Genomic DNA, 56,488 nt, shown 5'->3' on the forward strand with positions numbered 1-56,488 from the left:
GCGGCACGAAGGATCTGCTCACTCAGGCGCACACTTTTCTCGTCAAGGCGCAGCAACAACTGCCCGCCCTCAAGCAGGAACTCACCGATGCCAACACGCTGCTCAACGGCCACATGAACCTCATCACCAGCGGCGTGTCCACCGTGGCCGACTTGTACCAAAATGATTTCCCAGCGCTCAAAACCAAACTGACGAAGGCAACCGACTTCATCAATCAGGACTTGCCTGGCATCGAGCAAGACCTCACGCAAACGCTGGCACTGGCGAATGAAAAAATGCCACAACTCCAAAGCGGTTTGGATGACGCGCAAAAGTTCACCCAAAATGACTGGCCAACCTTAAAAGACGCCATTCAAAAGGGTGCCGCGGCGATCAAGAAAGGTGAAAAGTCCGTTGATTTGTCGCAACTAATCAAGTTGTTGCGGCGCGATGCCACCAAAGAAGCCGGATTCCTCGCCAAACCGGTTGAATTGAAACAACAAAGCTTCTATCACATTCCAACTTACGGGTCGCAAAGTGCACCGTTTTATCTGGCCTTGTGCATTTGGGTTGGCGCGTTGCTGCTTGGTGCGATTTTGATCACCGAATACCAACTGCCGGCAACGCTCAGCGACGTTACCGTCAAGCAAAAGTACGTTGCGCGCTGGCTGACGTTTGTGGGGCTGGGGATGCTGCAAGGGCTCATCGCCGCGCTGGGTAACCTTTACCTGATCGGAACGTACGTGGCCAACCAGCCGCTGTATCTGCTGTTTGCAATGGTGCTCAGCATCGTGTTCGTTTCAATTCTTTATGCACTCATCTCGCTATTTGGCAACATCGGCAAAGGCATCGGGATTATCATTTTGGTCTTATCTATCTCTGGGGCTGGCGGAAACTTCCCCGTGGTGCTGTCCGGAAAATTTTTCCAGATGATCAACCCGTGGCTGCCATTCACCTACGCCGTCAACCTCCTGCGCGAAACAGTCGGCGGCATATACTGGACTAATCTTTGGCAAGATCTCGCAGCATTAGTGGCATTTGGCCTCGCGTTCTTCCTGCTGGGGTTGTTCTTAAAAGCACCGATTCGTCCGTGGATCGAGAAAATGCACCGGTTAACGCGGCAGTCGAAGATTATCGAGTAGCTTCGGTTGGGTTCAAAATAAAGCTGCAACATTCAGAAGCAACTTTACCGGCAGAACGCTGGTAGGGTTGTTTTTTTGTTGTGGTACAAATAGATTCCGCAGAAAACGGTGCCCGTGCAGCACGCGGCAATTCTTTTGGTCAAAATAAATTGGTGACGCTCAGCTAATGAACTGAACGTCACCATTTTGTATTAGCCATATCAAACCGTCATCATTCCAGTTTTTCCTTCCCACTTGTCACTGTCACGACAAAAATAGATTCGTCTCTCTGATAAAGCCGGTGGATATTTTGCAGCAGCAACATAATCCACGACATGGCCAAGGCGAAGGCGATCATCTCGAAGGCGGTTAGCGATAGGTAGTGGACGAATTGGAATAGGATGGCGGCAAAAACGATGATGCCGCCGATGGTGTAGCTGGTGCTGAGAAATTCGCGCGAGACGCCCGGAAGCAGCCAGCGCACGGCGATAATCATGCCGATCAGGAAGTAGTTCAGGAACCACGCGCTTTGGGTGTGTAGAACATGCAGGATGCCACGATTATTTGGGAACAAGCCAACCCCCAGCAAGGCGATGGCCGCGATGGTCAGTAAGATTCGAAGCGTGATCAGCCGCCAGTCGGTTTTGCGATGTGCCATGAGCGGCACAAATAGGTAGTCCACCAAAGCAATCCATAGTAACGCCGACACCGCGATGGTCAGGTTAAACTGCCACGCGTTCAGGGCCTTGCTGGTACCTAAAAAGCTGACATTATACTGCCACCACTGGCGAGAACTATTGGTCACAATCGCACCCACCACGCCGCCGATAAATGTAGACAGAAACAGCGTGGTGATAAACTGCGTCGAAATCGACAATGCCGAGTAAATCATCAGGTAGTTCACAATACTGATGAAAATAAGGAACAGCCCGGTCGCTGTGTAAATATCAAAAATGACGCCTTCAAACATATAGCCAATCGCCCAGAAAAACACCGACGTTACGAATGCAAGAATAATCGCAAACGACAGTAGCAGCGTCGGGAAAATCCGCCAATACCGACGTCGATGATCACGCCCATGAATCTGCCGGTGATTTTGAACATACGTCACCGCAAACGTACCCATCCCGCTTAATTCGCCAAGGACGATCACCATCTGCGCAATTGAGTTCTTACCGGTCATCGGCACCTGCAAGATATTAAAGTGAAAGAAATACGCCATAAAAAAGATCCCCGCCAAAACAGTTGGAATCAGAAAGAACCGCAGCGAAATCGTCTGCGTCCCTGTATCCGTCCGCTTCGGCCGAATCACGGCTTCCTTATCTTTTAACGTCACCTCGACTTGTTCGCCATCTTTAATGTCCAAGTCTTCCATAATGGCGTCCGGGATGACGATGTGATGCGTTTGTTTGGTCAATTTTTTCTACTCCCTAAAGATTCTTGATGTTACTCCTATACAGAACTTAACTGTAGCACATTGAGCACAAAGGGGAAAAGAAGACTTGCACGCGTCGCCATTTATCAACAGAAACCTTGTTCGTTAATCTCGCAATTTAGTTAGTTTCCGTATAAAATCGAACTATGTTGGCACACGGGGATGCGTTTAGTCGTCAATGGGCTGATAAAACTGCATCGAACCGAGCCACTTTTACGACTGACAAAATGTGTGCACGATACTTTTGAAAGGAGCTTGTGAATGGCGCAAATTGATGCAATCAACCGGGTCATCAACCTTGTCAGCCTAGTCGTCTTGTTATTTGCCATCGTCAAGGTCTACCGGCAAGTCCGCTCACTTAACCTGCTCGACTACCTCATCATGTACTTAAAATACCGGCAAACCATCTACGAAGAAATGCAGAAAAACCCACAAATCCGCCAAAAACAGCTACTCTCAATTGGGATCACCATGCTCATCGCCACATTTTGGGTCATCAGCAGCCTCCAACATCTCATGGCAGACTGGAACTTCAGCAACCTCCTCAATGTCATCACCACTTTCGGATTGCTCTTCCTCTTCCTATTCCAAACCTGGCAAACCAAACACCTCAACGAAGACAACCGCTACCTAACCTTCGCCTACAACTACCAACGCCGCCACTTCGACGACGTCCTCCAGATTTTCGAAAAGAAGCTTGCAGAGTGGACGCCACAAGACGACGCCGACCAACGCGAATGGGATCGATTCCATCAACTCCTGGAACGCGTTAAGACAGAGGCAGAACACAACCGCCGCGCTGCCATGTTCAGCGATGACCTGTACGCGCTATTCGACGACAAGCTGCTCCTACATGAGGGCAGTGAGCCGTTAACTTTTCACGAAAAAGGTATCCTTAGTTATTACGTCGGTTACTGGGATGCTGGGCCGTATAATGACTATACGTTAGGGATGTTGGAGGATATGGATGACCGAGAGCGCAAAGTTGTGACGCGGGTGTTTAATGTGACCATGGGGCTGATGGCTGCTGGGTTGGTTTGGGTGGCTGTGAGGCAGGTTGTGGGATGAATGTCAAAAAAGCTATCCACAGCCTTCACTGATATGCAGATAACTTACAAGTTTCCTGATATAATGACATAAATAACGTCTAGAGTTTAATAAGAAATTCTGGTGTCAGCCTTGAACTGCTAGAGTTGTGAAAATGGAATGAATCTGCCCAATCAAATATATTTCAGTAAAGACGGCAGACAGTCACAAAGGGGTACTAAATAATGAATTCGAGTAAGCCAAAAGATAGCTTTGACAATTTAATTGCAGAAATCGATAAGAGTGCTAAAGGCGTGCAACGAGACCGCGGCACTATGTTTGAAAAAGTTGTTAAATCATACCTGCTAAATGAGCCGACCTACAAGAATCTATATGATGAAGTGTGGATGCTTAATGAAGTGCCGGCCGAGTATCACATTCCCAAGAAGGATCTTGGGGTTGATCTCGTGGCTCGTCATCGAGATTCTGGTAAGCTGACTGCCATTCAAGCAAAATATTATCGCGGAAAAGTCAGCAAAGATACCATCAATAGTTATGTGGCAGAACTGAATAAGAATTATTACGCTGATGGTTTACTGGTAGCTACAACAGACGACTGGAACAAAAATGCTGAAGCAGCCTTAGACGATGGCTCAAAAGATATTAATCGAATTGGCTTGTCAGATTTAAGGCATTCCAGCTTTGATTGGTCGAAGTTCAATTTTAATGATGCTGCCCGAGTAATTCAAGCCAGCCATAAACAACCTCGTTCTTATCAAAAAGAAGCAATTGATAAAACAGTGGCTTATTTTGCGACGCACGAACGTGGCAAGTTGATTATGGCACCAGGGACCGGAAAGACATTTACGAGTCTGAAGATTGCAGAAGCGATGGCAAAAAAAGAACATAAGAGCGATTACTATGTCTTATATTTAGTGCCGAGTATTCAGCTTCTATCGCAAACCCTTTTTAGCTGGAATAGTGACATTACGCCAACGACTAAGCTCGTTTCTTTTGCAGTCACTTCTGATCGCAATGCCTCAAGGAAGCGGACAAATAGTAACGACGATGACAGCGACATGAACATTCAGGACATTGGATTTCCGGCTTCAACGAGTGCCGAGAAACTAATGTCAAACTTTAACGCACTGCCTTCGTTGTCAGGTACTGATCAACGTATGACAGTTATTTTTAGTACGTATCAGTCGATTGATGTCATTCATCGTGCACAAGAAATGGGGCATCCAGAATTTGATCTAATTATTGCAGATGAAGCGCACCGCACAACAGGCTCTCATGACGCCAACAATGAAGCAGGCTTCTTCACAAAAGTACACAACAATCTTATTGTGAAAGCGAATCATCGTCTTTACCAGACAGCTACACCGAAGATTTATTCCCAAGAAGCCAAGAAAAAAGGGAAAGATGAAAACATTGTCATCGCATCTATGGATGACAAAGACATGTATGGAGAAGAAATCTATCGTCTAGGATTTGGTGATGCCGTTGCAAAGGGGATTTTGACAGATTACAAGGTTGAGGTTTTGGCCGTTGACGAAGCCGTGGTTCAACGTGATATGCAAAATAGTTTAGCAACAGAAAACGGATTAAATATCGATGATATCGGGAAAATCATTGGCGTATGGAATGCGATGATGAAACGCGAGAGCTTCTCCGACAAGATCTCTGGTCCGCCAATGCAACGAGCAATTGCATTTGCATCTGTGATTGATAATCAACGTGGACATGGTGCCGGCAAGGTCGGATCAAAGCAAATTGCGCAAGAATTCAGTCATGTTGTTAATGAATATCTTGGGAACGACAACCCTAATAGTTTTCGAGTTGATGTTAAACATGTTGATGGCAGTATGAACGCTCTCCAAAAGAAAGATGCGGTTGATTGGTTAGCAGCAGACCTTCCAGATGATGAAGCGCGGGTACTTTCTAACGTTAAATTTCTGACAGAGGGAATTGACGTTCCTAATTTGGATGCAATCATTTTCTTCGCACCTAAGCAGTCACAAATTGATATCGTGCAAGCGGTTGGACGTATCATGCGTAAATATAAGGACAAAGAGTATGGGTATATCATCTTGCCAGTTGTTGTTCCGTCTGGGCAAGATCCAGATACGGTACTTGATGATAACAAGACTTATAAAGCGGTTTGGCAGGTATTAAATGCGCTTCGTTCCATCGATGAGCGGTTCGAAGCATCTGTCAATAAACTGGACTTAAACAAGAAAAAACCACGAAACTTGAATGTTATCGGTGTCGGTGGGGCCCCAAGTGCGGAGCTTAACAATACTGGTGATGATACCTCAAGTACACCTGCTGTACAGCAAACCGAGCTGGAATTGAATTGGCATGAGATACAAGATGCCATTTACGGCCGTATTGTCAAGAAAGTTGGTGACCGGCGTTATCTGGAAGACTGGACAGCAGATGTTCAGCAGCTAGCCGAACGACACATTCGGTGGATTCAAAATCTCATTGAGGATAAACAATCGCCGTTTGCCAAGACCTTTGGAGTATACCTAAAGAGTCTGCAACACAATATTAATCGTGATATTGATTCTGAACAAGCTATTGAGATGTTGGCTCAGCATGTCATTACCAAGCCTATTTTTGAGGCACTGTTTGATCAGTACAGCTTTGTTAACGATAATCCGGTTTCTCGAGCTATGGAAGATATGATTCAACAGATGACCAAGGCAGGATTTGATCAGGAGCAAACAGCGCTTGAGCCATTTTATGAATCTGTTCGACTACGGGCTACGGGGATTGATAATGCAGCAGCTAAACAGCAATTCATCGTAACACTGTATGATAAGTTCTTTAGTACTGGATTTAGAGCCACGGCAGACAGGTTAGGAATTGTTTTCACGCCTGTTGAAATTGTGGACTTTATTGTAAAGTCTGTAGACGAAGTGCTGAAAGAACATTTCGGGCGTGGTATTGCTTCTAAAAATGTGCACATTCTTGACCCATTTACAGGAACAGGGACGTTTATTGTCCGAACTTTAGAATATTTGAAGCAGGAGATGGAGGCAGGGAAAATTACGCTTGCTGATATCACACGGAAATACACGCAAGAACTGCATGCTAATGAGATTGTGCTATTAAGTTACTACATTGCCGCGATTAACATCGAATCAGTCTTTGATGAAATCAATGGAGATGAAAAATATATTCCTTTTGAAGGCATTGTACTAGCTGATACATTTGCTGCAACTGAAAATATAGGTGTTCTCAGCGAAGACATGTTTGGCGGTAATAACAATCGTCTGAAAAAAGAACAAGAAGTTCCAATTACAGCAATCATTAGCAATCCTCCATATTCAGTTGGGCAAAGAAATCAGAATGATAATAACCAGAACATTCATTATGAAAAACTGGAGAAGCAGATTGCCAATACGTATGTAAAGCAAAGCAAATCTGGTTTGAGCAAAGGCCTGTATGATAGCTATGTTAAAGCGTTTCGCTGGGCAAGTGATAGGATTGGACAACAAGGTGTCTTAGGATTTGTTACGAATGGTAGCTTCCTAGATTCAAGTACGACTGATGGATTTCGCAAGTCTCTATATAGTGAATTTAACTACCTCTATATTTTTAATTTACGTGGGAATCAGCGAACACAGGGGAAAACCTCGCGCAAGGAGGGAGGGAAAATTTTTGGGTCTGGCAGTCGTGCTCCAATCACCATCTCTATATTGGTTAAAGACGGCAGCCATGAACATCATCTGTATTATAAAGATATTGGCGACTATTTATCTCGTAAACAAAAGCTAAGTATCGTTTCTTCAATGCAGTCAGTTAAGGGTGCCAGATGGACTGAAATTAAGCCAGATGTCAATAATGACTGGATTAATCAGCGAGATAGAAGCTATGAGGTGTTTACACCCCTGGCTACTGAATCCAGAAAGTTAGGGGCTCTTTCTAAAAATGCAGTTGGAATTAGCACGAATCGTGATGCTTGGGTATACGGATTTTCTAAACTTAAACTTGAAAAAAAAGTCCAGAAGATTATTAGTGTATACGAAAATGAACGTGCTGCTGGTCATTCGACCCCAACAAATCGCGACGGTGAAAGTATTAAATGGTCGCCAAAACTTGAGCAGCTGCTTAAGCGGGGGACGGAAGTCAAGTTTCATAAAGACAAGATCCGGTTAGGATTGTATCGGCCTTATACAAAAAAATATCTTTACTACGACAAAAGTTTAGTAGAGCGACCAGGGTTGTATTACACGCAGTTCGGCGACAGCAATGAAGTAATCTTCACGACCGGTCGTGGAGCGTCAAAAGAGTTTTCGGCGCTTGCTACAGACCTGATTCCAAATATGGATTGTCTGGAAAAAGCACAGGGATTCATGCGCTACAATAATGAAGCGCAGACTAATAGTTTGCTGCCGCTTGAACGCGACAATGTTTCAACTACTTTTGCAGCAAAACTTGGTCTTTCGACTGATGAAACTTATGCTTACGTATACGGTTTGTTGAATTCACCCGATTATCAGCATAAGTATGCAAACGATCTCAAGAAGGATTTGGCGCGAATACCAATTGTTAAGGATATTCGTCAATATGCTGAGGTCGGACAACAGTTGCTGAAACTGCACATCAATTACGAAGATGTTGAGCCATATTCTGGTTGTGAAGTTTTATTTCATTCAGATAAGCCAAGTTTCCGTGTCCAGAAAATGCGCTTTAAGTCTCGCGATGACCGTAGTGTGATAAAGTTCAATTCGGATATTACAATTAAGAATATTCCTCAGCGTGCATACAATTACGTTGTTAACGGTCGTTCAGCAATTGAATGGATTATGGATCAGTATCAGGTTAAAACAGACAAGGCATCTCAGATTACAGACGATCCAAACGAATATAGTGAAGATCCAAAGTATATTTTCAACTTGCTGCTACGTGTTATTACGGTTTCACTTGAGACTTTAAACTTGGTGGCACAGTTACCGAAATTTGAAATTCTTGAAGGATAAAAGTGACCGATAAACTCGGTTGCGAGGTAACATATAGTCTGCAAGAATTCACATCTCTTTTTAGACAAAAGCATTAGCTACATTGTTCCTTAAAGCTTATAATCTGAAAATCGTTAGTATCTTTAGATTTTCCCGCGGAAACAAAATAAGATCTAATGCTATCTCAAAAAACTAGGCGGTAAAGTTAATGACTCCATTTTCATTAAGAGAATATCTGGCAATCTCTGAAAATCCTGCACTGTTAAATGATGCCTTGAAGTATCATAGAATGACGCAGAAAAGTAAAGAATCGGAAGATTTTAGAGCTTTTCTATCAGTGCTTTCAGAAAGCCTGGATAAAGCAAAAGATATTGATGGCTGGTTCCTAGGCACTGATTTAGGGGTTGTTCCGGATTTCGATGTTCTTTGGTACGGACAGAAATTCGTTTTAAATATCAATTTAAAACATGTTTGGCTTTCAACTATGTCTAAAAAAACAGTAAGGACTTTTAAAACCCAGGCTAGAATATTCAGGCTACTTTCTCCAGATTTGTTAGTATGCAATATAGTTTTCGATGCGCATGAAAAGACCTTCTTTAAGCTGGAAAACGATTCACTTATTGAAATCAGTGTGAATTATTTGCTGAAGTTAATGAATGGTAAAAATGGACTACAGCAAAATCAAGTCGCAAATTTATCTTCAAGCAGTTTTCTGATATCCCCCTTAACCGATACTGAAGGCTTTCTTAGCGACAAATATTGGCTAGCAGAAGATCAAGAATCAATCAAACAAGTTTGCTCTCAACCGGGTGTTTTTGGTGTGCAGGGGAAAGCCGGTTCAGGTAAATCATTGATTGCGTTTGATTTAGCAAAATCACTTAATGGTAAAAAAATGTTTTATTTGTTTTTTCTGGAGCCATTAGACCTGCACACAAATATTTGGAAACAATATTTGCATCAGTTCATTTTGTGCCTGCAAAGTCTGTCGGGAAGGAGGACCTAGACAAATATGACGTTTTGATAGTTGATGAAGCGCAACGTTTATATGATGAGCAGAGAAAACAAATAGCGCAGTGGGCTGAGGAAAATTATTCAAAGAAAACAGTACTTTTCTTTTATGATGTTGATCAAGCTCTCGGGCCCAAAGATGCAGGTAATCTTATGCACAGTCTCTGCACTTCCTTTGAGAGGAGGAAAAAGGGTAAAGTTTTCTTTTTAAAAAAGGGCTTCGATCCAATCCAAGTATTCAAGCATTTATAAGACAGCTGTTTGATTTAGACAAATTGCCACCCAGTAGTGTGGGCATTGAACAAATGTTAGATTCTATTGAAGTGAGATATTTTAAAGAATCAGAAGATTCATTTGATTGGATAAAAAGTCGGATTGATTCCGGTTTTGTTTTCTTGGTGCCAACCCCATCGACATATGATAAGTCAAGCGCAGACGAATTTGAGCCACTTAAAGGATCTCGCATAACTCATGAGATTATTGGTGACGAATTTAAAAAGGTTGTAACGTATATAGATACATCACTTTCATATTCTGATAAAGGGCAACTTGAAGGAAGCCTTAAAGAATACTACACGATAAAGAATGAAGTATATGTTAACATGTCTCGTGCAAAAGAAAAGCTTGCACTTGCGATTATAGCGAATGAAGACGTATATCGAGCAATCATGGAAAGAATCTTTGATGAGAGGACTCCAAAATAAGTTTTGTACGATTCTTTGGGTTTAATCTATCTGGATTTGTGAATTGATTTATTTCTAATTTCTTTTTTGTATAGTGTTTCAATTATGAGTATGGTCTGTTTTGTTAGTCTGAGTTTGAATCACCCAATACTCTTATCAATAATCGACCTAAGCACCCGCTCCTTCAACGCCAGCGCATCCACATGATTCATCTGCTCATATCCCTCCGCCAAAACATTACAAATATACAACTGGGAAACTCTCCCAGCCACCGAGCCGCCATTGAGAAACTCTTCAATGGCGGTTTGTAGTACCACGTCGGCTAACCGCGCGATCGGCGAAACGGTGGCATTGGTGATGGCAATGACCTTGGCGCCGTTGTCGTGGGCGATTTTTAATGCGTCATAGGTGTCTTTGGTTTTTCCGGACAGAGAAATACCGATGACAAGATCGCTGGAGCCGAGGAGTGAGGCGATTTGCGCTTGGAAGTGAGGATCGGCTTCTGGGGTACATTTTAGCCCGGAGCGCAGAAGTATCGAAGAGAGTGAGTGAGCGATTTCGCCGCTGCCGCCGACGCCGAAGATCCAGATGCGGTTGGCAGTGGTCATCATTTGGATCGCTGTCTGCAGGTTTTTTGGCTTGATGAGGGCGGCGGTGGCTTTGATGGCGTCGCTTAAATGTTGTGCGATGTGGTCGTAGTAGTGGTCTGCGGTTGCCGGTTTGGTTTTGGGGAAGTCTTCTTTGGCGATGGCGATTTTGAAGTCGGTAAAGCCGGAGTAGCCGAGTTTTTGACAGAATCTGATAATGGTGGCGTCACCTACATGGGTGGCTTTTTTTATGTCGGTCATGGTGGCGTAGATGATTTTTTGCCCGACTGAGAGGACGTAATCGGCCACTTTTTTCTCTGATTTGGTGAGTTCGTCGTAGTGCTTGTTCATGATGTCCGCGTATGCCATTAAAATGGATACCTCCTCCACTTTTCTCTTCGATTTTGGCATTTTTTGGAGGAAAAGTCCAATTAACCGTTTACATTGTTTGGTCGAGATGCTACGATTCTTTTGGACTGAAAATCCTAAAATAATCGAAACGGAGGAAAACGGAGAATGAGGAAGACAGACTTCATCCAACAAGTGCAGCACGGCTTGATCGTTTCGTGCCAGGCCTTGCCTGATGAGCCGATGTACAGTCCGACTGGCGGGGTGATGCCACTTTTTGCCAAAGCTGCTGCTGAGGCGGGCGCGGTCGGGATTCGGGCGAATTCTGTCCGGGATATCAAAGAGATTCAGGCGGCGGTTGATTTGCCGATCATTGGGATTATCAAAAAAGATTACCCACCGGAACAGCCTTTTATTACCGCGACGATGACTGAAGTGGATCAACTTGTGGCGACGGGCGTGGCAGTGATTGCGCTGGATGCCACATTACGGCCGCGGCATGATGGGCTGACAATCAACGAATTCATCCAGCAGATTAAAGAAAAATATCCGCAGCAGTTGTTAATGGCGGATGTTTCGACGTTTGAAGAAGGGGTGAATGCTTGGCATGCCGGCATTGATTTTGTGGGGACCACGTTGAGCGGGTACACACCGGAAAGCGGCAAGCACAATGGACCGGATTTTGCGTTGATTCAAAAGCTTGTCGACGAAGGCATTGATGTAATTGCGGAGGGGCATATCAATACGCCAGAGGAAGCGCAGCGGATTCAGCAGATGGGCGTGACGAGTATCGTGGTTGGGAGTGCGATTACCCGGCCGCTGATGATTGCGCGGCGTTTTGTGGCGGCATTGGACGCAATGACTAAAAAATAAACACACGGAGGACGCAACATTTTTTAGCAGTTTTCTAAACTTGGCAGAGCGTTTATGCTGCCAATTGCGATTCTGCCGGCAGCTGGTCTGCTGCTTGGGTTGGGTCGGGCATTAACCAACAAAGGTGCGCTGGCCGCGTATCCGTTTTTGGATCAGGCGTGGCTGCAGACGATTTTAAAAGTCATGAGTTTTGCCGGAAATGCCGTGTTTGCCAACATTGCGCTGATTTTTACCATAATTCAAGTTGTCGAAATCGATGAGGTGCCGTTGGCGTATCATCCGGAGAATGCGAATCGCGTGAAGATTAAGGTTGTGGGGAATTTGGCGCGGTAAAAAAGACTACTGCGATGGTAGCGTCGGAAATTTGTATTAGAGACTTAATAAGCCTTGTCGTGAATTGATTTGCCATTGATCGATGATGGGGCTTTTTAAGATACTAGCTTTTATGAAGGCGCTAATAATACTGATATGAAAATAAGCAGTTCATTTACACAATCGATATTCAATTTTTGCAAAACCGCTACAGTTCCTTTACAAGCCGCGCGTATAAATAAACTAATAGCCAACGATCAGCGGCTGGCAGTTAGGAGGTTGACGATGGTTAGGAAAAATTGGAAAGTAGTTGGAAGCTTGCTATTGATAGCAGCGTTGATACTTGTTCGGTGGTTGACACCTGACAAAGTCGCGAACGATCTAGCTACTGACATCCTAGGCTTCACGCTCGTCATCGCCAGCGCTGCTACTTATCTCATCAGTGGTTATCGGCGAACAAGGTAGATTACCATAAAATTCGATAAATCCTTAAGAGGTTGGCAATGAGCAAGATTGCTAGAAAATTCTTTTTGAAACACAGTTCACCACAATAAGCTGATATTTACTACTTTATATGGGATTGTCATAAGACATTATGGCGAATGTAGGCAGTAAAGTGGAATTGAAGACCACACAACTACCCAACTTTCATTTTATCGAGTTCTCCAGCAGCACCCAATGAGCCGGTATTTTTGTTCTTCCAAAAATGTCCATTTTTTACATCCCCGAAAATTGATCTATTTGAAATCTTGTGATATTACCTTTGTAGCGATAAGACAAAGAACTCTAATAGTTATGAAAACACAATAGCCGTATCACCTCTACCAGGATACGGCTATTTTTTTCGCCTGCTGCGACTGACAGACTGTGGGTGAATAAGGGCTACTGTATGGCTAACGCCGTCCGTTCCACCAACGGGCGAATAGCGTTATGACTATTCCCGCTATGATGCTAATAATGAGAGGTGCGATAACCAAGACAAAGAACTTTTTCAATTGCCAATTTTAGAGGAGGGCTTCCTAGTATCGTTTTTGTTATCACGAAGCACGCCGCCCTAACAACCTGTGGTAAACTAAATTCAGTAGTGGATTGCCAGCCATCCTTGCGCTGACACAACTGATGCCGCTTCGTGTGGGAAAGAAGGAAGGACTCTTGAAAATCATCGCGATCGGAGACAATGTCGTTGACCTTTATCCAGCGGACAAGAAGATGTTTCTTGGCGGACATGCTGCCAATACGGCCGTTTTTGCGACTATGATGGGGCTGGAGGCTGCTTATTTTGGCACGTTCGGCAATGACGCCCGCGGTGATTTTGCGCGGCGGACGCTCAGTGAGCTGGGTGTCGATATCAGCCATTCGCTGCAGTACGACGGTCCCAATGCTTTCACCACCATGCGACTCAGTGACGGCAAACGCCAGAAAACGGTTGGCGAGCCGGTTCAGGAGCTTCAACTGAGTCCTGATGATATTGCGTACATCAACACTTTTGATTTAGTCTACTTAAATAATGAAAGTGGTGCGGATGCCTTTTTATCGGCCATCACGCCGCCTAAAGTTTATGACTTTTCGACGATTGATGACGATCGGGTGTTCAAAAAAATTGCGCCGCAGATTGATCTTGCGTATCTTTCCGGGAAAGCCAAGTCTGACGATGATGTGGAGGCCTTATGCCGGCGGGTTGCGGCAGCTGGGTGCGATCAGGTGGTTTGCTCCCGTGGACTCCGCGGCTCGGCAGCGTTAGTCAAGGATACAATGTCTTGGCAGCAGGCGCTTGGCGTTAAAGCGGTTGATCCTTTGGGGGCAGGGGATGCGTATATTACTTCGTTTGCGGCTACGCTTTATTCTTCCTCGAAGCCGACGCTTGATGCGAAAGTTTCGGAGTCGCTGAGTCACGCGACAAAGTTTTCGTCGGCGCAGGTGCGTGTGCCAGGGTCGTTTGGGCATGGGGCGGCGTTGATTGCGTGAGGAAGCGGGGTGTAGGTGTTGGCGTGGAGTCTCGCAAGTAAGATTCCGAGACTAAATGGACAAAGCTTGACCACGTGGAGAATGTTCTATTGAAGGCAAGTAAAGAAGTTTTCTTGCGCTTTCTATAACGCGCTCACAGTCGCAGAAATCTACGTGTAAGGACCTTGAAACCCAAATGGCCAAAGCCCAGCCATTTGGTTTCAAGGCCACTTACACTCCGATTTCTAAGCGCTCCTGTTCGCGCTCAACACAAAAGAAGCCGCCGACTTGTTATCGGCGGCTTCCTTGTAGCTTGACGTGGTTAGTCTGTGATCATTTCTAAGATTTGATCCATATAGACTGCGAGCGTCTCAGTCGTGGCCTGACCAAGTTCTGTTGACGGCGCGTTAGTCTTGTTCTAACTTTTGTCGCAACTTGGCAGCCACGGAGGAAGGCGGGTAGCCAACCTTAAGCTGAGCATTAACTTAACTATTTTTAATTTTGTTCCTAAAACCCCATGGCCATCTTCGGCTCCCCAAAGCCGATTCGGCGGTCCAGAGAAAATGTGAGAAAGTTTACCCTAAACCTTTACCAACAGCTAGGTCGATTGCGGTCTCAAAGGCGGGTTTGACTGATTTGATCAGGATCAGCTCCGCGCCTGCGTTAAAATATTGATGCATTGCGGTCGCCGATGACCACCTCCCTTCTGCTCGCGGCAGGTTATCGGGCGGAGTGGGTGTAACTAGGCGTCTATCCCTTCGTCAATCAGTCATTGTAGGCGCGTTTTTACGGAACTGGATTGGATGTTGCGGCTTGGGCTGGCTGGCCGGGTGTGAGTGCAAAGGTGATCACGCCGCTGTAGTTACCGGCTTTAACGTCATTATCCTCAGGTACGTTCAACGTGACTTTGTTGAGATCATAACTCGTGATCCCGCCACCGTCCTGACCCGTGCTGGTCGCAAACAGCGGCTGATCGCTTGTTGACAAATCAACTGACTTTGTCCATGCCGGAGCCGCAGCGTTAGGCGTTACTAAAGTGTCCGGCACCATCTGAACAAAGGCGCCTTTCAATGTCGCACCATTGCTATTCGTAATCGATGATGCTTTTGCTGAAACCGTATAGCCCGCGCCCGTACCGCGAAAATCGCTCACCGTCAGCAGCGAACTACCGGCAGTGGTAACTGGGACATTCAAGTTACCTTTTACGATACTTTCAACCGTGACATCGGGAAAAGCTAGCGCGCTCGGTGCGGAAAGCCCAATGGTGCCACCGGTTACTGTGACTGACATATTAGTCGTTCCGGTATCTTCGTCTGCAGCTAAAACGACGGAGCCGGTTGTCAAACTCCCTACAAGAAGGCCAGCGAAAGCAATTCCGCCGATCCAACGTTTCTTTGACATAAAAGTCCCCCCAGACAATGTGTGAGCGTAGGCCAGCCCGGTTAGAAGCCGGAGTGCAAGTGTCCTTGGGCGTATTTGGCCGTTGCGCTCAATGTCCTTACACGCAGGTTTCTTGGCTGGCAAACGCGTTAATGTCAAAATGACAAACTTTTTGGAACACTCTTAATTGTATGCCAGATGCTTGTTAAGTTAATTAATCTGTTTCATTAACATTGTGAATGATTATCCAAAACCGGTCTAGCAGCAATTCTCGACAAACTGTTGTTGGGATCAGAATTAAGCAACGCAAAAAAGCCCTTCTTTGTCTCAGTTTTGGTAAAATAATTGCCAAAAATTGCGACTTACAGTGAGAAATAAGAACAAATTCGCAGATTTATTAGAAATGTGATGGAATGTCGAAAATTGTTCAAAGCTCGAGACTGAGAAACATTGGCCTTCTATGTGAGGAGACTTAAACAAAATGTTACTGAGGGAGGAATGCTTTTAACGTTGCGATTGACAATAGCGTAAGACAAAGATTTGATCATACTTTTAAAGTAAAATAAACGCGATTTAAAAACTAAATATGGTACACTGTTTCTGCAACAGGTACTAGAAAGGAAGGGTCCGGATGTTAGAAATTAATCGAAATCGCTTTCAGAACTATTTGTCCGGAGCTGCTCGGATACTTGACCTTGGATCAACCATCAACTGGCGGAGATATCATGATCAGTATCATCTTGAATTCGAAGAAGGTACCGATGAAATTAGTGACGCATGGGAGAATGTTGGGGAGTTATTGGCTAAGTCCATCGAGGATTTTGAAAATGAAAACAGGGATGTGTTAATTAGTGGGGGAAAGACAAGAAGGTCGACAAAGCGAGGCAGAGAAAGAAGAACAAGCAAAACAGGAAATTAGAAATACAATAAAGAGAATTCCCAAAGATAGGCAAAAAAGTTTGCTTCGATCTATAACGTCATCGCATTATCAGGGGCCTATTCCACCGGCAGACATGATGGCCCAGTACGAACGAATTCTACCTGGTTCTGCTGATCGTATTCTCGGCATGACCGAAAAAAAACTAGATTATCAGATTAGGATGCAGGAAAAGCAATTAGAGAAGGCTTATCAAGATTCTCACTTAGGCTTGTGGTTTGGCTTTGTCATTGCGATTATATGTATTATTAGTGGTACGCTCATTGCGCTTTTTACCTCAACGGGTGTTGGTGTAGCGGTTATTTTTGGCTCATTAGCGACTCTTGCGGGGATTTTTGTATATGGCTCACGAGGTGAAAAAAGTTCTGAGAAGAAGCATCAATCTCGTAATGAGTTACACCATGGTAGGAGTTACAACAGAGACAGTACTAATACTGAAGATAATTCAGAAACAGAAGAAGATCGACACAACGAGTCGGAATAAATGCACCGGACAAACTTAATTCACATGGCGCCTGTAGCTGAACATTACAAGCGTTATTTTAATAATCAACATTTTAAAATACTCGCCAGAGATTTCGACTAACTGTTTCTAACCAAGAAGGCAGCCAGCTCGAAAAATAACAAGGCGAGTGTTTTTTGTCACTTTGAAGCATAAACAAATGGATACAAATCTTAGCTAATCAACTTTGTGTCCAGTTTGCATCCCACCACCTGCGCAGGTAAGCTTATTGAGAAGTGAGGCAATGATGACAGAAAAGCATGAGCAGCACAAGCAAACATCACCTGAACACGAGCAGCTGATCAAATTGCCAAATGGCGTGACTGCAAAAGGTGTTCTACTGCAGCGGGGAATGGCGAATCTTCAAAAAGAAGCTGAGCAGGCGGATTTTCCCGCCCAGACGAAGGCTTATTTGGCGTGGGTGAATGATTTAAATGGCAATCGCTTTGGCATCAAACTGACTGATGTGGCGGATCACGTACTACTGCGACATACCCAATTCTTGGATGATGCAATTAAGGAGCTGGCATATGCCGATGCGCCGGCAAATGCCGAGTTGACGCCGGATGACTATAAGCCAGCTCGCAATTTTTATGTGCCTACCGCTGGGTTGATCGCTTTAGTAGCGGCGTTGCAGTGGGCAGCGCAACATGGATGCCAGGATGTGGTGGTTTACAGTACACATCGGCGCGACTTAGTGTTTTATCAAGCGCGTCATCAATCCACTTTTCTCCAGCAATGGGCGCAGCAACAATTCCAAACACTGCCATCTGACTTTCGTTTTCGCATTGCTACCAAACTGGATCGTGACGCCACTCATGAAACGACCAAGCTACGAATGCAGTTGTGATATTTGGTGCAAAATTTGACGGAAAGGAGGCTGATGTGCCGTGGAACAAGCTCAAGTGTATGAAAATGTCGACTTGCAGATTATCAAATTACTGTTTAACAGTGATGGCAGCGATTATAAGGTTTATGCGGTACGAATCTTAAATCCTCATCCTGAGCTGAAAATGACCCTGACGCAGGAAATCACCGTGACTGGCGATATGGGTTATTACAATCGCCGCGCCATCATCACGGCTGACTTGGTCTATGATGACGCCGATTCCCTGCGCTATCGCAAACCTTCCTATAAGGTAGCACGATTGCATTTTGGCTTGCCCAAAGAACCGCGGCGACAGTGGCAGTTGATCGACACGCTGTTGGTACATCAGCCCACGGTTTTGCGGCGCCTGCACGACTATTTTGCGGATGATGCGCCGATTTTGACCATTTTTTCCAAAGATGAGATTAAGACGGCGAGGATTCCCGGTGTCGGGCCGGCAACGGTTCAAAAAATTGCCACAGCGATTCGTGGCAAGCTTGAAGTCGCGGTGTTAGCAAATCACTGGGGCAAAGCACTCAGCTCCATGACGTACGAAAAAATCTGGTTGGCGTATAAAGATGCTGAGTTGGCAATGCAACACGTGGATGCCAATCCGTATATTTTGATGCAGGTGGCACAACTCGATTTTAAGAAGGTCGATGCCTTTGCGAAAAGTCGCGGGGTGGCACCAAATGATTCGCATCGACTCGCTGCCGGGCTGCAATATATTTTCCGTACCGCAGTACTGACGCAGGGACTGACTTACATTACGATTACTTGGTTTAAGGAGCAGGCAGCTACATTATTGGGTGTCAGCACGGATGACTTAACCATGTTCGCTGATCCCAAACAAGCGTTGGCGTATGGCTTTTTGTTGAACGAACAGTATGATTTGGTCACCAGCTGCGACATGTTTGCGACAGAAGGCTCAGTGGCGAGGATTATGGCCGTGGCCCAGAAAACGGCTGAACCTTTGATCAAGCCGGCTGAACTGGATGAAAAGCTGGATAAATTTTTGGATCGCCACCAACTGGTCATCAACGATCAGCAGCGCGCTGCTTTTCAAAACGTTAATCAGCATGGGCTAAGCGTGCTCAATGGTAGTGCCGGTACCGGGAAAACCTGGCTGACGAATCTGCTGGTGCACTTTTTCAACGCGCAGGCTAAGGGGAAAAGTGTGCTGCTGGCACCAACCGGGCGGGCAGCAAAGGTGCTGGCGCGTTATACGCACGAACCGGCGGCCACGATTCACGCGTATCTGCATCTTCTGCCTGGCGAAGAACTTGACCGATTTGATGCTGAAGCCGATTGGGAAACGTTTGGCGATGCGCGGTTGATTATTGTGGATGAGAGTTCAATGTTGACGACGCCGCTTGCATATACGGTGTTGAAAAATGTGAACTTCAAGAAGGCGCATGTCCTGTTCGTGGGGGATGTGTTTCAGTTGCCGCCGATTGGTCCGGGGAACTTTTTGAAAGATTGTCTGGCGGACGACCATGTTGCGGCCACAACGCTGACTCGGGTTTATCGACAGGACAGTCAATCAGGCGTTTTGGCGTTGGCTAATCGCATTCGTGACCGGTTGGCGTTGCCTTTTGGGCCGGATGATGATCGATATGTGAGTGGTAATGTGGCATTGTACAATCAGCGCGATGCCGGGCGGGTTTTTGACGCCGGCATCAAGGCGTATCAAGAAGCGCTCGCCAAGCATGGTCACCAGCCGGATTCACAGTTACTGATTGTTAACAAAAATATCGGCGCGACTGGGCGTTTGCGGTTTAATGCAGAACTGCAGGCGCTGGTTAACCCGGCCAGGGCAGGCGAGCCGGAATATGTCAGCAGCTACGTTGATCCGGTGACCAATCAAAAGCACCACCTGCGCCTCAATGACCGGGTGATGATCCTGAAAAATGACAAACATGTGGCTTTAGTTGACCCGAAAACCTGGGAACGTCGGGCTGTGTTAGGTGAAAATGGCCTTCAGAAAACCGATGAATTCGGGACAAAGCGCTGGCGCGAGACGATCATGGCCAATGGCGATACAGGCGTTGTGGCCCATATTGATCCCAAGCGGCATTTTCTGGTGGTTCAGGTGGGCAATCAATATTGTTATTACAGTTTTGGTAGTGTGCCGCGAGCCTTGACGCTGGCGTATGCGATCACGGTGCACAAAGCGCAGGGTGGCCAGGCGGATACAGTGATTGCGATTGTTAACGGCGCAGATCGGATGTTGAATGCCCAGAGCTTTTACACGGCGCTGACCCGGACCCAGTCGCAGTTCATCTTCTTTGGTGATTTCCGGGTCTTGCTGGCGCGTACCAAAATTTATCCGATTGACTCTAGGCACGACTTACTGGGCAGTTTGCTTTCTGGACAATTGACGGTGGATACTTTCAGTCGTTTCACGTTCGAGCAGATCCTGACCTGGCTGGATCACCAACGGCACCAAGGTATCCAGCCCCGCGCCGCTATCACCGCTGCCAAACCGGAAGCCGCCACTCAGCCGTTTGCGGTGCGGTATACCGAGCAGTTGGATATTCTTAATCAGGTTGTTGAGAAAGTTACCAAGTTGCCGGTGAAAAAGGCGACTGGTGAAGGTTGATACTAATTTAAAAAGTGTCGTACCAAACTCCGCAATCTCCGGCCAGATTGGAATGGCGACGCGAAGCTAGAGCGGAGGGCACGGCTGATCCCCATTTGGTCTCCGATTGCTCCGCCTTGGCACTGGAAATGTAATTTTGCTCAAAAAGTATATGTGATACAATAAAGGACTGTCGCATATTGCCAAATTATCTGACAATATGCAGCAGTCCTTTAGTTTGTCATCGCATTTTTGTACATTAATAGCCGCTCAAGTGCTCAACCTACTTCGCCACAAAAACCAGTTCCGTTTCCGTCGAACGCTCTTGATAGTAACGATAAGTCGGTGAATCAAACTCGGTTAGTTCCGCAACTGTCGAAACTTGATGCAACGCCGCATAGCGAATCATTTCGCCGCGAGCGATTTTGGCATAAGTGGCGCGGGTTTTGAGCTTGCCGTTAACTAAGTGGGTAAAGCGAATGTCGATGAAGGTGTCGTTTGGCTGTAAATAAGGGCGGATGGTTTTGGCATATTCATCGGAGGCTAAGTTAATAATCGGGCCGGGGATGGTCGTCAGCGCTTGATAAAGTCGATCGCTCCAGAAATCATACAAATGGCGATAAGGCGGGACAGCCAAGCGCGTTTGCATTTCCAGACGGTAAGGAACAATCCCGTCAAAGGGCCGCAGAATGCCATATAAGCCTGACAAAATGCGCAGATGTTGCTGAATGTAAGCCAAACCCGCATCGTCTAACAAATCAGGTGCCATGTATTGATATTGAATACCGACGTAGCTGAAAATTGCCGGTGACTGCTGGCGCGTGACGTCACTTGTCTGCAATTGTTGATAAGCTGCCTGTGTCAGTCGATCACTAGTTTGCCACAGCGACTGCATTTCCGCTTGCGTCAGCTGTTGCATTTGTCTTAGCAACGCTGCTGCTTGATCGCGAAACTGCGGTTGGCTCTGGACCGGGAAATCGTCTTGGGCGGACACCATTTTTTTGGCCGGGGCGATGATAAATTTCATTGAGAAAACCAAACTTTCTAAGTAAAATTCGCCATTTAAAAAAACTCGGGTGACATTGCTAAAACGGCAGCTTAGCAATATTGCCGTTCGGTTGCGTCGTCGTTTGCGGCAGATGGCTGACAGCCTGCAACGTCATCAAAGTTGCGGAAAAGTCGCCATGCGCCAGCGGCAGGGTCACGCCGGCAAAATTCAACTCTGCACCCGTCGCGGTCTTTTTGTCATTAATCTGATACGACATGGTCGGGCGCAGATAATGTAGCAGGACATGCTGATAGTGCGGAATCGGCGCAATGACCCCAGCTGACGTCAGGACGATGGCTTTGGTTTTCGCCTCGTCAGTAATGAGCCAGCAAACCTGATCCTGATTTGGATGGCTGGGATGGAGACGATAAAGGCTGCCGTTTTGCAATTCGGAACGATTGGCTTTGTAAAAGGCAAAGCTCGCTTTGACCGCTGCGGCTTCGGCCGGACTGAGTTGACTCGGCGGACACTCAATGCCGGTCACGCCAACCAGACTCAGCAGTGCCCGCGTTCGCAGCGGCGTCACCCGCGAGTCCTGCAAATTAGGTGACATCGTAAAATGAGAGACGAACGTTTTAAGTGGAAAGAATAACGAAAAACCATTCATGATCTTCATGCGATAAACCGGATCGGTGAAATCGCTGGTCCACGTCTGGTCGGTGTACGCCAACATGCCACCGTCCATCCGGCCACCACCGGAAGAACAATTTTCGATGATAAGCTTAGGAAAAGTATCACGTAACGTTTTCAATACGCGATACAAGCCGCGAGTGTACCGATACCCCACTTCACCTTGTTGATCCGGCGGCAAAACCGGGCTACCGGGCTGACTGAAGTGGCGATTGTAATCCCATTTTAGATAATCGATGTGATTTGTCCGAACCAAGTCAGTCAACACGGTGATTAAATGATCCTGCACGATCCGCTGGCTGAGATCCAACACCAATTGATTACGCGACCGCAGCGGTTTTTGCCCCACATATTGCATAGCCCAATCTGGGTGTGCCGCATACAGTTCACTATTCTCGCTGATCATTTCCGGCTCGACCCACAAGCCAAACGCCAGCCCGCGCGCATGCAAAGCATCGGCAACTGGCCGCAAGCCGCGTGGAAACTTAACCGGATCCGGCACCCAATCGCCAAGCTGGCCAGCATCGTTGGGGCGATTTTTAAACCAGCCATCGTCGACCACGATCAATTCAACGCCGAGCGCCTCCGCCTTGGGAATCTCCGCCAGCACCTTGGCTTCGCTCACGTCAAAATAAGTCGACTCCCAGGTGTTATATTCAATCAGATTCCGTCGCGGTTCCGGCATGACGTGATTAGCGAAAAATTGATGGAAAATGTGACTAAGATCATTCAGGCCCTTTGTTGTATACGCAACCGCAGCCTCGGGAGTGACAAACGGCTTGCCGGGCTTCAGCTGCCAGGAGAACAGTTCCGGATTCAGACCCATCACCAAGCGACTATTGCCAAACTGGTCGACCTGCGCCGTATAGTTAAAATTGCCGCTCCACAAAAGCGTAGCCCCCAGCGCTTCACCGGCAAAATCATCGGTTGCCGGTGCCGCCAAAATCGTCGCTGGCACCCCCTGCGGCCCGCTCGCACCATAATTGCTGGCAATCGACTTTTTGCCCGGCGTCAAAGGCTGACGCGTTACACTGGCTTCGCTCAGATGCGCCCCAGTCAAAGTGATGAGGTCGTACGCATGATCGTCAAAGTCAAGCTGAAGACTGGCTGCATGGGTAATCGTCAGTGTATTGTTGCTCAAATTGCGGTAAGCCACCTGCTTAAGCAATACCGGTAAGTCACCAACAATCGTGTACTTGAGACGAACTGCCAACGTGTCGGTTTCATCATGCATGGTAATAAGCAGTGTCTGACCATGCGGCGCCCGCGCAGTCGGCAGTGTACCATTGAAGCTTTCGTTACCAGCCAGAATCTGAAAATCGTGGAACTTAAGATTGCCGATCAGCTGGCCATGAGCATTTCGCACGGCATAAGCAGGCGTGCGATAATCGCCACCCATCAGCGTGCTGTATTCAAGCGGTAGCGTGGTCAGCGAAAATGGCGCAGCATCATTTTGAATGTTAAACGCATGGCCAAAGTCTTCCAGCTTCGCCGTCCCCGAAAACTGCTCCAGCGCCGGACCACAATAACGCTTCACAAGATACCCGCGAATCACCTGAATGATGTAGCTAAAAGTCGCATTATGCAGATGAAAAAGCTGATGTTGCGGATCATATTCAATATTTGCCATAGTGAGCCTCCTGAGAAATCTCTGGTTTCAATCTATTATAAGCAAACGGATGGTATTTTGCCTGGTATCTCTTAACTAGAGGCAGCTGGTGAGCTGTTGGAGTTTGGCACGATAATAAACGCAAGCCTTCAAATCATCCATTTCGAAGTCAAACATTTTGCTTATAAAAGTTATAAACAATAACTACTATAATCTTTGACCCGCCATCTGGCACTCCCGTAAAATTTTAATTGTAGTAAGGCACTAATAACGACATTATAAAATTTTTGAAGGGAGTGCATCGTATGAATGCATTTATTGGTTGGCTGAACCGGCATATTGTCCCGGTAGCAGCAAAAATTGGCTCGATTCGCTGGTTGGTCGCATTACGTGACGCGTTTATCGCGATCATGCCGGCGATGATGGCCGGAGCAGTTTCCACCGTCTTAAACGTTTTGATTCGGGATATCCCGACACAGTTCAAGTGGATGGGCATCGTCGACAGCATGCAGTGGCTCATTGGCATCAACGCCATGGTGTGGACCGGGACCCTGGCCATTTTAGGCTTGCTCTTCGCCTTTACGTTCGGGTACCATCTGGCCGTTCAGTACCAAGTGGAACCGGTAACCGGGGGTATCGTTGTGCTCGGTACGTTCATCATGAGCTTGCCGCAAAACTTCACCTTAGCATTGAAAGGGACGCTAGGTAAAAGTGCCGCCAAACTCATCACCGATGCCGGTGGCGTTGTGGATGGCAAGAAGGTCAGCATGTGGGGCTTCTTCAATTTTAACAAGTTCTTCGGCTCTTATGGCTTCTTCACCGTTATGATCATGGGTGCCCTTGCCATGACGTTATACATTTGGTTAATGAAGAAAAACGTGACGATCCGCATGCCGGAATCGGTACCGCCAGCCATCGCCAAGGCCTTCACCGGGATCATTCCCGCAACCGCCGCGTTATACTTGGCCGGCGTTGTGAATTACCTGTTCAGCGTCAACAAGACCACCGTCATCGAGTTCATTGCCACGATTGTTCAGGAACCGCTTTTGAACATGTCTCAAGGCTTCTGGGCCGTGTTACTCATGACGCTGCTGGTGCAGATCTTCTGGTTCTTCGGTCTCCACGGCACCAACGTCTTGGGTCCGGTTTTGGATTCGATCTGGTTAACCGCTCAAATCGCCAATATGAATGCATTCATGAAAGGTGAAGCACTGCCGTTCGTCTGGACCCGTAACGCCTTCGACCTGTATGCATGGATCGGTGGCGCCGGCAGTACTTTACTATTATTGATTGCTATTCTCATGTTCTCAAAACGTGACGATCAGCGCACCGTGGCGAAACTCTCAATCGCGCCTGGCTGCTTTAATGTCAACGAACCGGTCATGTTCGGGCTGCCAATTGTGCTTGACCCGATTTACTTCATTCCATTCATCGCGGCACCGGTTGTCATGGTCTCAATCGCGTACGGCGCACACATGCTAGGGTGGGTATCCCCAGTCAAGAACCAAATCGTCTGGTCCATGCCGCCGTTTGTGAACTCGATCATCGCTACTATGGACTGGCGCGCACCGATTCTGCAAGCCGTCAACATGGTCATCGGCTTCCTGATTTATGTACCGTTCGTCAAGGCTGCCAATAAGTTGGATCCGGAACTGCACATGACCGAACCGCCGGCAGAAAAAAACCAAGAGGAAACCGATGACGATCGTAACCTAGAAGGTGATGCGATTTGAAAACCGCAACCACCTTGCTAATTCTGATCAACATCAGCATGGCGATCATTGTTTTCAGCGCGTTCATGCCGACACCGTGGCGCATTGGCGGATGCTTTCTGGGCGTCATCGCCACCATTTTCTGCACGCGTTGGTACGTCGGTCTGGTCAAAACAAAATAAATTAACGCAGTCACGGTCCGGATTTGTTCGCCCCGAATCGTGCCAAAGGAGGCCAAGATGAAAATTATTATGAATTTACCGGTGGCACCGAACGTCTTTTTCAATCAATTGCAACAATCCGCCTTAGCTGATATTCGCCAGCACACCGGGCGCGAACCGCTGCCTAAAAGTCTGCGCGGGTTCAGTTACGCTAAAAATTGGCCGAATGGACGCACGGCGCGGTTGACGATCACCGAGTTTGAACCTAATTCAGTCTACGCGTATGAATTGGCAACGCCGCGCGACGATTTTAAAGTTCGCTATCAGTTAACCCCACTGGAAAGCGGTAAAAGTCGACTCGTTTACGAAGAATCAATTGTCGCCAAAAATACGCGTGGTGCCGCCAACAATCGTGCCAGCGGTTTTTTGCTCGGCTGGTTTCGTAAACGTCGCTTTAAAAAAATGGCCCGCCAGATGTGCACCACCTGAGGGTCTGGAAGGTCTATGTAAAGGCAGAGTTTGGTTTTTTACATCCATATCTGCTGGATATCCCGTACAATTAACATTAAAAGGTAACACATCTACCATGAAAAGTGAGGGAACACGACGCATGAACGAAGTAAACGAACAAACCATTATGGGCTTGATTATGGCCGGTGGTAACGCTAAAAGCGAGGCCTTTGAAGCCATTCAGGCAGCGAAAACCGGCGACTTCAGCGAAGCAGATCATCATCTAAAGTTGGCCGATGAAGCATTGGTGACCGCCCACAACGTGCAGACTGGGTTGCTAACGGCTGAGGCGAGCGGCGAGCATGCGGCGGTTTCGTTGCTGATGGTGCATGCCCAGGATCATTTAATGAATGCAATCACGTTTCGCGATTTAGCTGGTGAAGTTGTGGCAGTGCATCAACGATTGGCGGAAGTAACCGCAGTGACTGACTAGCAAACAGCATTGTGATGGGGATTAAGCATCATCTAAAAGGCAACAAGCGCACCTAAATCGAATTGTTGTTTTAGCAAAAGGCTGGGGCAACGCGAACCTGAGAACACATCAGGCGCGTTGTTCCAGTCTTTTAATTATGACGTGGGGACACAATAACTCGATTCCAGGTGCAGAACTCCGAAAACTGCCATAACGCGTTCGCAGGCCCAGAAATCTGCACATAAGGACTTCGGGCCTAAATGGCCAAGGACCAGCCATTTAGGTCCGAGGCCACTTATGCTCCGGTTTCTAACCGGTCCTGCTCACGCTCAACCCATTACTTTTCGTAGTTTCCCAACTGCAATAGGCAAAGTAAGGTATGGCTTACTTTTATCTAGATCACTTGCAACAGTCTTTGGCAGAATGACATCACTTTGCACACCGTTGACATAAATAACCGTGTTGTCGAGCGTGAACACATCGCGGCCATAACGCTTGCGCAATTGGTCGCGCAGCGCGGATACGACAACGCGTTGCTGATAAATGTAAAAGCCATTGTCATCGGCTTCAGGGTATTTGCTGCCGACTAGTTTCAGCTTATCCGGTGCGTTGTCGAGCGGCACAAAAACTTTGCCGGAAACTTGCTCGGCTTCTTCTTCGTCAACCACGCCGTCATGATTCTGATCCTGGGCGCTAGTCGCTGCCACTACCGGCGCATCCGAACCAGTACTTTCCAATACCGCCATGTGATTCATATCCGCTGGCGTGTTGAACATTTCGATCCGGATTTGCAAAGCATCATCGTCGGTGACTTCAAAATTTGCAAACCCGTGCGCTTGGCGACCAATGCAATCCGAGTTAAGTGCCCGCAACGTTGCCCGATATCGTTTACGCATAAACCCGCCTCCATTTATTTTTAAGTTATTTTAGGGAACCCTAACTCACCTTTAATGTTAGTCTTTTCAGCCAAAAAAGCAAGACCGTGAAACTTCGAGAAACAGTGATACATCAATGTGGAACAAGGTAAATATGCAAGATGATTCGTTAACACCAAACATGCCAAGTGTGTTTATGTGGCTCGATCCGAATAACCTGTTATCCCCGTCTTGATTTTAAAACCGGTGTGACGAGGCAATTAAGTTTTTTAATGAGAGTAAAACTGGGCATCAATTTTGCAAAAATTAAAGTATTGAAAGCTTTCTGAAGACCGTAGACGCGAAACACCATTTGAACGATTGTCATTTTATATCATTGAATTGGTCACAACCTATCATTGCTTATGATGACATTAGCGTTGTACCATTAAAACAGCTTAATGCTAGGCCCAATCAGGCTTTTAGTTAAGTAGCGTTTGTCACAAAAACGCGATGTCGTCAAGGCGCTACTGATCTTCACAGCAGGAAAACTTGATCACAAAATAACAATTTGCCATTTTGGAAGCGTTTTCGGTGTTGCGTTTAGCGCCACTGGTGTATAGTTAAATTGGAATCATTGTAATATGGGAGGTGCATTATGAAAGTCGTTATTTTCTCCACCTGTATCGTGGATCTTTTCTTCCCCAATGTCGGGGCGGCGATGACCGAGGTGCTTGAGCGGTTTGGGTGTGAAACGTTTATGCCGGTCAAACAGATTTGTTGTGGCCAGCCGACCTATAATTCCGGCTATGTGAAGGCCAGCCAGAAGGTGTTTCGCAACGAAATTGACGCGTTGCTGTCGGTGGACGCCGATTATATTGTCGGGCCAGCCGGTTCTTGCGTGAACATGTTGCGCGAATACCGGATTCTGCTGAAGGATGATCCCGAATATGCGGAAAAGGCTAAGCAGGTTGCGGACAAGACGTATGAATTTTCCCAATTTCTGTACCGTGTCTTGAATGTCATCGATGCCGGGGCCGAATTGGATGCCAAGGCGACCTATCACCGTTCCTGCCACATGACGCGATTACTCGGTGAGCGCACGGCGCCGTTTAAGTTGCTAGACCATGTGAAGGACTTACAGATGGAACCATTGCCGCACATCGAAAACTGTTGCGGCTTTGGCGGGATGTTTTCTGCCAAGGAACCGGAAATTTCCAAGCAGATGGTTGATGAAAAAGTTGACGATGTATTGAGTACAGGCGCCCAAGTGCTGATTTCAGCCGATCCGTCATGCCTGATGAACATTGCCGGCCGTTTTTCGCGGCGAAATGAAAAGATCAAGATCATGCATATCGCAGAAGTTTTGAACCACAATGTCAATCCGGAGCGGATCAAGTTCCATGAGCCGCTTGGGGTCGAACAGGAGGTGCGGCCATGACAATTTCAACCAGTGACAAGCCGTTCTTGGAGCGGGTTAAGGAATCAGAGCAAGACAAGTTCATGCAAGCCAGTGTCGCCAAATCGCAAGACGCCCAGTGGGATAAGCGGGAAGCCTCGCGTAAGGAACTCGGCAACTGGCCGCAATGGCGGGATCTAGGCGAACAGATTCGCCAACATGTCATTAAGTACTTACCGGATTATCTGGAAGAATTTAGCGATAATATCGAAAAGCGCGGCGGTCATGTTTATTTTGCCAAAACCGACAAAGAGGCGGCTGCGTACATTACGAACCTCGCCAAAGAAAAACAGGCACATAAAATTGTGAAGTCCAAGTCAATGGTGACCACGGAGATCAACCTCGACAAGGAATTATTGAAGATTCCGGGCACCCAATTGATGGAAACCGATTTGGCGGAATTTATTTTACAAGAAGACGACTGGGCGGAGCCGACGCACATTGTCTTTCCAGCTTTGGCTAAAAACCGCGATCAAGTCAAGGAGATTTTTGACAAACTCGGTTACGAAGGCGATAACGATCCGGAGCATCTGGCGCGGTTTGCCCGTGAATATTTGCGCCGTTACTTCTTACAGGCAGATTTTGGGATTACCGGATGTAATTTTGCCATCGCCGATTCCGGGCTGATTAATCTGGTAACCAATGAAGGTAACGCCGACCTGACCATGGCCATCCCGAAGACGCAGGTGGTTGTGATGGGGATGGAGCGGATTGTACCGAGCCTGAAAGAAGCCGAGACGCTGGACAACATGCTGTCGCGGTCGGCGGTCGGTCAGAAGCTGACCAGTTACTGTTCCTTCTCCGGCAAGCAAGTCGAGGGTGAGGCAGACGGCCCTGAAGACTTTCACGTGGTCATTGTCGACAACGGCCGTAGCAATGCGCTTGGCACGCCGTTTGAACCGGTGCTGCAGTGTATCCGTTGCGGTGCCTGCCTCAATGTCTGCCCAGTTTATCGTCACATCGGCGGCCACGGCTACGGCTCGATTTATCCCGGACCGATCGGCGCAGTCCTGTCCCCAGTGCTAGACGGCTATGAAAAGTTCGGCGACTTGCCGTTTGCTTCGAGCCTTTGTGCCGCCTGCACTGAGACCTGTCCTGTCCGCATTCCGCTGCATCGGCTGCTGATCAAGCATCGTGAAGTCATGATGGACAAGCTGAAGATGGATCACAGTTTTAGCGACAAAATTATGAAAATGGTCGGTGTCGGCACCAGCGCGCCCGTTTTGTTCAACATGGCGCTGGACATGGATCATCCGATGATGGGCGTTTTGTCCACGAAAGACCAAGGTAGTGTTGAAAATGAATACAACAGCGGCCGAATCAAACAAACCGGCATGATGCCAAAGCTGGCACGCGGTTGGACCGATGTGCGTGACTTGCCGCGGCCGCCGAAGAAGAACGAGAACTTCCGCCACTGGTTCAAACAACACAAAGCAGCATTGGAGGCGCAAAAACATGATTGATCACAGTAATCGCGAAGACTTTTTAAATGCCATTGCCGAAAAAGCCGGTCGCCCGCGTCACCAGTTGCAGGATCATCCGTTTGAGCCGCTGAATGATCTGCCGGAAACCACGTTGTCTGGCCATTCGCAAGATGAGCTGGAAGCAATTGCCAAGAAAAATAGCGAGGCCGTGCATGTGACATTTGAAACGACGAACAAGGCTGGACTGGCCGATGCTTTGAATGCCTACATTGAACATGACGCGCCGAAAACGCTCATTTTGCCGACAACGGATCAGTATGATGATTACGGCCTGCGTGACTGGACGAAAACCGTTGCACCGAAGCCAATGTATTGGACACCGGGAAAAGGGCGCGACTTCAACTTGAAGCAGGCAGCTGCGGCTGATGTTGCGATCGGGTTTGCCGATTACTTGTTGGCCGAATCTGGTACCATCACCATCGCGACAACGCCTGGTCAAGGACGCGGTTTTCACTTTTTGCCAACACATTATCTCGCTATTGTCAAAAAGAGCAACATTTTGCCACGGTCACGGCAAGCGATGGATCGTTACGATGCCGCCATTAAAGCCGGTGAGCTGCAAACTAGCAATATTAACTTCATCACTGGGCCATCGAACTCGGGCGATATTGAAATGACCTTGGTTGTTGGAGTGCATGGGCCACTCGATATGACTTATTTGGTGGTTGAAGATATGTAGCAGGTAGCTCGTAAATGCGAGATGCCTGAATGAACGGTCTCAGGGGGAACAGCAGTTATCTCTGTGGCCGTTTTTTTGGCGTGGCGAGATTTGTGCCACTTTTTGCAGTCAAGCGACCGGTCATACAGATATGGTATACTTGCTGATGAAATAATTTGTGCCGGTGCTTAGTGAGCGCTTAAATTGTAAACGCGTTCACGTATTTTGCCAGTGCCGGTTTGCTCATAATGAAGGGGATAACGATATGACGGAAGCAATCGATTTGAAGGCCGGGATGGTCTTTGTTAAGGACGGCAAGTTGATTAAGGTTTTGGAATCAAATCATCACAAGCCAGGAAAAGGTAATACTGTGATGCAGATGAAGCTGTATGATGTGCGTTCCGGCGCCAACGTGACTACGACCATGCGACCAAGTGAAAAGGTCGAAATTGCCATCATGGATCGTAAAAAGGCAACCTATCTGTATACGCAAGACGACACCGCATATTTCATGGACAGCGATACTTATGAACAGTATGAAGTTCCGACTGCCAGCATTGCGCGCGAGCTTAAGTACATGCTGCCAAATGTGCCGGTCGAAATTGAGTTCTATGGTGATGAAGTGATTGGCCTTGAACTGCCGGGAACGGTCGAGCTTGAAGTCACTGACACGCAGCCAGCGGTTAAAGGCGGCACGGTGGCAGGAGGCGGCAAGCCAGCCACGCTTGAAACGGGCTTGGTCGTCACGGTTCCCGATTTTGTTAAAGCCGGCGAAAAGATCTTGGTTACCACCGACACCGGAACTTATAAGGGTCGTGCCCAGAAGTAAATAGACTTAAGATGCGTCCAGTTAGAGGGGCGCTTTTTTTATGCCCGAAGAAGTCTGTTTGCATTATGAATGGTAAAGATAGCTGTGAACGTCCATACCTGGCTAAAAGCTTCCCGAAACGTTTTGTCTGGCGCAAAAGTCTGGGGTTAAGGACCATGGTTGCAACAGGCATGACTGAGCCATCCGCTTGCGCTCCGGTTTCTAACCGCCCCAGTTCACGCTCTGGGCTAATTAATTGTTACAAAATAACAATGAGCATAGAATACATTCGAAAGGGTGTGGGGATGATGGCGATGTCGCGGGCGCAACGCGTTAAAATTCTGATTGTTTTAGGGATGATGTCGTTATTAACGGCGTTGTCTGGTTCGAGTACGAATCTGGCCATGCCCAGAATTTCCGAAGACTTGATGATTTCCAGTAGTGCGGCGACCTGGATCGTGTCTATTGGTCTGATTACAACGGCGGTTTTGTTGGTGATGTTTGGGCATATCGGCGATTTGGTCTCCAAAAATCTGGTCTTCCTGATTGGCGAAGTGGTGTTCATCGTTGGCTCGCTGTTGACGGGAATCGCACCGACCTATCTGACCATTATGGCAGGTCGAGTGGTTCAGGCAGTTGGCTCGGCGATGATTATGGCCAATTCGATGGGCATTATTAGCCAATATTTTCCAGACGCAAATCGAGCAGAAGCCCTTGCTGTGATCTCGATGTTCGTATCGTTGGGATCGATTTCCGGACCGGCATTCGGCGGTATCCTCATTACGTGGGCAAGTTGGCGTTGGATTTATCTGTTTAATGTGCCAGTGGGCATTCTGATCGTGCTGGCCGGGATGCGTTTGTTGCCTTTACGGCGGCCAGCACATGGTGAGATCAAGCGCGTCTGGCAACAAGCCAACTGGACCGGGCAGAATCTGTTCACCGGTGGGATGATTTTGATGTTCGTGAGTGGTTACTGGCTGCAGCAGCCAAAACAGCTTTGGTTGGGCGTGGGCATTTTGGCAGGTGGCATCCTGTTAACGATTTTGGCATTTATTCAGGATCAACGGTCGCGCTCGCCGTGGATTGCGCCGAGCATCATGCACAATCCGGACTATCTGATTTCAGTGAGCGTTTTGCTGATCGTGATGCTGGTCAATTCGGTATCGAACATTCTTCTTCCATTCTACCTGCAGAGTTACGGCGGCATCTCGGCATTTGCCAGCGGCCTACTGATGATGTTGCAGAGCGTGACGATGTTGATGATCACGCCGTTTGCTGGTTGGCTGGCCGATCACTGGAATCGCTATTACCTGACAATCCTCGGCCTATTCGTCCTGATCGTTTCACAAATCGGGTATGCCAGTTATCCCGCCAAAATAGCCATGACACCGATCATCTGGCCAATTGTCGCCAATGGTGCCGGAATGGCTTTGTTCTTATCACCGAATAACGCCTTAACCATGGGTGCCGTGGATAGTAGTCTCTCCGGTGTTGCCGGTTCCATGAACTCATTGGCCCGCACGGTCGGGTTGACCATCGGCATCAGTTTCGGTGCCACCTTGCTATTTGCCCAGCTACCGGGCGTGACCCGCATTTCACCGCAGTCAGGGGAACCATTTTTACACGCACTGGCCACGGTCTTTTGGTTAGCCACTTTGGTCTCCGTTGTCGGCCTAGTGATTGTGGTATTCCGGAGTATTCGTAGTTACAAGAGTGTCACGGTACGGTCCAAGAATAAGTGATCGCTTTGAAAATAATTAGCAAGAACTGAGCAACTGCCTTGGCTCTTGCTATTTTTGTGAGCACATGACGAGCGAGTCGTTTGATACAAGCGAAAATCATTCGAAGAAAATAACCCATTTCATGAAAACTGGGAAAATAGCGCTGGAAATTCGTGTTATTTAATATTTGGGCTGGTGCTACGCTTCATGATGCATCCAGTTCGTAATCTTATTCATCGCCGACCAGACAAACTTTGCCACTTCTGGTTTTGACGCGCTATCTAAAACATTCGTATAAGTCGTGTACGATTTGTTATTTGAAATCGGGCTTGGCCTTTTTAAGAGATATTTTCTGACATCGCGGTTTTTTTATTCAAAATTGAGGGTTTGCTTATTTACATTAATGAGTTTCTAATGTAAGGTAAGTTCAATCATTTTAGGAGGGAACAAGATGAAATTTAGAAAAACAATGGTTGCGGGCACGACAATTGCGCTCGCAGGAGTGCTGGCAGCCTGTGGTTCTAATTCAGCAAGCAGTAACGGTAAATCCATCACGCGAATGGAGTCTGATGTTATTTCCACGATGGATCCCTCGACCAACACGGACGTCATTGGTGGCCAAGCGTTGATTGATACGATGGACGGGCTATACCGTTATTCAGGCAAGGATTTGAAACCAGCAATTGCCAAGGCTGAACCAAAAGTGACCGATGGTGGTAAAGTCTACACTTTCAACTTACGCAATGCCAAGTGGAGCAACGGCGATCCAGTTACGGCTCAAGATTTTGTTTTTGGATGGCGACGCACGGTTGAACCGAAGACCAAGTCACAGTATGCTTACTTATTCTCTGGTGTGAAGAATGCTGATGACATCACTGCAGGTAAGAAAGCGCCTAGCACTTTAGGCGTTCAAGCAGTTAACAAGACGACCCTGAAGGTAACCTTGGAACACCCAATTCCTTACTTCAAGACCATGCTCGTCAACCCTGCCTTCTTCCCCCAAAGTCAGAAGTTTGTTGAAAAAGCCGGTAAGAAATATGGGACGGCTTCGAAGTATCTCTTGTCAAATGGTCCTTACGAGTTGAAGAACTGGAACGGAACCGGCAATACTTGGAAGGAAACGAAAAACAAGACCTACTGGAATGCGAAGAACGTGCACATCGATACTATCAACGGGCAAGTGGTCAAGGATTCACAGACAGCCTTAAACTTATATCAATCCAAAAAATTGGATATTGCAACTAAGATTAGCGGGCAGCAAGCTGCTCAAGCCAAAACGATGCCAGACTATCGAGGGCTTAAGCAAAATGGGACTTTCTATCTTGAGTTAAACGAGAAGAAAGATCCGATTTTCAAGAATGCCAAAATTCGTCAGGCGATTTCCTTATCAATCAATCGTAAGGAATATATCAAGAAAGTGCTCAATGATTCGTCGATTCCTGCCGCTAACGCAACGCCAGAAGGCCTGTTCACCAAAGATGGCCAAGACTTTGCCAAGGAAGCTGCCAAAAACGATGGTTCTGCTACCAAGTATGATCCGGCGAAGGCTAAGCAGCTTTGGACAGAAGGATTGAAGGAAACCGGCCAGTCAGCACCTACTCTGGAACTATTGACTGATGATACGACTAGTGCTAAGCGTTCTGCAGAATATCTTCAGAGTGCATTTGAACAAGCATTGCCAGGATTTAAAGTCAATATTTCGACAGTACCATTCAAGACACGCTTGAGTCGGTCACAAAATGGTCAGTTCGATATGGTATTTTCTGGTTGGAACGCTGATTTCCCTGATGCGATTTCCTTCTTGGATCTGTTCACGACGGATAACGCGTATAACGACGGCAAGTGGTCCAATGCCCAGTATGATGCTTTAATCAAGCAATCCAAGACGACGGATGCTACCAATCCGACCGCTCGTTGGAATACGTTGTTGAAAGCCCAAGAAATCTTGACCAAAGAACAGGGGGTTGTGCCACTGTATCAACGGGTTGAAACAACATTGCAACGTAAGACAATCTCCAATTTGAAATACAACCCAACAGGTTCTTACGACTTCGTTAATGCAACAGTTAAGTGAGAATCGGTAGGAGCTAGATGAGTTCAAACCCGTCTTTAGCGGTGCGAGTTGTCTTTCAATTACTAATTCTTCACAAACGGCGTTGTCACGTGTTTTGCGGCGGGACAACGCCGTTTGAGTAAAACATCAAAAACAGGAGTGAATCATGGCTAAATATATTTTAAAACGGATCGGCTTTCTGCTCCTGACACTGTTTCTTGTTGCCAGCATTACTTTTTTCCTCATGAAGTTACTGCCGGGGACACCATTTAATAACCCGAAAATACCTGCAGATCAGTTGGTAATTTTAAAGAAACAGTATGGTCTGGATAAGCCGGTTTGGATGCAATATATCACGTATATGGTCGGCATCGCACACGGTGACTTTGGGATGTCGTATCAATTTCCGGGTCAAACCGTGTCTGGTCTGATTGCTTCCCGAATCGGGCCATCACTGCAAATTGGCGCGCAAGCCATGGTTGTTGGCACACTTGCTGGCATCGTGCTCGGTGCGATTGCGGCGATTCGGAAGAACACCTGGGTAGATGCGACCGCGACAATTTTTGCTATTCTCGGTCGGTCTATTCCTAACTTCGTGTTTGCCGCGTTGTTGCAACTGTTTGCATACAAAACCGGTGCTTTTCCAGTTGCGCTTTGGGGAGGATTTAGCTATAGTATTTTACCAACAATTGCTCTTGCCATTGCACCATTAGCTCAGACAGCGCGGTTTATGCGAACCGAAATGGTGGATGTGCTGAGTTCTGATTATATTGAACTTGCACGTTCTAAGGGGGAGTCACGATGGCAAGTGGTGGCTAAGCACGCTTTGCGTAATTCCATGATTCCGATTGTAACGATCATCGGGCCGATGGCAGTTGACTTGATGGTTGGTTCACTGGTTGTCGAGAATATTTTTGCCATTCCCGGCATCGGTGAACAATTTGTTAAATCGATTACGACCAACGACTATCCGGTTATCATGGGTTTAACGATTCTCTATAGCGCGATGCTGACGGTCATCATTCTTATTGTAGATATTCTCTATGGCTTCATTGATCCACGAATTCGACTGAGCGGGGAGGCAAACTAATGGCGACACCAAAATTAAGTCCAGACGCGTTCAAGCATGTCAAGGTGAATACGGCTGAACAGGAACGCATTGCCACGCCTGCGCTGACGTTCTCACAAGATGCGATGCGGCGATTAAAGAAAAACAAAGCCGCGATTATTTCACTTTGGATCCTAATTATTATTGCAGTGATCTCAATCCTGTCATTGTGGTTTTCACCATCGAATCCTAATAAACAGAACTTAAATTATGCCAATCTACCCCCGAAATGGCCAGGTGTTGATCTACCAGGATTAAATGGTTATCTGAATGGTCAAAATAAATACGCCGGTATGGGCAAACACGTTTATTTCCTCCTGGGGACAGATTATCTAGGCCGTGATTTGTTGTCTCGAATCATGGTCGGTACCCGCGTCTCGCTGTTTATCGGGATTGTTGCGACTTTCTTTGATTTAACGATTGGAGTTGTCTATGGCATCGTCTCTGGCTGGCGTGGTGGTTTGACTGATACGTTGATGCAGCGTGTTATTGAAATCATCTCAAGTGTGCCGAATTTGGTCGTTGTTATTCTGATGTTGTTGGTATTCAAACCAGGCATGACTTCTATCATTTTAGCGATCGCGTTCACAGGTTGGGTCACCATGGCTCGGCTTATTCGGGCGCAGACCTTGCAGTTGAAAGACCAAGAGTTCGTCTTAGCTGCCCGAACATTAGGTGAGTCGAGTGTCAAGATCGCGTTTAAGCATCTGGTTCCGAACCTGAGCTCGATCATCATTATTCAGACCATGTTCACGATTCCGACGGCGATCTTCTTTGAAGCTTTCTTAAGTTACATCGGAATTGGGTTGCCGGCTCCAACTGCTAGTCTCGGGACCTTATTGTCAGACGGGCAGAAGAACCTGCAAGTTTTACCGTATCAACTGCTGTATCCGGCGATTGTCATCGTTGTCTTGATGCTAGCCTTCAATCTGCTGGCTGATGGCTTGCGCGATGCGTTCGATCCGCGTAGTGAACATTAGGAGGTGGCAAAATGACTAAAATTCTTGAAGTTAAAGATTTGCAAATCGACTTTGCCACCTATGCCGGCCCGGTGCATGCCATTCGGGATGTCAGCTTCGATCTGAACAAAGGTGAGACGCTGGCCATTGTTGGTGAGTCCGGTTCCGGGAAATCCGTTACCGTGCGCACGGTGATGGGCTTACTGGCGCCTAACGCCAAAATTACGCATGGCGAAGTACTGTTTGATGGCGTCGACATTCTCAAAAAGTCCGAAAAGCAGCTCAATGATATGCGTGGCAATGATGTCGCCATGATTTTTCAGGATCCAATGACCTCGTTGGATCCGACGATGACCATTGGTAAACAGGTGGCTGAACCGTTAATCCTGCATAACAAAATTAGTGAAGCTGATGCTTTGAAAGAGGCTGAACGGGTGTTGAAACTGGTTGGGATCAAAGATGCCGGTGGTCGATTGAAGGATTACCCGCATCAATTCTCTGGTGGTCAACGTCAACGGATTGTCATTGCGATTGCCATTATCAATCACCCGCAGATTCTGCTGGCTGATGAACCAACCACTGCTTTGGATGTGACCATTCAGGCACAGATTATTCATCTGTTAAAAGAAATCCAGTCCAAGATTGACACGTCGATTATTTTCATCACCCACGATCTGGGCGTTGTCGCTGGGATTGCTGATCGTGTTGCGGTTATGTACGCTGGTAAAATCGTAGAATATGGCACAGTTGACGAAATCTTTTATAATGCTCAGCATCCTTATACTTGGGGTTTGTTGGAAGCAATGCCGACGTTGGAGACGAAGAGCGATCGGCTGTATGCCATTCCTGGGACGCCACCTGATTTACTTGATCCACCAAAGGGAGACGCTTTTGCCCCGCGGAATCCGTATGCAATGGCGATTGATCTTGAACAGCAACCGCCCTTCTTTAAAATTTCGCCGACACATTCAGCGGCGACTTGGTTGTTAGCTCCTGGTGCGCCAAAGGTCGAGTTGCCTCCTGAGATTGCTCGGCGCCATGCTTTGTGGGCAAGTAAACATCCAGATGAAAAGGTGGTGAACTGACATGGCCGTGAATAAGAAAAAAGCACTTGTTTCCGTCAAACATCTGGTTCAGACATTTAACGCCGGCAAGAAAGACGAAGTTAGGGCGATTCAGGATATTTCGTTTGATATTTACGAAGGCGAAACCCTTGGTCTTGTCGGGGAATCCGGCTCCGGGAAAACCACAACTGGGCGCGCCATCATTCGCCTGTACGATCCAACAAGTGGTGAGATTCTTTACAATGGTCAAGACATCGCTAAGCTCAAGAACGGTTCAAAGCAGATGTTGGCTTTTCGGCGGAATATGCAGATGATTTTCCAGGATCCTTATGCGTCGCTGAATCCTCGGATGAAAGTCAAAGACATTATCGCGGAAGGTATCGATATCCATCACCTTGCCAAGGACAAGGCGGATCGCGATCACCAAGTTGAGCAGTTGCTAGAAGAAGTTGGCCTGAACGCCGATCATGCGACCCGTTATCCCCATGAATTTTCCGGCGGCCAACGTCAACGAATCGGGATTGCTCGGGCGTTGGCGGTGCAGCCTAAGTTTATTATTGCAGATGAGCCGATCAGTGCCTTGGACGTGTCGATTCAGGCTCAGGTGGTTAACTTGCTGAAGGACATTCAGGATCGCCAAGGTCTGACTTACCTGTTCATTGCCCATGACCTGTCGATGGTGAAGTATATTTCCGATCGCATTGCGGTCATGCACTATGGGCGCCTAGTCGAATTGTCTAGTGCCGACGAGGTTTATTCCCATCCGCTGCATCCGTATACGAAGAGTCTGCTGTCAGCTATTCCAGTCCCTGATCCGGATGTCGAGCGCAAGCGCATCCCAATTCCTTACGACGCAAGCAAAGTCGAAGGCGATAATAAGCAACGTAAAATGGTCGAGGTTTATCCCGGTCACTTCATCTTTGCCGCTGACGATGAAGTGGCGGCATACAAGGCTGAAGCTGAAGAGAACCATAAGACGCCAGCCGGGACAGCTACAGACTAAAAGACAGATTTCCGCTGACAGCAGCGTCGTCTGCGGCAAATCTTATTAGGTTAACGTTTAATTTGCAAAAGCCGGGAGCACGTCAAAGTGTTGCTGGCTTTTTAGTACGACAAGCATGAAAGCGCTTATAGTTCAGAGGGCGATCTTGGCCTCAAACCGCGATTGGCTGGGCTCTAGCCATGGTGTTGACGTATGTATTCGTGACCGTGAACCCGTTAGCACCTCAAACCACCACTTGTTAACATTCGCTAAATATTGCCGAGACTGAATCGAATTTTGACTTCAAGATGGCGCTTTCTGGCCGCGGGTCTGCTACACTATCCTCAAAGGAAGTGTGCAAGGAATGACCAAGTTTTATTTTGTACGGCATGGACAGACCGAGACGAATCTGGCGCGCCGCTTCAACGGTGGACGTACCGATACGCCGCTGACACCGTCTGGCCGTGCTGGGGCAATCGCAGTGGGACGATTTTTTGAAACAACCGGGTTTGCTGGTATCTATGCCAGTCCGATGCCGCGTGCACAAACGACCGCAAAACTGATTGTGGCTCAAAGTAAGGTGACGCAACCAGCAATCATCACCGAAGAAGACTTACGTGAAGTTGATTTGGGTCAGTGGGATGGTCGCCCTTTGGCAAAGGTTCAAGATGATCCACAAATCGAAAATTATTATCATAACCTGTTGGCGTTTGATTATAAAAGCATCGGCGCCGAGTCGTTTGAGCATGCCTTGACTCGCGGACGGCGCGTGATCACGCGAATTTATGACCAACATCCAGATGGTAAAGTGCTCGTGGTTGCCCACGGCCTGTTGGGGATGTTGCTATTGAGCACTTATCTTGGTGCAGACCTCAACAGTGCCCGCGATGAAATGACCATGCCACCGAATAATAGCATTAGCGAAATCGATACCGATGATGGGGAAGAATTTACCCGAGGAACCTTGTGGGCGTTTGTGCCGGACGATATCCACAACAAATAACAATGTCAGAAAGTTTGACATTGTTTTATTTTGCGACGCGTTATCGAATGCGAAAGATCAGCTAATCACTTGTCCTAAAAGGAATGGTCGCTTTTTTTCCCATCTGTCAAGCCAATATTTGGCGCTCCCGCCCTGCGAACGCTTACAATAGTAGTGGAGATGTATTGGCGCATTAATGTGGGGTTCGTACACCAGCGTTGTGTGAGAATAGGCCGTCTTTGGATTATTAAATAATAATATAAAATCTTTTGATGACCGTTCGTTTCATTTAATGTTAAAGCATAACGCCGTACATTAAGGGTGGGGGACATGATGTTAGATAATATCGGAAAATTAGTACATCAACAACGCCGCAGTTTGAACCTAACGATTGAAAAATTGGCAGAGCGTTCCGGGGTGTCAGTTAGCTTGATATCACGCATGGAACGCGGTGATGTCAACAACATCAGCGTTAAGAAGCTGACAGATATTGCCCAAGCGCTGGATATGGAGGTCGGTGATTTCTTCATCGCACCGGAAATGAGCGACATCAATACGTTAGCGTTGGTGAAGTACTTGACTGGCTTGCCGGAAACCGAGCGAGCCCACGTTTCCGAAGTACTCATGCAGGTGATTAATCTTTGAGTGCGGTCTTTGAGAACACGCCAGCTGCGTTTAAACAGCTGGATAATTAGGAAATCGGTGCTGGCGGACCCTGTCGCTAGCACCGATTTTTTGATTTGATTGTCCTTATCTAAGAGTGTGGCCAATGGAAAAAGGGATGGAGAGCTTTTAATGGCCTTGTCCGTAGTCACGCATTTTGCGCTGGGGGGCTGTTCGCTAATCAAAAAATCGCGTATACTTAGTGCACTGAATTCACATCTAAAGCAGCTAGCTAAGCCGAACAGAGGCGGTAGGCTGTTTGCCAAGTAAAGGGGAGAAAATAATTTCATGACATTTGAAGCAGTATTACCATCACTGAAAAAAGGCAAAAAAGCCGTTCGTACCGGTTGGGAAGGCACTGAGCTATATGTTCAGCTGGTTCCGGAAGGTAAATTTGAAGGCAACACGTTAAATCCGTATTTTCTGATCAAAACCGCGGATGAAGCTTTCAGTTTGTGGTCACCGACCGACTGTGACATTCTTGCTGAAGACTGGCAACTTGTTGACGCATGATAGCATTCGATTTCAGCAGCAAAACGGTGGTCGTCACTGGTGCAGCGTCGGGCATCGGCGCGGCGCAGGCGGCAGCATTTACGACAGCTGGCGCGCGGGTTGTTGGCGTTGATCTTCAGCCGATGACCGGGCTAGACGTTGCTATTCAGGCAGATGTCAGTAAGCCTGCAACAGCAGAAACCATTGCCCGCGACTATGCACCTGATATTGTCTGCAACACGGCCGGAATTTTGGACGGCTACCGAAACGTCGCCGCCACTGATCTGGCAGCTTGGCAACATATTCTTGACGTCGATCTCACCAGCCAGTTCCTGATGATCAAGGCGCTGTTGCCAGGGATGCTCAAGCGTGGCCACGGCATTTTTATCAACATGAGCTCCATCGCCGGATTAGTCGGTGGCGGTGGCGGTATGGCTTACACAGCCGCCAAGCACGCCGTTATCGGGCTCACCAAGCAATTAGACCTTGACTACGCCGCAAGAGGCATTCGCGCCAATGCCTTAGCGCCAGGCGCCATTGATACCCCCATGAATGCCGCTGATTTCGCTGGTGATGGTAAGATGGCGGCGTGGGTGGCCAAGGAGACGCCGGCCAAGCGCTGGGCCAAACCGGAAGAAGTTGCCCAGTTGTCTCTCTTTTTAGCCAGCGATGCCGCAGATTACATTCATGGCACCGTCATTCCTATTGACGGCGGTTGGTTAGAAAAGTAAACTTGAAACATTGCAAGATGATGTCAATTGAATCGGAAGCGCACAACGCTTCCACGACGATACTTATTTCCTTTGATCGTCGTTATTACTGGCAAAGCCACAAAGGAGAACAATATGCAAACAACATCAATGTCTCATCGTTCAATCGTCAGTCTCACCAAAACCGCGATAGTGGCCGCTATCTATGTGGTCATGACCCTGATGCTCAGCCCGCTAAGCTTTGGGGTCGTGCAAATCCGGTTTTCCGAGATGCTCAACTACACGGCGCTCTTCAATCGTCGGTACGTCTGGGCGGTTACGTTGGGTGTTTTTTTGGCCAATTTAGCCTCGCCGACTGCACTGCTTGATGTCCCGGTCGGCACGCTAGCCACCCTCGTCTTCATCCTCATCAGTCGCTGGGCAGCCAAATTTGTCCACCAAAAATGGGCCAAATTCGCGATCATGGGCGTGCTCTTCACCTTCTCAATGTTCACAATTGCCGGTGAGCTCACCATCATGAGCAAGGTGCCATTCTGGGCCTCCTATGCCACAATTGCTCTAGGAGAGGCCGTCTCAATGGCAGTTGGCGGCGTTGTGATGATGGTCCTGACACGGTATGTGGACTTGGACAAATAAATCTAGCAGAAAACTGTTGCCAAGCGATGTGAAGCAAAATGGTCACACCGTCGCCAGCAGATTCAAGATTCAATTAAAAATAACACCGAGAAGATTTCCGTCATCTCGGTGTTATTTTTAATACGATGGCTTAGACGAAGCACGCTTGAACGGGAACAACGGAACTGTCACGCTATTTCTTCTTAAGCGTCTGCATGACATCCTTGGCAATCAACGTGTAATAGTGCACGCGACCGGTACTGTTAGGGTGCACACCATCAGCGGCAAACCAATCGTCATTGCCGCCAGCCAGATAATACCAGTCAATCACATGCAGATTGTTATGCGTTTTGGCTGCCGCATGAATCAGCTTATTCACGGGATCAATCCACGCTTTACCAGGCGCATACGCCGTTACCCAGAAAACCTGGCGATTGCTACCAAGCTGATCCAGAATGCCATTGATATCCGATTCTGTCATCGGACCGTTTGTACCAAGACTGATGACCACGGTATCCTTTAGCTGACCCTCAGATTTAAGTCGATTAATAATTGCTGGCGCTGCCTGCACTTGGCGGCCAACTTCGGCATCAATCGACATTTTTGGAAACAGAACCTTGAGATACGCCGAACTACCTAGCATGACCGAATCACCAATGGCAGTCACTGGTAAATTCTTAGCTGCATTGATATCACTCGCCGTTAAACCAAAAAGTCGATACTGACTCAGCACTTTTTCTTTTTTTACCTTAGCTTTGGAATCTCTTTGAATGCGTTCACGTGTCTGCTGATCGACAGCAATCGCTTGCTCGGACTGGTAGTGACGCATGAAGAAGAAGCCGCCAACTCCAGCGATGATCAAACCCAATGCGATACATAATAGCCAGTCACGCAAACGCAGCGTGTGTTTTCTCATGAATAGTAAGCCCCCCAAAGTTACGTTGCTTTTATTTTAAACTAAAATTCGGACAAGGCTAGTTACAAGTTAGGGTCAATGTGGGTGGTTTGTGGGAAAATGTAATGAGATTGTCATAATTGAATTGCGAAGAAGCTTCTTGTTTTCAAGGGCAACACTCACCTTTATCCAACGATTCATCTAAAACTCGTGAAAGCCAATTACGTGTAAAATTGACCCGACTGACTAGTTGACCCGATACATGAAATACTTAGGACCTCTAAAAGGAGAACCCATGCAAATGAATTTACTAGTCACTGGTGGCGCAGGCTTTATAGGCAGTAATTTTGTCAGATTTCAACGGCAAAATTACCCCGAAGATCTTGTTGTCAATCTTGACCAATTAACCTACGCAGGGAATATGCAGAACTTAGCTGATCTAAGAAAGGATAAACAGCATATCTTTGTTCGTGGAAACATTGGAAACCGAGAGTTGGTGGCATATTTGATTGAACAATATCACATCGATGCCATCGTCAATTTTGCCGCAGAGTCGCATGTCGACCGCAGTATCAAGCATCCAGCAATCTTTTATGAGACAAATGTTAAAGGGACATTGGCGCTTTTGTCTGAAGCTAAAAGGAGGCATTTAAAATTTTTACAGATTTCGACTGACGAGGTATACGGGTCACTGGATCAACGTGGATATTTCACCGAAGACTCGAAGTTGCAACCGAATTCGCCATATGCTGCCAGTAAAGCATCAGCAGACTTAAGTGTGCGTGCATTTTATGAGACTTATAAGGTTGATGTCAACATAACCCGCAGCTCGAACAACTATGGTCCATATCAATTTCCAGAGAAGTTAATCCCATTAATGGTCACCCATGGATTAACTGGAAAACAGTTGCCAATATATGGTGATGGCGAAAATATTCGTGATTGGCTATACGTCGAGGACAATTGTCGCGCGATCGATTTGGTTCTTCGAAAAGGTAAGCCGGGCGAGATTTATAACGTCGGAGGGCACAATGAGCGAAGTAACAATGCGATTGTCCACGCAATTATCGACCAACTTGACTTATCAGAGGATCGCATTGAGTATGTTAAAGATCGCCTTGGCCACGACCAACGATATGCACTCGACTCAACAAAGATCAATCGCAATTTAGGGTGGCAGCCGACCACCCCATTTGATACAGGCTTACGTAATACGGTTAATTGGTATACAACTCATCGTACTTGGTGGCAACCACTTTTGGATAAAGAGAAGCTTTAAAAAAGCTTAAGAATTGCCCATCAAAGACAAAATGGGTGAGTGTTAGTTCTCGAGCAAAGCAAAACAACGCTTAATGAGTAGCATACAGCTGCGCTAATTCAGATATTCGTGCTAGTTTTTCAGTCAGAACTTAGACTGAAATAATTAAATCGCGTAATGGTTTTGACACTTGCCGTAAGAAATGTAAAGAGACTGTAACACAATCGTTATCAAGGATTACTATAATGGGCAAATGGCTTGTCTTTTTCCGACATGATGACAGCCGGCTCATTCCAAAGAGAGTCTCGTTTTTTTTAAATAGGTGGACTTGATGCTGCTTGCTAATGTATTATGCTTTGGAGTGGCTTTTTAAATTTTGCCATCAGTGCGGGTAGCATTGTTACGTATTTAAGAATTTGTTTTTAATCTTGGAATTAGGTGGGGAAAGAGTTCATGAACAAACAGATCGACCTTTCACAGTTGTGGCAAATCATCAAACGCAGCTTCCTAGCAATGGTCATCCTCGGCATTTTGGGGATGGCGGTAGCGTATTTTGGTGCAAAAACGTTAATAGCGCCAAAATACGAGGCTGACACGTCGCTGCTGGTCAACCGGAAGCAGGATAATGATCCGAATATGCAATTGAATGCACAGCAAGCTGATGTGCAGATCATCAATACATACAAAGATATCATTACACGACCGGTTGTTTTGCAAGCGGTGGCTGATGATTTAACCAGCCCGCAGCGTGTGATGACTAAGAAAGCAGAGAAAGCAGTTTATGGCACGCGATATAATGCGGCAACAGGCGTGCGAGAACGCTACGTTGTTGAAGACGCAAAACCGGCTCAGTACAAACTAAAGCCAGCGAAGTATACGAACTTGACGGCTGATGATCTGGCTAAGATGGTTTCGGTATCGACACAGCAGAACTCGCAAGTGTTTACAGTCAATGTCAAAGACACCGATCCGGTCCGAGCACGGGATATTGCAAATGAAGTTGCTAAGGTGTTTGAAAAAAAGATTGTTAAGATCATGAGCATTTCAAATGTTTCGGTTGTTTCGAAAGCCACAACAAACCGCTCACCAGTTTCACCGCGTCTGAAATTAATTTCGTTTGTTGGACTGGCAGTGGGTGTTTTGGTTGCCTTCATGTGGGGGCTTATCCGTGAACTGACTGATCAAACCGTTAAGGACATTGATTTTATTACCGACACACTTGGTTTGGTCAATCTCGGTGCAGTGAACTATATTCAACGGATGAAGGATATTGACCAAGTTATCCAAGCAAAAAAAGCAAAATACGATGATGACGTAGACAGTTTTGAGCAGTCTGATTTTCCACAGCGAAGTCGGCGTCGGGTTTGAGGAGGAAGCTAATCATGAACTGGCCATTTAAGTTTGGTTTTAAACGAAATCAAGAAGATCAAGAATCCCAAAAAAATGGGGTTATGTTAGTTACGTACGCCGAACCCAAACATGTTATTTCTGAACAATATCGTACCGTTCGTACCAATATTGAATTCGCATCTGCTGCTTTAGACAAGTGTCAGGTTGTCATGTTTACTTCTTCTACGATGTCTGAAGGGAAGTCAACGGTCTCCGCGAATGTTGCAGTAACATGGGCCCAAGCCGGGAAAAAAGTTTTGCTCATTGATGCCGATCTTCGCCGACCGACCGTTCACGCGACTTTTAGGAAGCTTAATCTTGATGGGGTTACGACAATATTAACTGGCAAAACAAAGCCCAGTGAAGTTGTAGAAGAAACGTTTGTTGACAATTTAAGCATTATTTCCTCAGGCCCGATTCCGCCCAATCCTTCTGAATTACTAAATTCCAAGCGGATGGGTGATTTGTTGAACTGGGCCCGCGAGAATTTCGACATCATTGTTCTAGATGCGCCACCGGTCTTAGCTGTATCCGATGTACAAGTGTTAGTACCAAGGACAGATGGGGTTGTCATTGTTTCTAACCTTGGCAAAACGTTAAAGGGTGACTTGCAGCGAACTGTGGAAGTCTTAAAGCTGGCAAAAGCCCATATTCTTGGATCAGTCGAACGTGTGAGATCTCGGCATGGTGATCGAGGTTACGGGTATGGTTACGGATACGGTTATCAAAGTAACGTGTAACTTTTGGCAAATGAAAATTGCCAAAAAGTATTTTCAAAGTTTAAATTGATGACGCAAAAGCTTAATTTGGGGGATTAGCGACACTATGAAACTACTAATTGTCGGCGCCGGCTTGTTTGGAGCCACGGTAGCACGAGAACGCGCGTTACTGGGCGATGAGGTCAATGTAATTGAAAAGCGTCCGCATATTGCGGGTAACATTTATACCGAAAATATTGAAGGCATTCAAGTCCATAAATATGGTGCACATATTTTTCATACTAGCAATCAAGCGGTTTGGGACTATATCAATCAGTTTGCGACGTTTAATCGTTATACAAACGAGGTCATCGCAAATTACAAAGGTGAGATTTATAACCTGCCATTTAATATGAACACGTTCAATAAAATGTGGGGTGTTATTACACCAGCCGAGGCAGAAGCTAAAATCATTGAACAAAGATCAGCTATGGCTGGAAAGAAACCAACGAACCTAGAGGAACAAGCTATTTCTCTAGTGGGGACCGATATCTATCGGAAGCTGATCAAAGATTATACGGCTAAACAGTGGGGACGTGATCCAAAAGAACTTCCCGCCTTTATTATTCGCCGTCTACCAGTTCGGTTTACGTATGACAATAACTACTTCAATGATCGGTATCAAGGCATCCCTGAAGGCGGATATACTCAGATTGTTGAGAAAATGCTTGACCGGCCTAACATTCACGTTGAACTTAATACCGACTTTTTGGATCATAAGCAGGAATATTTAAGCCGGTATGACAAGGTAATTTATACCGGAATGATTGACCAGTTCTTTGATTATCAGCTGGGGACGCTTGAATATCGAAGCTTGCGGTTTGAGACAGAGGTATTGGATATCGATAATTTTCAAGGGAACGCTGTTGTTAATTATACCGATGCTGAAACGCCCTTCACGCGAATTATTGAACATAAGCACTTCGAGTTTGGTAAGAGCAACCCGAAAAAAACGGTTATTACACATGAGTATCCGGCCAGCTGGTCGAAGGGCGATGAACCATATTATCCAGTCAATAACTCGGAAAACAATCACTTGTTTACAAGTTATCGCGAGTTAGCTGCCAAGGAGACACCCCAAGTTGCTTTCGGTGGGCGTTTAGGCCTCTATCGTTATTACAATATGGATCAGGTTATTGCAGCGGCTCTGCAATTTCTTCAAGGAGATTTTTTTAAGGATAATTAGTCTCCTGATTCATTGATAATACGTAGAAAAGAGGTGGACGGTCACGAAAGTTGTCAAGAATCTCCTGTGGAACATGGGCTATCAGGTTTTCATTCTTTTGTTGCCGATCATAACCATCCCATATGTTTCACGTATTCTTGGACCAACCGGCATCGGTATCAATGCTTTCACAAATTCGATTGTTCAATATTTTGTGTTATTTGGAACGCTTGGACTAACGATGTATGGTAATCGCGAAGTAGCTTACCGACGCGATGATCCGAAGAGACTTTCAAGCCTGTTTTGGGAATTAACGGTTCTTCGTGTAGTAACAACTGGCATCGCCACGATACTTTACATTGGCTTTATTTTGATAGTGGGCGAATATCAGACTTTTTATCTGATCCAGGGCCTTTTGTTAATTGCAACGGCTATTGACGTTTCATGGTTTTTCCAAGGATTGGAAGAGTTCCGGATTACCGTCTTAAGAAATACCCTAGTTAAGATAATTTCCTTAATATTGATCTTTGCATTGGTTAGAACCAAAAATGATCTTGGACTGTATATTTTAATTCTAACGGGCTCTCAGGTGTTTGGGAACATGACGTTATTGCCGTATTTAAAAAGGTATGTCAGGGTTCCACACTTAAGAGATTTGAGAATAATCGATCACTTGAGGCCAACATTGCAGATGTTCATACCGCAGATTGCGACACAGGTTTATTTGCAACTTAACAAGACTATGCTAGGTGCTTTAGTAGGCGTGCAAGCTTCTGGCTTTTATGACAACTCTGATAAGATTGTGAAGATCATTTTAGCCATTGTGACAGCGACGGGAACGGTTTTGTTGCCCCACACTGCGCACAGCTTTGCCCAAGGGAAGCATGATGAAGTTGAAGCATCGCTAGACAAGTCAATGCATTTCATTTTGGTTATTGCATTTCCACTTGCAGCGGGATTAGCTGGAGTAGCGCCGGTATTTACAAAGATCTTTTTTGGAGCTGGATTTGGTCCTGTCTCTGACTTGTTGATTATTGAGTCGATCGTTATTGTCCTTATTGGTATTAGCAACGCAACCGGTGTTCAGTATTTACTTCCGACAAATCAGCTAAAGCCCTTTACGATTTCAGTTGTTTTGGGTGCAATTTCGAATATCATCTTGAATGTTCCGTTTATTTTATTTTTAGGAAGTAATGGGGCCATGATAGCGACAGTCTTGTCAGAGTTGTTGGTGACTGTTTATCAACTTGAAAAAGTTAAAAGTCAGCTTAGGCTCCATATGATTTTTCATGAGGTTTGGAAATATCTGGTGGCCGCTTTGATTATGAGTGTGAGCGTCCGGATCTTTATTGGCGTATTATCAGTAGTTAGTCTGGTAACTTTATTTGGTGCCATCATTTATGGTACTGTTATTTATATAGTGGCATTATTCATGCTCCGTCCGATCATACTCCTGGAGATGTTGGCCTCTTTAAAAAAATTTCACTGACTATTTTTCTATAGTGATTCCACCTACAACCAAACTATAATGAAAAAAACAAGTACAGAAACGTAAGGAGAAAGAATGCTCCCATTAGCCTTTACTTTAGTTCTGATTTTTATATCAGCGTACTTTTTAAATAATAGGGAATTAATGTCCCCAGCCGTGTTGTATTCAGGTTCATTTGCATTTAGTGGATTGTGGGCTTTAGCCTATGCAGGAAAATGGTTCTTAGACCCTTCCTCGTTAACCACTCTAGTTTTAGTTGGTGGTGGCCTAGAGTTTGTTTTCGTTTCTTGGTTCATTCATCTCTTTTTCAGTACAGTACGGTCACAGCAATTAGTAAACGCACAGAATAAAAAAAATGCATTAGACAATAAGAAAGCAGATGTTGAGAGCAACACGATTGTACCGTGGAACATCGCTACATGGAAAACTGTACTTATTGTCGTTGTATTGTTAATTGGTATTGTCTACACGATCTATGAGATTAAGAAAGTTGCTGGAGACATGTCTTTGGGTGATGCCATTTACTATGTTAGAGTTCAGACGATCTTCACAGTTAATGGCAATACCCTACCGCGTTCAGTAAGTATCATTAGAAATTTTTCTTTGAGTTGCGGCTTCTTTTTTGGGTATCTCTTAGCTCGCGAGCGTGTTTATTTTCATACGTTATCACCTGCGAATATCGTAATAGTTTTGTTGGCAATTGTGACGACATTGTTGATGGGTGATAGGACTGAGATGATCGTTGTTCTGATTGCGGTCTTCTGTTACTATTACTGCTTATCACGAACCAGGAAAAACTGGTCGAGGCCAAAGAATAAAAAATTCATCGCAGGTGTCATTACCGTGGGGATCGTAGTCTTACTTGTTTTCCCAGAGATTGCAAAGCTTTTGGGGCGAGAAAATGATGCTGGGGCAAACAGTCTCGATTATTTATCGGTTTATATAGGTGCGGAAATTAAGAACCTAGATACATTTTTGCGAACTACAACGATTCCTGTATCGGGTTCAGTGTGGGGAAGCCAGACTTTTGTAAACATACTTCCTTGGTTTGCCAAAATCTTTAACTTCACTTTGCCTCCGGAAGGTTTAATTTTGCCATTTCAGACGGTCAATGGAGTTTATCTCGGTAACGTTTATACGACGTATTATGCTTATCTGTATGATTTTGGCCTTTGGGGTGTATTCACTTTGGTTCCTGTAATGGCAGGGGTTAGTCAATTATTTTTCGAGCGAATTCTTGCAACTAAAAATCCCAATCATGTTCCGTATAGCATTTTAATTTATTCTAATATTGTTAGCGCCCTTGTACTATCATTCTTTTCAAACAAATTCTTCGAGCAGATAGTTGGACGCTCATTTGTTCTTGTAATCCTCTTCTGGGTTTTTTTGAATTTCTTTATCTTTGAGACGGGATTTCGCAAATCAAAGAGTAGATAAATATTATACGTACACAGGTTCATAAAGAAAGTGGGAAATTATGAGTTGCTTTAATATTCAGTCAATTAACGATACTGCCGGAGGTCAATCAGTTGCCGTAAGTAAACCGATTGCTGATACCATTAAGACTTTGTCGAGAGTGGGGTCAATTGACATGGGATCAATTGATTCATTGCCAAATTTTCTAAGCAAGAAATTAATTTCGTATAGAGCTTTGAGGAATTATTTTAGTCGTGTCAAATTAGGGGATACAATATTTGTTCAATACCCTTTATATATTTCTTATCCTGCTTTTCTACAGGTCATCTATTATCTGCGAATCATTAAGCATTGTAAACTCATATTCATTGTTCACGACCTTAACTCCCTACGTATTGATCCGACGATAGGGTTACGAGGAATGGGACATACAAATGACGGCGGACGTTCACTAAAAAACGAGCTTAGAATACTTAAACTTGCCTCGGACATTTTAGTGCCAACAGAGGCTATGCGAGAATTTCTCAAGAATACGAATAAAGTGTCAGCAAACATAATTGTTTTTGGTTTATATGAACATTTGACTGACTCTCTTGAGATCCCAAGATTTAAAAAGAAACAAACGATGATATTTGCTGGGAACTTGAACAAGGCTGGCTTTTTAGAGGAACTTGGTAATTCCGATTTTCATTACGAAATATATGGGAAAAAACCTTCCAGTTTTGATTTGCCAAAAAATCTTGACTATCGGGGCGCTTTTGCTTCTAACGAGTTAGCCGGTCAATTCAAAGGCGGTTTTGGTTTAGTTTGGGATGGTTTCTCGTCTAACGGTATTTCTGGTGTAATGGGAGAATATTTGCGTTACAATAGTCCTTTTAAAGCATCCATGTTTTTGTCTAGTGGACTACCTATTGTTGTCTGGGAACAGGCAGCCATAGCTGATTTTGTTAGGCAACAACATCTTGGCATAACTGTTAGTTCACTCAAAGAAGCAGAGTTGATTATACGAGACTTAACTGACGAGCAATACGCTGAACTTGCCGTTAACGTTCGAACTTTTGCACTGCAGTTGAGGCAGGGTGTCCATTTTATAAGGGCAATTAAAGATGCGCTCGCGTAAGTTTAACCAAAGGAGCTCGGTAGAGAGGGGTAATTATATTGAAAGTTCTGCTGGTGGGAGATTTTCAATACGGTAGCGGTATGACTGTTTATATGATGAATACATACAAACAACTTTCGAAGCAGGGCGTTATTGTGGAATGCCTGAGTTATTCGGGTAAACATGACTTTGAAAAAGAAACAGCCGCTTTGGGATGGCCGATGCATTATGTGACTCGGGTAGGCAAGAATCCGATAAAGCATTGGAATGACTGGGTGCGTTTTTGTAAAAAACAAAAGAACGCATATGACATCATTCATTTTAATTATTCTTCATCTTGGAATTTCCTTCCAGTTGTATGCGCACATCGTTTTACGAAAGCAAAATTGGTAGTACAATCTCACAACACTGATTATAGTAAGCCGATCAAACCAAGATATTTTAGAGCTGTTTTAAATATTGCAAATAAAACAGGTAAACACATTTTTTCTAGGATTAGTGATCTAAAACTTGGCGTGTCAGACGAAAGCTTAAAATGGATGTTTGGCAGTGATCAAGGCGGGATTGTTTTGAAAAATGGCATTGATCTTTCTAAGTTTTCCTTCTCCGAGAATTGGCGCTCATTGTTACGTCAATCAATTAAGGTGAACCGAACTACGTGGGTTATTGGTGTGGTTGGAGTCCTAACGGAACGCAAAAACCCATTTTTTTCTTTAAAAATATTTGAGGCTCTTCATGCAATGCATTCAGATAGCCATCTTGTCATTATTGGCAGTGGTAATCTGCGAAATGCGCTTCAACAAGAAGTCCATAAAAAAGATCTGGAGAAGTCAGTTTCTTTTATAAGCCATACTAACATTATAAATGAATGGTATGCAGCGTTTGACGTTTTGATCTTTCCATCATTATTTGAAGGATTTGGTTTTGTTCCTCTTGAAGCGCAAGTCTCTGGACTTCGTGTTATTGCCTCTGACCAGATTCCATCTGATGTGATGTTAACAAATAGTATTACAGAATTGACCTTAGATGATCCAGAGACATGGGTTAAAAACATAATATCATACTTAGATGAATTGCCGTTGGAGCGCAAAGCAGTTGGGGATAGAAACACAAAGATGATCGATAATGCGGGATATTCAATTGAATCCTCTGCAGCTACTCTGCAACAATTGTTTAAGGGATTGTTAATGAGGGAAGGGAGTGTGTAGGTATGCGCAACCAAAGAAAAATTAAAATACTTGTAATCTTACCTTTCTTGTCTGGAGAGGGAGGCACGGAAACAGTTGTTAATGAATGGATATCCCATTTTGAAAATTCCTCCAATCTTGAGGTAAAGTATCTTTTGCCGCAGGGATCTATGCGCGATCATTGGTATCCAGATTCTCGGAGTATTAAAGTTTTTAGATTTGCCCAAGTTTTCAAAAATGTACGACCTGTGCGCAATGCGCTTGGCGCAATCTGGCTTATGTTTGGGATTCTATTTACTTCAGCTGATGAGGTAGTTTGTTTAAGCACAAAACTGATTTATGAGGTTGCCTTTTTAAGAAAGACATTTCGAAAGAAATTTAAAATAGTTTCATGGATTCATTTCTCTTTGCTTCATGGTCAAGATATAAATCTAAATGATCTTAAGAAAGCAGATTATCACTTGGCTATTAGTTCGGGAATCCAGAGACAAATGCATGATATCGGCATCAATGATTCAAATATTGGTGTTGTTTGGAATCCTATTGCCCCCTCCCTTAACGTAATACCGGAAGCTACAAATAGTCCTTTTAAGTTTATCTATATTGGAAGGATTTTTATTGATGGACAAAAGAATTTAAGAGAACTTGTTGCTGGGCTGAGCTCTCTAAATAAAAGTACGACACGTTGGACGTTGGATGTATTTGGTGACGGACCAGATATGGCCGAGTTCAAGAAATTGATTGCTAAAAAAGGAATTGCTCGTCAAGTGATTTTCCATGGTTGGGTAAAACATCCCTTTGATCGAATAGAGAGTGCAGATTGTTTGCTTCTCACCTCTAGATATGAAGGATTTGTTTTGGTCCTTGGCGAGGCAATTGCTAGAGGAGTACCCGTAATTAGTTCAGATTGTCCCACTGGGCCAGATGATATTGTGAATGATAGTAATGGGTACCTCTATCCGCCTGGTGATGTGCAGACATTGACAGCTAAGATGAAGTCTGTTATTGACAATGAGAAGGCATTCAATCATCAGAAGTTGCCAAATACTATTGTCGACTTTTATCCCAAATCTTATTTTAAGCGTCTTGAGAAATATCTTTTTGATTTTTCTTAATAAGCTAAAGGATACTTAATATTGAAATTCTTGATTTGACATGTGATACTTGTTTGTCAGACTCAAAGTGACTTGCCCACCAATTTAAGGAGCGTTATAAAATGTATATTAATGTTCTTGTTGCAACACATAAACCATATCATATGCCTTCAGACCCCGCGTACATGCCGATGTTCGTGGGTAGCAGCCTTCATGATGAAATTCCAAGGGGGTACCAGCGTGATGATCAAGGTATTAATATATCAATCAAGAATCCGCATTATAACGAAGTGACAGCGATATACTGGGCTGCTAATAATCTAAATGCAGATGCAATTGGGTTAGTTCACTATCGCCGCTATTTTTCCAAAAAATCTCTTTTCCCAAAGAAGGACTTTTCATCAATTTTAAACAAACGCGAAATTGAAGAACTGTTAAAGAGTTCCAGCATCATCGTTCCGAAACCGCGAAATTATTATATTGAGACGATCGAATCGCACTACCGCCACAGTCATAGCGCGATCGGTATTGATGCTTTGTATGAGGTAATCGCTGAACAACCTGAAGCCTATCGTGACAGTTTCGCCAAAGTCATGCATTCAAAACATGCGCATATGTTCAATATGTTCATCATGCGACGACAAGAGTTCATGGCATATTCCTCTTGGTTGTTTTCCATTCTTTTTGCAGTTGAGGCAAAAATCAATTTTTCCAAGTTACAGGGCAATGAAACTCGAGTAATGGGATTTCTTGCAGAATTGCTAATGGATACATGGCTTTTGGCCAACAAAAAAACGTATGTTGAGTGTCCCGTTATTTTCATGGAGAATGAGCATATCATCAAAAAGGCACGTAATCTCATTGTAAACAAATTAACTGGAACTCATGTCCAACTTGACACGCATATTGGAACCAAGTGAGTGCGGCCGGCAATTTAATTCTGCCATTTCGGCAATTCAAGAATAGCGGTTTCTCACGGACAAAAATTATACCCGAATTGTCAAATGAAGTGCAACAGTGAAGACCAAGAAGAAAGAAGCGGTCTATAGGTTTTGAACTTAGGGTTTTGAACTTAGGGTTTGGGGGTTGGCCTCTCCTCCGGGGGTCCTGGGGGAGAGGACCCCCGGAAAATTTCGTCAAAATGTTGCGACCGGTGTTTGGACAGTTCGCCGTGGTTGGCTGAATTGCTGGAAGACGTCGGCAGCACTCCTGTAACCCAAGCTTTTACGCAGCCTGCCATTAAGAACCTTCTGAGCTTCGTGAATATACGTCTTACTGAAGTGGTGGAGCGAGATGCCCTTGGGTATGAGCTCACGGATGAGGCCATTCGCGTTCTCATTACTGCCGCGTTCGCTCGGCGTGTAAGGATGACAATAGTAGATTTGCGTTCCTTTGACGCGGTCGAGCAAGGCAAACTCAGAGCCGTTATCAAAGGTGATTGAATGAAACCACTTAGCGCCCTTTGAGTTGATGACCCGCTGTAGGAC

49 protein-coding genes, 2 pseudogenes and 1 riboswitch (1 of these 52 running past the window's edge) are annotated in these 56,488 nt (G+C 45.8%); of the genes and pseudogenes, 43 read left to right on the top strand and 8 right to left on the bottom strand.

The window, feature by feature from the left end; all coding sequences use genetic code 11:
* Positions 1-1,121: the 3' end of a YhgE/Pip domain-containing protein gene (locus tag BVJ53_RS05715; RefSeq protein WP_129301560.1), read on the top strand. The gene continues 1,612 nt to the left of window position 1, outside the view; only the last 1,121 of its 2,733 coding nucleotides appear in the window; the start codon falls outside the window, past its left edge; the stop codon is at positions 1,119-1,121.
* 211 nt (positions 1,122-1,332) lie between these two features.
* On the opposite strand, the gene BVJ53_RS05720 is transcribed toward BVJ53_RS05715, so the two are convergent.
* Positions 1,333-2,517, bottom strand: a complete 1,185-nt coding sequence (locus BVJ53_RS05720; protein ID WP_129301561.1) for an AbrB/MazE/SpoVT family DNA-binding domain-containing protein — start codon at positions 2,515-2,517, stop codon at positions 1,333-1,335.
* A 279-nt stretch (positions 2,518-2,796) separates the two neighbouring features.
* Here BVJ53_RS05720 and BVJ53_RS05725 point away from each other — a divergent pair, with 279 nt between their 5' ends.
* The 5 genes from BVJ53_RS05725 to BVJ53_RS05745 all read left to right on the top strand — a co-directional run bounded on the left by BVJ53_RS05725 (position 2,797) and on the right by BVJ53_RS05745 (position 10,246).
* The gene (locus BVJ53_RS05725) at positions 2,797-3,603 is read left to right on the top strand and encodes a hypothetical protein (protein ID WP_129301562.1); all 807 of its coding nucleotides are present in this window, start codon (positions 2,797-2,799) and stop codon (positions 3,601-3,603) included.
* 203 nt (positions 3,604-3,806) lie between these two features.
* Complete coding sequence (locus BVJ53_RS05730) at positions 3,807-8,555, top strand: type ISP restriction/modification enzyme (protein ID WP_129301563.1); 4,749 nt, start codon at positions 3,807-3,809, stop codon at positions 8,553-8,555.
* 187 nt (positions 8,556-8,742) lie between these two features.
* Positions 8,743-9,537 (top strand): hypothetical protein, encoded by a 795-nt coding sequence (locus BVJ53_RS05735; protein WP_129301564.1) that lies wholly within the window; start codon positions 8,743-8,745, stop codon positions 9,535-9,537.
* Positions 9,504-9,794 carry a DNA/RNA helicase domain-containing protein gene (locus BVJ53_RS15580; RefSeq protein WP_158280568.1) on the top strand — a complete coding sequence of 97 codons (291 nt, stop codon included), beginning with the start codon at positions 9,504-9,506 and terminating at the stop codon, positions 9,792-9,794. Before BVJ53_RS05735 ends, BVJ53_RS15580 begins: the two co-directional genes overlap by 34 nt.
* 53 nt (positions 9,795-9,847) lie before the next feature.
* Positions 9,848-10,246 (top strand): hypothetical protein, encoded by a 399-nt coding sequence (locus BVJ53_RS05745; protein WP_129301565.1) that lies wholly within the window; start codon positions 9,848-9,850, stop codon positions 10,244-10,246.
* Positions 10,247-10,365: 119 nt separating this feature from the next.
* Here BVJ53_RS05745 and BVJ53_RS05750 read toward each other — a convergent pair whose 3' ends face one another.
* Positions 10,366-11,181 (bottom strand): MurR/RpiR family transcriptional regulator, encoded by an 816-nt coding sequence (locus BVJ53_RS05750; protein WP_129301566.1) that lies wholly within the window; start codon positions 11,179-11,181, stop codon positions 10,366-10,368.
* A gap of 147 nt (positions 11,182-11,328) precedes the next feature.
* Between BVJ53_RS05750 and BVJ53_RS05755 the strand changes: the two genes are divergently transcribed.
* The 4 genes and pseudogenes from BVJ53_RS05755 (at position 11,329) to BVJ53_RS05770 (ending at position 14,310) form a co-directional block, all read left to right on the top strand.
* A complete protein-coding gene (locus BVJ53_RS05755; RefSeq protein ID WP_129301567.1) occupies positions 11,329-12,033 on the top strand; it encodes an N-acetylmannosamine-6-phosphate 2-epimerase in 705 nt (234 codons plus the stop codon).
* Positions 12,034-12,087: 54 nt separating this feature from the next.
* A pseudogene (locus BVJ53_RS05760) lies at positions 12,088-12,270 on the top strand (PTS transporter subunit EIIC); the annotation flags it as partial.
* Between the two features lie 360 nt (positions 12,271-12,630).
* Complete coding sequence (locus BVJ53_RS05765; protein WP_129301568.1) at positions 12,631-12,810, top strand: hypothetical protein; 180 nt, start codon at positions 12,631-12,633, stop codon at positions 12,808-12,810.
* Between the two features lie 687 nt (positions 12,811-13,497).
* Positions 13,498-14,310: a PfkB family carbohydrate kinase gene (locus BVJ53_RS05770; RefSeq protein WP_129301569.1), complete on the top strand. Its 813-nt coding sequence runs from the start codon at positions 13,498-13,500 to the stop codon at positions 14,308-14,310.
* 765 nt (positions 14,311-15,075) lie between these two features.
* Here the strand turns inward: BVJ53_RS05770 and BVJ53_RS05775 are convergent.
* A complete protein-coding gene (locus BVJ53_RS05775) occupies positions 15,076-15,690 on the bottom strand; it encodes a WxL domain-containing protein (protein WP_129301570.1) in 615 nt (204 codons plus the stop codon).
* Positions 15,691-16,300: 610 nt separating this feature from the next.
* On the opposite strand from BVJ53_RS05775, the gene BVJ53_RS05780 reads away from it, so the two are divergent.
* From BVJ53_RS05780 to BVJ53_RS05795, 4 genes are all read left to right on the top strand, one after another.
* Entirely contained in the window at positions 16,301-16,588 is a 288-nt protein-coding gene (locus BVJ53_RS05780) for a hypothetical protein (protein WP_129301571.1), read from the top strand.
* On the top strand, positions 16,521-17,090 hold the full coding sequence (locus tag BVJ53_RS05785) for a DUF2335 domain-containing protein (protein WP_129301572.1): 570 nt from the start codon (positions 16,521-16,523) through the stop codon (positions 17,088-17,090). Before BVJ53_RS05780 ends, BVJ53_RS05785 begins: the two co-directional genes overlap by 68 nt.
* A 262-nt stretch (positions 17,091-17,352) precedes the next feature.
* Positions 17,353-17,958, top strand: a complete 606-nt coding sequence (locus BVJ53_RS05790) for a hypothetical protein (RefSeq protein ID WP_191983430.1) — start codon at positions 17,353-17,355, stop codon at positions 17,956-17,958.
* 40 nt (positions 17,959-17,998) lie between these two features.
* Positions 17,999-20,578, top strand: a complete 2,580-nt coding sequence (locus BVJ53_RS05795; RefSeq protein WP_129301573.1) for an AAA family ATPase — start codon at positions 17,999-18,001, stop codon at positions 20,576-20,578.
* 262 nt (positions 20,579-20,840) lie between these two features.
* Here BVJ53_RS05795 and yaaA read toward each other — a convergent pair whose 3' ends face one another.
* Together yaaA and BVJ53_RS05805 are read right to left on the bottom strand one after the other, a co-directional pair.
* Positions 20,841-21,584 (bottom strand): peroxide stress protein YaaA, encoded by a 744-nt coding sequence (yaaA, locus tag BVJ53_RS05800; RefSeq protein WP_129301574.1) that lies wholly within the window; start codon positions 21,582-21,584, stop codon positions 20,841-20,843.
* A 58-nt stretch (positions 21,585-21,642) separates the two neighbouring features.
* Complete coding sequence (locus BVJ53_RS05805; RefSeq protein ID WP_129301575.1) at positions 21,643-23,865, bottom strand: alpha-galactosidase; 2,223 nt, start codon at positions 23,863-23,865, stop codon at positions 21,643-21,645.
* A gap of 284 nt (positions 23,866-24,149) precedes the next feature.
* Here BVJ53_RS05805 and BVJ53_RS05810 point away from each other — a divergent pair, with 284 nt between their 5' ends.
* From BVJ53_RS05810 to BVJ53_RS05820, 4 genes are all read left to right on the top strand, one after another.
* Positions 24,150-25,577: a PTS sugar transporter subunit IIC gene (locus BVJ53_RS05810; RefSeq protein ID WP_129301576.1), complete on the top strand. Its 1,428-nt coding sequence runs from the start codon at positions 24,150-24,152 to the stop codon at positions 25,575-25,577.
* Positions 25,574-25,738, top strand: a complete 165-nt coding sequence (locus BVJ53_RS15085; protein ID WP_167470170.1) for a hypothetical protein — start codon at positions 25,574-25,576, stop codon at positions 25,736-25,738. The genes BVJ53_RS05810 and BVJ53_RS15085 overlap by 4 nt, the downstream gene beginning before the upstream one ends.
* A 57-nt stretch (positions 25,739-25,795) precedes the next feature.
* Positions 25,796-26,206, top strand: coding sequence for a DUF3284 domain-containing protein (locus BVJ53_RS05815; protein ID WP_129301577.1), 411 nt, complete (start codon positions 25,796-25,798; stop codon positions 26,204-26,206).
* Positions 26,207-26,327: 121 nt separating this feature from the next.
* Complete coding sequence (locus tag BVJ53_RS05820; protein ID WP_129301578.1) at positions 26,328-26,660, top strand: PTS lactose/cellobiose transporter subunit IIA; 333 nt, start codon at positions 26,328-26,330, stop codon at positions 26,658-26,660.
* Positions 26,661-26,968: 308 nt separating this feature from the next.
* Here BVJ53_RS05820 and BVJ53_RS05825 read toward each other — a convergent pair whose 3' ends face one another.
* Entirely contained in the window at positions 26,969-27,535 is a 567-nt protein-coding gene (locus BVJ53_RS05825; RefSeq protein ID WP_129301579.1) for a hypothetical protein, read from the bottom strand.
* Positions 27,536-28,151: 616 nt separating this feature from the next.
* Between BVJ53_RS05825 and BVJ53_RS05830 the strand changes: the two genes are divergently transcribed.
* From BVJ53_RS05830 to BVJ53_RS05900, 15 genes are all read left to right on the top strand, one after another.
* Positions 28,152-28,934, top strand: a complete 783-nt coding sequence (locus tag BVJ53_RS05830; RefSeq protein ID WP_129301580.1) for a (Fe-S)-binding protein — start codon at positions 28,152-28,154, stop codon at positions 28,932-28,934.
* The gene (locus BVJ53_RS05835; RefSeq protein WP_129301581.1) at positions 28,931-30,415 is read left to right on the top strand and encodes a LutB/LldF family L-lactate oxidation iron-sulfur protein; all 1,485 of its coding nucleotides are present in this window, start codon (positions 28,931-28,933) and stop codon (positions 30,413-30,415) included. Before BVJ53_RS05830 ends, BVJ53_RS05835 begins: the two co-directional genes overlap by 4 nt.
* On the top strand, positions 30,408-31,115 hold the full coding sequence (locus tag BVJ53_RS05840) for a LutC/YkgG family protein (protein ID WP_129301582.1): 708 nt from the start codon (positions 30,408-30,410) through the stop codon (positions 31,113-31,115). The genes BVJ53_RS05835 and BVJ53_RS05840 overlap by 8 nt, the downstream gene beginning before the upstream one ends.
* A gap of 244 nt (positions 31,116-31,359) precedes the next feature.
* Entirely contained in the window at positions 31,360-31,923 is a 564-nt protein-coding gene (efp, locus tag BVJ53_RS05845) for an elongation factor P (protein ID WP_010491634.1), read from the top strand.
* 287 nt (positions 31,924-32,210) lie between these two features.
* Positions 32,211-33,644: an MFS transporter gene (locus BVJ53_RS05850; protein ID WP_129301612.1), complete on the top strand. Its 1,434-nt coding sequence runs from the start codon at positions 32,211-32,213 to the stop codon at positions 33,642-33,644.
* 430 nt (positions 33,645-34,074) lie between these two features.
* Entirely contained in the window at positions 34,075-35,697 is a 1,623-nt protein-coding gene (locus BVJ53_RS05855) for a peptide ABC transporter substrate-binding protein (protein WP_129301583.1), read from the top strand.
* Positions 35,698-35,842: 145 nt separating this feature from the next.
* Positions 35,843-36,766, top strand: coding sequence for an oligopeptide ABC transporter permease (gene opp3b / locus BVJ53_RS05860; RefSeq protein WP_129301584.1), 924 nt, complete (start codon positions 35,843-35,845; stop codon positions 36,764-36,766).
* Positions 36,766-37,764 (top strand): ABC transporter permease, encoded by a 999-nt coding sequence (locus tag BVJ53_RS05865; protein ID WP_129301585.1) that lies wholly within the window; start codon positions 36,766-36,768, stop codon positions 37,762-37,764. Before opp3b ends, BVJ53_RS05865 begins: the two co-directional genes overlap by 1 nt.
* 11 nt (positions 37,765-37,775) lie before the next feature.
* Positions 37,776-38,828, top strand: a complete 1,053-nt coding sequence (locus BVJ53_RS05870; RefSeq protein ID WP_129301586.1) for an ABC transporter ATP-binding protein — start codon at positions 37,776-37,778, stop codon at positions 38,826-38,828.
* 1 nt (position 38,829) lies between these two features.
* Positions 38,830-39,810: an ABC transporter ATP-binding protein gene (locus BVJ53_RS05875; RefSeq protein ID WP_129301587.1), complete on the top strand. Its 981-nt coding sequence runs from the start codon at positions 38,830-38,832 to the stop codon at positions 39,808-39,810.
* Positions 39,811-40,153: 343 nt separating this feature from the next.
* Positions 40,154-40,792, top strand: coding sequence for a histidine phosphatase family protein (locus tag BVJ53_RS05880; protein ID WP_129301588.1), 639 nt, complete (start codon positions 40,154-40,156; stop codon positions 40,790-40,792).
* Between the two features lie 312 nt (positions 40,793-41,104).
* The gene (locus BVJ53_RS05885) at positions 41,105-41,416 is read left to right on the top strand and encodes a helix-turn-helix domain-containing protein (protein ID WP_129301613.1); all 312 of its coding nucleotides are present in this window, start codon (positions 41,105-41,107) and stop codon (positions 41,414-41,416) included.
* Positions 41,417-41,722: 306 nt separating this feature from the next.
* Positions 41,723-41,947 (top strand): DUF2829 domain-containing protein, encoded by a 225-nt coding sequence (locus BVJ53_RS05890; RefSeq protein WP_129301589.1) that lies wholly within the window; start codon positions 41,723-41,725, stop codon positions 41,945-41,947.
* Positions 41,944-42,657, top strand: a complete 714-nt coding sequence (locus tag BVJ53_RS05895) for a 3-oxoacyl-ACP reductase (protein WP_129301590.1) — start codon at positions 41,944-41,946, stop codon at positions 42,655-42,657. Before BVJ53_RS05890 ends, BVJ53_RS05895 begins: the two co-directional genes overlap by 4 nt.
* An 18-nt stretch (positions 42,658-42,675) precedes the next feature.
* A riboswitch (PreQ1 riboswitch) is annotated at positions 42,676-42,774 on the top strand.
* Positions 42,772-43,272, top strand: coding sequence for a QueT transporter family protein (locus tag BVJ53_RS05900; RefSeq protein WP_129301591.1), 501 nt, complete (start codon positions 42,772-42,774; stop codon positions 43,270-43,272). (Overlaps the previous riboswitch by 3 nt.)
* 172 nt (positions 43,273-43,444) lie before the next feature.
* On the opposite strand, the gene BVJ53_RS05905 is transcribed toward BVJ53_RS05900, so the two are convergent.
* Positions 43,445-44,167, bottom strand: coding sequence for an SGNH/GDSL hydrolase family protein (locus BVJ53_RS05905; protein ID WP_129301592.1), 723 nt, complete (start codon positions 44,165-44,167; stop codon positions 43,445-43,447).
* Between the two features lie 280 nt (positions 44,168-44,447).
* On the opposite strand from BVJ53_RS05905, the gene rfbB reads away from it, so the two are divergent.
* The 10 genes and pseudogenes from rfbB to BVJ53_RS05955 all read left to right on the top strand — a co-directional run bounded on the left by rfbB (position 44,448) and on the right by BVJ53_RS05955 (position 55,921).
* Entirely contained in the window at positions 44,448-45,425 is a 978-nt protein-coding gene (gene rfbB, locus BVJ53_RS05910) for a dTDP-glucose 4,6-dehydratase (RefSeq protein WP_129301593.1), read from the top strand.
* A gap of 432 nt (positions 45,426-45,857) precedes the next feature.
* Positions 45,858-46,772, top strand: a complete 915-nt coding sequence (locus tag BVJ53_RS05915) for a YveK family protein (RefSeq protein WP_129301594.1) — start codon at positions 45,858-45,860, stop codon at positions 46,770-46,772.
* A gap of 14 nt (positions 46,773-46,786) precedes the next feature.
* Positions 46,787-47,533 carry a CpsD/CapB family tyrosine-protein kinase gene (locus tag BVJ53_RS05920; protein ID WP_129301595.1) on the top strand — a complete coding sequence of 249 codons (747 nt, stop codon included), beginning with the start codon at positions 46,787-46,789 and terminating at the stop codon, positions 47,531-47,533.
* 85 nt (positions 47,534-47,618) lie between these two features.
* Positions 47,619-48,737 (top strand): UDP-galactopyranose mutase, encoded by a 1,119-nt coding sequence (gene glf, locus BVJ53_RS05925; protein WP_129301596.1) that lies wholly within the window; start codon positions 47,619-47,621, stop codon positions 48,735-48,737.
* A 46-nt stretch (positions 48,738-48,783) separates the two neighbouring features.
* Positions 48,784-50,205, top strand: a pseudogene (locus tag BVJ53_RS05930) (flippase); the annotation flags it as partial.
* A 75-nt stretch (positions 50,206-50,280) separates the two neighbouring features.
* Positions 50,281-51,642 carry an O-antigen polymerase gene (locus BVJ53_RS05935; protein ID WP_129301598.1) on the top strand — a complete coding sequence of 454 codons (1,362 nt, stop codon included), beginning with the start codon at positions 50,281-50,283 and terminating at the stop codon, positions 51,640-51,642.
* Positions 51,643-51,796: 154 nt separating this feature from the next.
* The gene (locus BVJ53_RS05940) at positions 51,797-52,741 is read left to right on the top strand and encodes a hypothetical protein (RefSeq protein WP_129301599.1); all 945 of its coding nucleotides are present in this window, start codon (positions 51,797-51,799) and stop codon (positions 52,739-52,741) included.
* A 38-nt stretch (positions 52,742-52,779) separates the two neighbouring features.
* Positions 52,780-53,928, top strand: a complete 1,149-nt coding sequence (locus tag BVJ53_RS05945; protein ID WP_129301600.1) for a glycosyltransferase — start codon at positions 52,780-52,782, stop codon at positions 53,926-53,928.
* Positions 53,929-53,930: 2 nt separating this feature from the next.
* Positions 53,931-55,022, top strand: coding sequence for a glycosyltransferase (locus tag BVJ53_RS05950; RefSeq protein ID WP_129301601.1), 1,092 nt, complete (start codon positions 53,931-53,933; stop codon positions 55,020-55,022).
* A gap of 101 nt (positions 55,023-55,123) precedes the next feature.
* A complete protein-coding gene (locus BVJ53_RS05955; RefSeq protein WP_129301602.1) occupies positions 55,124-55,921 on the top strand; it encodes a DUF4422 domain-containing protein in 798 nt (265 codons plus the stop codon).
* Positions 55,922-56,137: 216 nt separating this feature from the next.
* Here BVJ53_RS05955 and BVJ53_RS05960 read toward each other — a convergent pair.
* On the bottom strand, positions 56,138-56,488 hold a 351-nt coding region (locus BVJ53_RS05960; protein WP_129301603.1), incomplete at its 5' end, for an IS30 family transposase.

It is taken from the genome of Lacticaseibacillus chiayiensis, assembly GCF_004123795.1.
In the GTDB taxonomy this organism is placed as follows: Bacteria; Bacillota; Bacilli; order Lactobacillales; family Lactobacillaceae; genus Lacticaseibacillus; species Lacticaseibacillus chiayiensis.

What these genes read in the sequence shown, in the direction of transcription:
- BVJ53_RS05890 (WP_129301589.1), top strand. Translation starts at nt 41,723, where the DNA reads ATGACATTTGAAGCAGTATTACCATCACTGAAAAAAGGCAAAAAAGCC.
- BVJ53_RS05895 (WP_129301590.1), top strand. Translation starts at nt 41,944, where the DNA reads ATGATAGCATTCGATTTCAGCAGCAAAACGGTGGTCGTCACTGGTGCA.
- BVJ53_RS05755 (WP_129301567.1), top strand. Translation starts at nt 11,329, where the DNA reads ATGAGGAAGACAGACTTCATCCAACAAGTGCAGCACGGCTTGATCGTT.
- BVJ53_RS05725 (WP_129301562.1), top strand. Translation starts at nt 2,797, where the DNA reads ATGGCGCAAATTGATGCAATCAACCGGGTCATCAACCTTGTCAGCCTA.
- rfbB (WP_129301593.1), top strand. Translation starts at nt 44,448, where the DNA reads ATGAATTTACTAGTCACTGGTGGCGCAGGCTTTATAGGCAGTAATTTT.
- BVJ53_RS05815 (WP_129301577.1), top strand. Translation starts at nt 25,796, where the DNA reads ATGAAAATTATTATGAATTTACCGGTGGCACCGAACGTCTTTTTCAAT.
- BVJ53_RS05780 (WP_129301571.1), top strand. Translation starts at nt 16,301, where the DNA reads ATGTTAGAAATTAATCGAAATCGCTTTCAGAACTATTTGTCCGGAGCT.
- BVJ53_RS05885 (WP_129301613.1), top strand. Translation starts at nt 41,105, where the DNA reads ATGTTAGATAATATCGGAAAATTAGTACATCAACAACGCCGCAGTTTG.
- BVJ53_RS05790 (WP_191983430.1), top strand. Translation starts at nt 17,353, where the DNA reads ATGATGACAGAAAAGCATGAGCAGCACAAGCAAACATCACCTGAACAC.
- efp (WP_010491634.1), top strand. Translation starts at nt 31,360, where the DNA reads ATGACGGAAGCAATCGATTTGAAGGCCGGGATGGTCTTTGTTAAGGAC.
- BVJ53_RS05850 (WP_129301612.1), top strand. Translation starts at nt 32,211, where the DNA reads ATGGCGATGTCGCGGGCGCAACGCGTTAAAATTCTGATTGTTTTAGGG.
- BVJ53_RS05820 (WP_129301578.1), top strand. Translation starts at nt 26,328, where the DNA reads ATGAACGAAGTAAACGAACAAACCATTATGGGCTTGATTATGGCCGGT.
- yaaA (WP_129301574.1), bottom strand. Translation starts at nt 21,584, where the DNA reads ATGAAATTTATCATCGCCCCGGCCAAAAAAATGGTGTCCGCCCAAGAC.
- BVJ53_RS05900 (WP_129301591.1), top strand. Translation starts at nt 42,772, where the DNA reads ATGCAAACAACATCAATGTCTCATCGTTCAATCGTCAGTCTCACCAAA.
- BVJ53_RS05955 (WP_129301602.1), top strand. Translation starts at nt 55,124, where the DNA reads ATGTATATTAATGTTCTTGTTGCAACACATAAACCATATCATATGCCT.
- BVJ53_RS05875 (WP_129301587.1), top strand. Translation starts at nt 38,830, where the DNA reads ATGGCCGTGAATAAGAAAAAAGCACTTGTTTCCGTCAAACATCTGGTT.
- BVJ53_RS05775 (WP_129301570.1), bottom strand. Translation starts at nt 15,690, where the DNA reads ATGTCAAAGAAACGTTGGATCGGCGGAATTGCTTTCGCTGGCCTTCTT.
- BVJ53_RS05940 (WP_129301599.1), top strand. Translation starts at nt 51,797, where the DNA reads ATGGGATCAATTGATTCATTGCCAAATTTTCTAAGCAAGAAATTAATT.
- BVJ53_RS05805 (WP_129301575.1), bottom strand. Translation starts at nt 23,865, where the DNA reads ATGGCAAATATTGAATATGATCCGCAACATCAGCTTTTTCATCTGCAT.
- BVJ53_RS05920 (WP_129301595.1), top strand. Translation starts at nt 46,787, where the DNA reads ATGAACTGGCCATTTAAGTTTGGTTTTAAACGAAATCAAGAAGATCAA.
- BVJ53_RS05835 (WP_129301581.1), top strand. Translation starts at nt 28,931, where the DNA reads ATGACAATTTCAACCAGTGACAAGCCGTTCTTGGAGCGGGTTAAGGAA.
- BVJ53_RS05750 (WP_129301566.1), bottom strand. Translation starts at nt 11,181, where the DNA reads ATGGCATACGCGGACATCATGAACAAGCACTACGACGAACTCACCAAA.
- BVJ53_RS05915 (WP_129301594.1), top strand. Translation starts at nt 45,858, where the DNA reads ATGAACAAACAGATCGACCTTTCACAGTTGTGGCAAATCATCAAACGC.
- BVJ53_RS05950 (WP_129301601.1), top strand. Translation starts at nt 53,931, where the DNA reads ATGCGCAACCAAAGAAAAATTAAAATACTTGTAATCTTACCTTTCTTG.
- BVJ53_RS05735 (WP_129301564.1), top strand. Translation starts at nt 8,743, where the DNA reads ATGACTCCATTTTCATTAAGAGAATATCTGGCAATCTCTGAAAATCCT.
- BVJ53_RS05830 (WP_129301580.1), top strand. Translation starts at nt 28,152, where the DNA reads ATGAAAGTCGTTATTTTCTCCACCTGTATCGTGGATCTTTTCTTCCCC.
- BVJ53_RS05870 (WP_129301586.1), top strand. Translation starts at nt 37,776, where the DNA reads ATGACTAAAATTCTTGAAGTTAAAGATTTGCAAATCGACTTTGCCACC.
- BVJ53_RS05810 (WP_129301576.1), top strand. Translation starts at nt 24,150, where the DNA reads ATGAATGCATTTATTGGTTGGCTGAACCGGCATATTGTCCCGGTAGCA.
- BVJ53_RS05765 (WP_129301568.1), top strand. Translation starts at nt 12,631, where the DNA reads ATGGTTAGGAAAAATTGGAAAGTAGTTGGAAGCTTGCTATTGATAGCA.
- BVJ53_RS05745 (WP_129301565.1), top strand. Translation starts at nt 9,848, where the DNA reads ATGTTAGATTCTATTGAAGTGAGATATTTTAAAGAATCAGAAGATTCA.
- BVJ53_RS05935 (WP_129301598.1), top strand. Translation starts at nt 50,281, where the DNA reads ATGCTCCCATTAGCCTTTACTTTAGTTCTGATTTTTATATCAGCGTAC.
- BVJ53_RS05730 (WP_129301563.1), top strand. Translation starts at nt 3,807, where the DNA reads ATGAATTCGAGTAAGCCAAAAGATAGCTTTGACAATTTAATTGCAGAA.
- BVJ53_RS05865 (WP_129301585.1), top strand. Translation starts at nt 36,766, where the DNA reads ATGGCGACACCAAAATTAAGTCCAGACGCGTTCAAGCATGTCAAGGTG.
- BVJ53_RS05825 (WP_129301579.1), bottom strand. Translation starts at nt 27,535, where the DNA reads ATGCGTAAACGATATCGGGCAACGTTGCGGGCACTTAACTCGGATTGC.
- opp3b (WP_129301584.1), top strand. Translation starts at nt 35,843, where the DNA reads ATGGCTAAATATATTTTAAAACGGATCGGCTTTCTGCTCCTGACACTG.
- BVJ53_RS05880 (WP_129301588.1), top strand. Translation starts at nt 40,154, where the DNA reads ATGACCAAGTTTTATTTTGTACGGCATGGACAGACCGAGACGAATCTG.
- BVJ53_RS05855 (WP_129301583.1), top strand. Translation starts at nt 34,075, where the DNA reads ATGAAATTTAGAAAAACAATGGTTGCGGGCACGACAATTGCGCTCGCA.
- glf (WP_129301596.1), top strand. Translation starts at nt 47,619, where the DNA reads ATGAAACTACTAATTGTCGGCGCCGGCTTGTTTGGAGCCACGGTAGCA.
- BVJ53_RS05840 (WP_129301582.1), top strand. Translation starts at nt 30,408, where the DNA reads ATGATTGATCACAGTAATCGCGAAGACTTTTTAAATGCCATTGCCGAA.
- BVJ53_RS05905 (WP_129301592.1), bottom strand. Translation starts at nt 44,167, where the DNA reads ATGAGAAAACACACGCTGCGTTTGCGTGACTGGCTATTATGTATCGCA.